General features: G+C 64.0%; 49 protein-coding genes and 2 pseudogenes (2 of these 51 running past the window's edge). 31 read left to right on the top strand and 20 right to left on the bottom strand.

Translation table 11 applies throughout. From position 1 onward, the window contains the following. Nucleotides 1–1,452 (top strand): annotated as a pseudogene (locus QJT78_RS02625) (PAS domain S-box protein) (it extends 278 nt beyond the left edge of the window). Nucleotides 1,453–1,463: 11 nt separating this feature from the next. Here QJT78_RS02625 and QJT78_RS02620 read toward each other — a convergent pair. After that, complete coding sequence (locus tag QJT78_RS02620; RefSeq protein WP_028147018.1) at nucleotides 1,464–2,489, bottom strand: AraC family transcriptional regulator; 1,026 nt, start codon at nucleotides 2,487–2,489, stop codon at nucleotides 1,464–1,466. Nucleotides 2,490–2,675: 186 nt separating this feature from the next. Between QJT78_RS02620 and QJT78_RS02615 the strand changes: the two genes are divergently transcribed. The 3 genes from QJT78_RS02615 to QJT78_RS02605 all read left to right on the top strand — a co-directional run bounded on the left by QJT78_RS02615 (nucleotide 2,676) and on the right by QJT78_RS02605 (nucleotide 5,910). Next, on the top strand, nucleotides 2,676–3,125 hold the full coding sequence (locus tag QJT78_RS02615; protein WP_028147019.1) for a cupin domain-containing protein: 450 nt from the start codon (nucleotides 2,676–2,678) through the stop codon (nucleotides 3,123–3,125). Nucleotides 3,126–3,225: 100 nt separating this feature from the next. Next, the gene (locus tag QJT78_RS02610) at nucleotides 3,226–4,719 is read left to right on the top strand and encodes an NAD(P)/FAD-dependent oxidoreductase (RefSeq protein WP_028147020.1); all 1,494 of its coding nucleotides are present in this window, start codon (nucleotides 3,226–3,228) and stop codon (nucleotides 4,717–4,719) included. A gap of 102 nt (nucleotides 4,720–4,821) precedes the next feature. Next, nucleotides 4,822–5,910, top strand: coding sequence for a hypothetical protein (locus QJT78_RS02605; RefSeq protein WP_028147021.1), 1,089 nt, complete (start codon nucleotides 4,822–4,824; stop codon nucleotides 5,908–5,910). A gap of 66 nt (nucleotides 5,911–5,976) precedes the next feature. Here QJT78_RS02605 and QJT78_RS02600 read toward each other — a convergent pair whose 3' ends face one another. Continuing rightward, nucleotides 5,977–7,320: a cytochrome c peroxidase gene (locus QJT78_RS02600; protein ID WP_038941849.1), complete on the bottom strand. Its 1,344-nt coding sequence runs from the start codon at nucleotides 7,318–7,320 to the stop codon at nucleotides 5,977–5,979. A 16-nt stretch (nucleotides 7,321–7,336) separates the two neighbouring features. Further along, nucleotides 7,337–8,881, bottom strand: a complete 1,545-nt coding sequence (locus QJT78_RS02595; RefSeq protein WP_240537459.1) for an alkaline phosphatase family protein — start codon at nucleotides 8,879–8,881, stop codon at nucleotides 7,337–7,339. 3 nt (nucleotides 8,882–8,884) lie between these two features. Between QJT78_RS02595 and QJT78_RS02590 the strand changes: the two genes are divergently transcribed. Next, complete coding sequence (locus QJT78_RS02590) at nucleotides 8,885–9,088, top strand: hypothetical protein (RefSeq protein WP_281460172.1); 204 nt, start codon at nucleotides 8,885–8,887, stop codon at nucleotides 9,086–9,088. A gap of 281 nt (nucleotides 9,089–9,369) precedes the next feature. Continuing rightward, nucleotides 9,370–10,545: a mandelate racemase gene (locus QJT78_RS02585; protein WP_038941847.1), complete on the top strand. Its 1,176-nt coding sequence runs from the start codon at nucleotides 9,370–9,372 to the stop codon at nucleotides 10,543–10,545. A gap of 34 nt (nucleotides 10,546–10,579) precedes the next feature. On the opposite strand, the gene QJT78_RS02580 is transcribed toward QJT78_RS02585, so the two are convergent. After that, a complete protein-coding gene (locus tag QJT78_RS02580; RefSeq protein WP_028147024.1) occupies nucleotides 10,580–11,098 on the bottom strand; it encodes a GNAT family N-acetyltransferase in 519 nt (172 codons plus the stop codon). 13 nt (nucleotides 11,099–11,111) lie between these two features. Beyond that, nucleotides 11,112–11,903, bottom strand: coding sequence for an ABC transporter substrate-binding protein (locus QJT78_RS02575; protein WP_028147025.1), 792 nt, complete (start codon nucleotides 11,901–11,903; stop codon nucleotides 11,112–11,114). A 239-nt stretch (nucleotides 11,904–12,142) separates the two neighbouring features. Here QJT78_RS02575 and QJT78_RS02570 point away from each other — a divergent pair, with 239 nt between their 5' ends. Both QJT78_RS02570 and QJT78_RS02565 read left to right on the top strand, forming a co-directional pair. Beyond that, the gene (locus QJT78_RS02570) at nucleotides 12,143–13,336 is read left to right on the top strand and encodes an efflux RND transporter periplasmic adaptor subunit (protein ID WP_028147026.1); all 1,194 of its coding nucleotides are present in this window, start codon (nucleotides 12,143–12,145) and stop codon (nucleotides 13,334–13,336) included. Nucleotides 13,337–13,349: 13 nt separating this feature from the next. After that, nucleotides 13,350–16,508 carry a multidrug efflux RND transporter permease subunit gene (locus tag QJT78_RS02565; RefSeq protein WP_038941846.1) on the top strand — a complete coding sequence of 1,053 codons (3,159 nt, stop codon included), beginning with the start codon at nucleotides 13,350–13,352 and terminating at the stop codon, nucleotides 16,506–16,508. A gap of 408 nt (nucleotides 16,509–16,916) precedes the next feature. Here the strand turns inward: QJT78_RS02565 and QJT78_RS02560 are convergent, their stop codons facing one another. Then, nucleotides 16,917–18,089 carry an MFS transporter gene (locus QJT78_RS02560; protein ID WP_028147028.1) on the bottom strand — a complete coding sequence of 391 codons (1,173 nt, stop codon included), beginning with the start codon at nucleotides 18,087–18,089 and terminating at the stop codon, nucleotides 16,917–16,919. Nucleotides 18,090–18,151: 62 nt separating this feature from the next. On the opposite strand from QJT78_RS02560, the gene QJT78_RS02555 reads away from it, so the two are divergent. The 3 genes from QJT78_RS02555 (at nucleotide 18,152) to QJT78_RS02545 (ending at nucleotide 22,250) form a co-directional block, all read left to right on the top strand. Beyond that, a complete protein-coding gene (locus QJT78_RS02555; protein ID WP_028147029.1) occupies nucleotides 18,152–18,949 on the top strand; it encodes a helix-turn-helix transcriptional regulator in 798 nt (265 codons plus the stop codon). 270 nt (nucleotides 18,950–19,219) lie between these two features. Next, nucleotides 19,220–20,572, top strand: coding sequence for a malonyl-CoA decarboxylase (locus tag QJT78_RS02550; RefSeq protein WP_028147030.1), 1,353 nt, complete (start codon nucleotides 19,220–19,222; stop codon nucleotides 20,570–20,572). Between the two features lie 229 nt (nucleotides 20,573–20,801). After that, entirely contained in the window at nucleotides 20,802–22,250 is a 1,449-nt protein-coding gene (locus tag QJT78_RS02545; protein WP_028147031.1) for an MmgE/PrpD family protein, read from the top strand. 148 nt (nucleotides 22,251–22,398) lie between these two features. On the opposite strand, the pseudogene QJT78_RS02540 reads toward QJT78_RS02545, so the two are convergent. The 6 genes and pseudogenes from QJT78_RS02540 to QJT78_RS02515 form a co-directional block, all read right to left on the bottom strand. Then, nucleotides 22,399–22,667: pseudogene (locus QJT78_RS02540) on the bottom strand (GIY-YIG nuclease family protein). Nucleotides 22,668–22,879: 212 nt separating this feature from the next. Next, nucleotides 22,880–24,049 carry a mandelate racemase/muconate lactonizing enzyme family protein gene (gene tarD / locus QJT78_RS02535; protein WP_212480394.1) on the bottom strand — a complete coding sequence of 390 codons (1,170 nt, stop codon included), beginning with the start codon at nucleotides 24,047–24,049 and terminating at the stop codon, nucleotides 22,880–22,882. Nucleotides 24,050–24,192: 143 nt separating this feature from the next. Then, complete coding sequence (locus QJT78_RS02530) at nucleotides 24,193–24,450, bottom strand: DUF3297 family protein (RefSeq protein ID WP_014492823.1); 258 nt, start codon at nucleotides 24,448–24,450, stop codon at nucleotides 24,193–24,195. Beyond that, nucleotides 24,447–24,923, bottom strand: coding sequence for a glutathione peroxidase (locus QJT78_RS02525; protein ID WP_028147034.1), 477 nt, complete (start codon nucleotides 24,921–24,923; stop codon nucleotides 24,447–24,449). Before QJT78_RS02525 ends, QJT78_RS02530 begins: the two co-directional genes overlap by 4 nt. Before the next feature lie 2 nt (nucleotides 24,924–24,925). After that, a complete protein-coding gene (locus tag QJT78_RS02520) occupies nucleotides 24,926–26,326 on the bottom strand; it encodes an amidase family protein (RefSeq protein ID WP_038941844.1) in 1,401 nt (466 codons plus the stop codon). Nucleotides 26,327–26,573: 247 nt separating this feature from the next. Then, entirely contained in the window at nucleotides 26,574–26,831 is a 258-nt protein-coding gene (locus QJT78_RS02515; protein WP_028147036.1) for a hypothetical protein, read from the bottom strand. 246 nt (nucleotides 26,832–27,077) lie between these two features. Here QJT78_RS02515 and pqqA point away from each other — a divergent pair, with 246 nt between their 5' ends. From pqqA to QJT78_RS02465, 10 genes are all read left to right on the top strand, one after another. Then, a complete protein-coding gene (gene pqqA, locus QJT78_RS02510; protein ID WP_007595659.1) occupies nucleotides 27,078–27,158 on the top strand; it encodes a pyrroloquinoline quinone precursor peptide PqqA in 81 nt (26 codons plus the stop codon). A 124-nt stretch (nucleotides 27,159–27,282) separates the two neighbouring features. Continuing rightward, nucleotides 27,283–28,212 carry a pyrroloquinoline quinone biosynthesis protein PqqB gene (gene pqqB, locus QJT78_RS02505; protein WP_028147037.1) on the top strand — a complete coding sequence of 310 codons (930 nt, stop codon included), beginning with the start codon at nucleotides 27,283–27,285 and terminating at the stop codon, nucleotides 28,210–28,212. Next, the gene (gene pqqC, locus QJT78_RS02500; protein ID WP_028147038.1) at nucleotides 28,209–28,988 is read left to right on the top strand and encodes a pyrroloquinoline-quinone synthase PqqC; all 780 of its coding nucleotides are present in this window, start codon (nucleotides 28,209–28,211) and stop codon (nucleotides 28,986–28,988) included. The genes pqqB and pqqC overlap by 4 nt, the downstream gene beginning before the upstream one ends. A gap of 12 nt (nucleotides 28,989–29,000) precedes the next feature. Beyond that, nucleotides 29,001–29,312 (top strand): pyrroloquinoline quinone biosynthesis peptide chaperone PqqD, encoded by a 312-nt coding sequence (gene pqqD / locus QJT78_RS02495; RefSeq protein ID WP_028147039.1) that lies wholly within the window; start codon nucleotides 29,001–29,003, stop codon nucleotides 29,310–29,312. Next, nucleotides 29,309–30,502 (top strand): pyrroloquinoline quinone biosynthesis protein PqqE, encoded by a 1,194-nt coding sequence (pqqE, locus tag QJT78_RS02490; protein WP_028147040.1) that lies wholly within the window; start codon nucleotides 29,309–29,311, stop codon nucleotides 30,500–30,502. The genes pqqD and pqqE overlap by 4 nt, the downstream gene beginning before the upstream one ends. Continuing rightward, the gene (gene pip / locus QJT78_RS02485; protein ID WP_028147041.1) at nucleotides 30,492–31,478 is read left to right on the top strand and encodes a prolyl aminopeptidase; all 987 of its coding nucleotides are present in this window, start codon (nucleotides 30,492–30,494) and stop codon (nucleotides 31,476–31,478) included. Before pqqE ends, pip begins: the two co-directional genes overlap by 11 nt. Nucleotides 31,479–31,622: 144 nt before the next feature. Then, on the top strand, nucleotides 31,623–32,300 hold the full coding sequence (locus QJT78_RS02480) for a DUF4286 family protein (RefSeq protein ID WP_028147042.1): 678 nt from the start codon (nucleotides 31,623–31,625) through the stop codon (nucleotides 32,298–32,300). A gap of 235 nt (nucleotides 32,301–32,535) precedes the next feature. Beyond that, the gene (locus QJT78_RS02475; protein WP_028147043.1) at nucleotides 32,536–34,335 is read left to right on the top strand and encodes an FAD-dependent oxidoreductase; all 1,800 of its coding nucleotides are present in this window, start codon (nucleotides 32,536–32,538) and stop codon (nucleotides 34,333–34,335) included. Further along, complete coding sequence (locus QJT78_RS02470) at nucleotides 34,305–36,152, top strand: 2-oxoacid:acceptor oxidoreductase subunit alpha (RefSeq protein WP_038941841.1); 1,848 nt, start codon at nucleotides 34,305–34,307, stop codon at nucleotides 36,150–36,152. Before QJT78_RS02475 ends, QJT78_RS02470 begins: the two co-directional genes overlap by 31 nt. Nucleotides 36,153–36,282: 130 nt before the next feature. Further along, complete coding sequence (locus QJT78_RS02465) at nucleotides 36,283–37,338, top strand: 2-oxoacid:ferredoxin oxidoreductase subunit beta (protein WP_014492810.1); 1,056 nt, start codon at nucleotides 36,283–36,285, stop codon at nucleotides 37,336–37,338. Here the strand turns inward: QJT78_RS02465 and QJT78_RS02460 are convergent, their stop codons facing one another. The 3 genes from QJT78_RS02460 to QJT78_RS02450 form a co-directional block, all read right to left on the bottom strand. Beyond that, nucleotides 37,339–37,785, bottom strand: a complete 447-nt coding sequence (locus QJT78_RS02460; protein ID WP_028147044.1) for a DUF4399 domain-containing protein — start codon at nucleotides 37,783–37,785, stop codon at nucleotides 37,339–37,341. Between the two features lie 17 nt (nucleotides 37,786–37,802). Then, entirely contained in the window at nucleotides 37,803–39,404 is a 1,602-nt protein-coding gene (locus QJT78_RS02455; RefSeq protein WP_038941840.1) for an SUMF1/EgtB/PvdO family nonheme iron enzyme, read from the bottom strand. A 262-nt stretch (nucleotides 39,405–39,666) separates the two neighbouring features. After that, a complete protein-coding gene (locus QJT78_RS02450; protein ID WP_028147046.1) occupies nucleotides 39,667–40,251 on the bottom strand; it encodes an STM3941 family protein in 585 nt (194 codons plus the stop codon). 499 nt (nucleotides 40,252–40,750) lie between these two features. Here QJT78_RS02450 and QJT78_RS02445 point away from each other — a divergent pair, with 499 nt between their 5' ends. Genes QJT78_RS02445 through QJT78_RS02430 form a run of 4 tightly spaced genes read left to right on the top strand, consistent with a single transcriptional unit; the run spans nucleotide 40,751 to nucleotide 42,208 of the window. Next, the gene (locus tag QJT78_RS02445) at nucleotides 40,751–41,074 is read left to right on the top strand and encodes a metalloregulator ArsR/SmtB family transcription factor (protein WP_028147048.1); all 324 of its coding nucleotides are present in this window, start codon (nucleotides 40,751–40,753) and stop codon (nucleotides 41,072–41,074) included. Beyond that, a complete protein-coding gene (locus tag QJT78_RS02440; protein WP_014492803.1) occupies nucleotides 41,071–41,502 on the top strand; it encodes an SRPBCC domain-containing protein in 432 nt (143 codons plus the stop codon). Before QJT78_RS02445 ends, QJT78_RS02440 begins: the two co-directional genes overlap by 4 nt. 44 nt (nucleotides 41,503–41,546) lie before the next feature. Further along, the gene (locus QJT78_RS02435) at nucleotides 41,547–41,765 is read left to right on the top strand and encodes a hypothetical protein (RefSeq protein WP_028147049.1); all 219 of its coding nucleotides are present in this window, start codon (nucleotides 41,547–41,549) and stop codon (nucleotides 41,763–41,765) included. Between the two features lie 2 nt (nucleotides 41,766–41,767). After that, nucleotides 41,768–42,208, top strand: coding sequence for a DUF1801 domain-containing protein (locus QJT78_RS02430; RefSeq protein WP_028147050.1), 441 nt, complete (start codon nucleotides 41,768–41,770; stop codon nucleotides 42,206–42,208). A 231-nt stretch (nucleotides 42,209–42,439) separates the two neighbouring features. On the opposite strand, the gene QJT78_RS02425 is transcribed toward QJT78_RS02430, so the two are convergent. The 4 genes from QJT78_RS02425 to QJT78_RS02410 all read right to left on the bottom strand — a co-directional run bounded on the left by QJT78_RS02425 (nucleotide 42,440) and on the right by QJT78_RS02410 (nucleotide 48,183). Then, nucleotides 42,440–43,975 (bottom strand): SpoVR family protein, encoded by a 1,536-nt coding sequence (locus QJT78_RS02425; protein WP_028147051.1) that lies wholly within the window; start codon nucleotides 43,973–43,975, stop codon nucleotides 42,440–42,442. Continuing rightward, a complete protein-coding gene (locus tag QJT78_RS02420; RefSeq protein ID WP_028147052.1) occupies nucleotides 43,972–45,249 on the bottom strand; it encodes a YeaH/YhbH family protein in 1,278 nt (425 codons plus the stop codon). Before QJT78_RS02420 ends, QJT78_RS02425 begins: the two co-directional genes overlap by 4 nt. A gap of 28 nt (nucleotides 45,250–45,277) precedes the next feature. After that, the gene (locus tag QJT78_RS02415; protein WP_028147053.1) at nucleotides 45,278–47,221 is read right to left on the bottom strand and encodes a PrkA family serine protein kinase; all 1,944 of its coding nucleotides are present in this window, start codon (nucleotides 47,219–47,221) and stop codon (nucleotides 45,278–45,280) included. 299 nt (nucleotides 47,222–47,520) lie between these two features. Next, complete coding sequence (locus QJT78_RS02410; protein ID WP_028147054.1) at nucleotides 47,521–48,183, bottom strand: STM3941 family protein; 663 nt, start codon at nucleotides 48,181–48,183, stop codon at nucleotides 47,521–47,523. A gap of 302 nt (nucleotides 48,184–48,485) precedes the next feature. Here QJT78_RS02410 and QJT78_RS02405 point away from each other — a divergent pair, with 302 nt between their 5' ends. Genes QJT78_RS02405 through QJT78_RS02380 form a run of 6 tightly spaced genes read left to right on the top strand, consistent with a single transcriptional unit; the run spans nucleotide 48,486 to nucleotide 56,002 of the window. Next, a complete protein-coding gene (locus QJT78_RS02405; RefSeq protein ID WP_028147055.1) occupies nucleotides 48,486–51,335 on the top strand; it encodes a bifunctional transaldolase/phosoglucose isomerase in 2,850 nt (949 codons plus the stop codon). A gap of 12 nt (nucleotides 51,336–51,347) precedes the next feature. Continuing rightward, on the top strand, nucleotides 51,348–52,346 hold the full coding sequence (gene gnd, locus QJT78_RS02400) for a phosphogluconate dehydrogenase (NAD(+)-dependent, decarboxylating) (RefSeq protein WP_028147056.1): 999 nt from the start codon (nucleotides 51,348–51,350) through the stop codon (nucleotides 52,344–52,346). Between the two features lie 40 nt (nucleotides 52,347–52,386). Beyond that, nucleotides 52,387–53,898, top strand: coding sequence for a glucose-6-phosphate dehydrogenase (gene zwf / locus QJT78_RS02395; RefSeq protein ID WP_028147057.1), 1,512 nt, complete (start codon nucleotides 52,387–52,389; stop codon nucleotides 53,896–53,898). Next, on the top strand, nucleotides 53,898–54,647 hold the full coding sequence (gene pgl, locus QJT78_RS02390) for a 6-phosphogluconolactonase (protein ID WP_028147058.1): 750 nt from the start codon (nucleotides 53,898–53,900) through the stop codon (nucleotides 54,645–54,647). Before zwf ends, pgl begins: the two co-directional genes overlap by 1 nt. Beyond that, nucleotides 54,634–55,164, top strand: coding sequence for a gluconokinase (locus QJT78_RS02385; RefSeq protein ID WP_014492792.1), 531 nt, complete (start codon nucleotides 54,634–54,636; stop codon nucleotides 55,162–55,164). The genes pgl and QJT78_RS02385 overlap by 14 nt, the downstream gene beginning before the upstream one ends. 25 nt (nucleotides 55,165–55,189) lie before the next feature. Then, a complete protein-coding gene (locus QJT78_RS02380) occupies nucleotides 55,190–56,002 on the top strand; it encodes a Cof-type HAD-IIB family hydrolase (protein WP_028147059.1) in 813 nt (270 codons plus the stop codon). A 56-nt stretch (nucleotides 56,003–56,058) separates the two neighbouring features. Here QJT78_RS02380 and QJT78_RS02375 read toward each other — a convergent pair whose 3' ends face one another. Continuing rightward, nucleotides 56,059–56,817 carry the 3' end of a glycoside hydrolase family 15 protein gene (locus QJT78_RS02375; protein WP_028147060.1) on the bottom strand. The gene runs 1,044 nt beyond the window's last position, so the window shows 759 of its 1,803 coding nt (coding positions 1,045–1,803); its start codon lies off the right edge, out of view; its stop codon occupies nucleotides 56,059–56,061.

Here is a 56,817-nt window from a genome sequence, read left to right as displayed (position 1 = left end):
CGTTCAGACCGATGCGAACGGCATCGTCCTGGAATGGAGTGTCCAGGCCGAGGCCCTGACCGGATGGACGCGCAAGGAGGCGCTCGGCGCCGACGTCGTCAACCTCCTCATCGCCGAGCCGCTCCGCGACGGCTTCAGACAACGCATGATGCGGCTTTTGCCGGAGCTGTCGGATACGCCAATCGGCATCCGGTTCGAAGCGACGCTGCTGCACCGGAACGGCGACCAGATCCTGATCGAGGCGTCGAGCACGGCTCTCCAGCTCGGCGGGCGCACCATCATCAACAATTTCGTCAAGGACGTCACCCAGAAGCGCGCCGCCGAGGAGCAACTCATCCAGGCCCAGAAGATGGAGGCGGTCGGCCAGCTCACCGGCGGCATCGCGCACGAATTCAACAACATGCTCACCGTGATCACGGGCACGATCGAGATCCTCGCCGACGCCGTGAAGGACGACCCGCCGCTTGCGACCATCACCAAGCTGATCAGCGAAGCGGCCGATCGCGGCGCCGCGCTGACGTCGAGCCTGTTGTCCTTTGCCCGCAAGCAGGCGCTCCAGCCGGCCGAGATCGACGTCAACGAGCTGCTCGAAGAGGTCGCAAAGCTGCTGCTGGCGACCTTCGACAAGACGATCGAGATCGTGTCCAGGCTTGATCGCAACGTCTGGCTGGCTTTCGCCGACCGCGGCCAACTGAGCGCGGCGCTGCTCAACCTCGCGATCAACGCCCGCGACGCGATGTTGGATGGCGGCAAGCTCTCGAACGCATCTTCGATCCGTTCTTCTCGACCAAGGATGTCGGCAAGGGCACCGGGCTCGGTCTCAGCATGGTGTTCGGCTTCGTCAAACAGTCCGGCGGCGGCATCAAGGTCACGTCCGAAGAAGGCCGCGGCACGATGTTCACGATCTACCTGCCGAAGGCCGAGACCAGCACGCTCCGTCCGGCTGGCTATGACGAGCGCAAGGTCGTGGGTGGCACGGAGACAATCCTTTGCGTCGAGGACGATCGCGACGTCCGCCAATATGTCACCGTCCAGCTCGAAAGCCTCGGCTACAAGGTCATCTCCGCCGCCAACGCGACCGAAGCGCTCGCCATCGTGGCCGAAGGCACGCCGTTCGATCTGCTCTTCACCGACATCGTGATGGCCGGCGGCGTCAACGGACGCGAACTCGCCGAACAGATGGTGGCCGCGCGGCCCTCGCTGCGGGTGCTGTTCACGTCGGGTTATGCCTACGATTCGCACGCGCAGGGACGCGCCACCATGGGCGCGCCGCTGCTGGCAAAGCCGTACCGAAAAGCCGAGCTCGCGCGCATGCTGCGCCGTTCCCTCGACACCGCCGTCGACGCCGCGGGCGATCCGATCCCGACGCCGTACTCGGTGCAGGCGGACGTCGAGGGCTTTTTGCGGAGGCAGGCGGCTGAAGACAGCGGCACGACGCGATCGCGAAAATAGATGTCTGCCGCCTAGCTCATCCTTCGCCGCAGCGTTGCCGACGGCGTCTCGCCGAATTTTTCACGATAGGCACCCGCCATGCGGCCGAGATGGGTGAAGCCGAGATCGAAGGCGATCTCGGTGATGGAGACATCCGGCGAAGCCTGCGCGAGCCGGGCGTGCAGAGCAGCGAGGCGCATGTCGAGCAGCATCTCCGAGATCGATAGGCCGAAGTGGCGGCGGAAGCCGAGCTGGAGCGCGCGGACGCCGATCCCGGACGCGCAGGCGAGCTGCGTGAGGTCGAGCGGCTCACCGGCATTTTCCGCAAGATGGTCCCGCGCGGCGCGCAGTGCACGCGGCAGCCGCTCGGCTTGCCCCGAGAACCTCCTGATGGCGTCCGACAGGCCATGGCGCTGGCCATTGAGGAGATGATCGAGCAGCACCTCGCGCCAATCGGCCATCGCGACCGGTGAAAGCCTGCCGGACGGCCCGAGACGCTCGGCGAGCAGCATCAGCTCGGCAAGGCTGGTCCGCAAGGCCTGCCCCGCCGGTGCCTCCAGGTCGATCGCGGCATCAAACTCGACTGGGCCGGCCGCCCTGCCCGACAGCGACGCAGCGCGTTGCTCGACCATGCGACGGTCGAGCAGCAGGATCGCTTGCGCACAATCGCTCCACATCATCCGGGTCGGGATGGTCGGAGACAGCAGCGACGCCGTTCGGCCCGGCGCGGCATCGATTTCGATGATGCCGGCACGAATGCGGGCGGTGCCGGTGAGCGGGACCTGCACCAGGAAGAAGCGCTCAAGGCAGCCGGGATCGATGCTCACCGACCCGCCATAGGCGACATAGTTGATGGAGAAGCCGTCGAACGCCGCGCAATTGTGCCGGGCGGAGAAGCCGGGCTCGCACGGCCGTACCGGCTTGAGATCGTGCGGGCAGAAGATGCGTCCGATCTGCTCGGCCGCTTCGTCGACATCGTCCGTGGTGACGCGGGCGAAGTCCGCAAGCCGTTCGGCTGCAGACGTTCTTGCGGTCATTTCCAGCACGGCTGCGGACATCGTCGACCACGCTTCGCGTCGCGGAATTGCTTTAAGCCTATAATGGTTCCTCGAACGCGGAAAGGGCCGCGTCGCAAAATCATCATGCTGCACGGCAACAGTCGCGTCCGGATTCGTTTAGCGGATAGACACCGACCGTCGACGGGTCGAAGCTCCATCCTCGCCGGAATCCATGAGGAGCGAGCCATGACTGCACTCGAAAAGGGCATTACCACAAACGGCACGGGCTATGGCGGCAAGAGCTGGAACATCCTTGGCCAGGTCTATTTCCCCAAGGCCGTCACAGATTCCACCTTCGCGTTCGAGACCAACAGCGAGCCCGGCCAGTTCGTGCCGGTGCACATCCATCCGACCCAGGACGAGTTCATCCTGGTGCAGGAGGGCACGCTCGACCTCAAGCTCGACGGCCAATGGGTCAAAGCCCATGCCGGGGATCTCGTGCGCATGCCGCGCGGCATCCCGCACGGCTATTTCAACAAGTCCGACAAGCCGTGCCGCGCGCTGTTCTGGGTCTCGCCGATGCAGAAGCTGGAGGCGCTGTTCAACCAGCTCCACAATCTGACCGACCCCGCCGAAGTCGTGCGCATCTCGGCGCAGCACGAGGTCGACTTCCTGCCGCCCGAAGCTAACGACTAAGCCTTCTCGTCCAGTTTCATCTGCTTGCGGGTCCGCCGGTCGCGCATCGCGGCCGAGCGTGGTCGCTTGCGCCCGAAACACATCGATTGCGAGGAATCCCATGGTCAGCCCCAAGCATGTCTGCGTGATCGGCGCCGGCGTCTCCGGCCTCGCCGCCGCAAAGGCGTTCTCCAGCCACGGCCACCGCGTCACCATCGTCGAGCGCAGTGCCGATCTCGGCGGCGTCTGGGAGCCGGCGCGCTCCTATCCCGAGGTGCAGACCCAGAGCCCGAAGGAGCTCTACCGCTACACCGATCGCGCCATGCCGGACACCTATCCGGAATGGCCGACCGGGCCGCAGGTCCATGCCTATCTCGCCGATTATGCGAAGGGCTTCGGTCTCGATCGCATGCTGCGCCTGAACACTGAAGTCGCGGGCATGGCGCGGCGCGCCGACGGCAAACCGGGCTGGACGCTCGCGCTATCAGGCAAGGACGGCGCCGCGGCGAACGAAGATTTCGATTTCGTCGCGGTCTGCACCGGGCAGTTCAACGAGCCGCGCGAGCTGCATTGCCCGGGCGAGGACGGCTTTCTGGCGCAGGGCGGCCAGATCCTGCATTCGTCGACATACGGCGATCCGACGCTGGCGAAAGGGCGGCGCGTCGTCGTGCTCGGCGGCTCGAAGTCCGCGACCGACATCGCCGTGAACGCGGTGAAATCAGGCGCGCGCGAGGTCACCATCGTGATGCGCGAGCCGGTGTGGCGCATTCCTTATTTCATCGGCGGGCTCGTGAACTTCAAGCGCATCCTCTACATCCGCGCGCAGGAGGAGATGTTTCCGGGCTGGGGCGCGAGCTCCATGGCACGGCTCGCGCACCGCATCGCCGCGCCGCTGATCTGGGCGAACTGGCGTGGATTGGAGAGCCTGTTGAAGGCGCAGCTCAAGCTGAACCGCTGCAAGATGGTGCCGAAGGAGCGGATCGAGGACGGCGTCAACTGCTCGGTGCCGATCGCAACGCCGGGCTTCTACCCGATGGTCGCCGACGGCCGCATCAAGGCGGTGTTCGGCAGCTTCGATCACTATGATGGCGACAGCATCGTGATGAGCGGCGGCGAGCGCGTCGCCGCCGACGTCGCCGTGCTCGCGATCGGCTACAAGCTCGGTGTGCCGTTCCTGCCCGCGGCCTATCGGCAGAAACTTGTCGATGCGGACGGGCAGTACCGGCTCTACCGCCTGATCGCCAACCCTGATCTGCCGGAGATGGGCTTCGTCGGCTTCAACTCGTCGTTCTGCACCGTGCTCTGTGCCGATCTCGCGGCGAACTGGCTGGTGCGCTATGCCGACGGCCAGCTCGCGAACCAGCCGACGGCGCCAGCGATGCGCGACAATGTTGAGATGATGCTGCACTTCAAGCGGGTCGAACGGCCGGCTGCCGGCGTCTATGGCGGCCTCTGCGTCGCGCCCTATCACTATCGCCATTTCGACGAGCTCATGGCCGACATCGGCGCCAAGAACCAGAAGCGTGGCGGGCTCGCCGGACACTTCCAGCCGCCGGATGCGGATGCCTATGCGAAATTCCTGGCCTCGGCGCCGGAGTACCGGGCCACAGCGTAAGGTCGGAGAACCCGGGCTGAGCATGATTTGCAACTCGCCAGTCCGCGCGTTTGATGTTTACGATCCCGAGACCGACGAATCTCCGGCACACGGGAACCCGCCATGGGACGACGATGTCACGCCGCTACGGCCCTGGCGGTGCTTGGGCTGATCCTCACGACGTTCACAGTCGGCCAGGCACAAACGCTTAACGCGAAGCAATCGGAGGCGCTCGCCACCTATGATCGCGCGCTCGGCGATTTCAAATCCATCCTTGCCGAGCGGCGCCGACAGATCGAGGCGAAGGAGCCGCTGCCGAACCTGCCGGGACAGGCGCTCTATCTGGCACGCGTCGCTGTCATCAGTTCTTACAAGGATCTCACCGACGCCATGCCGTCGCGGATCGGCAAGCCCAACAAGTTCGAGATACCACCGGCCTATTTCGACGCCGACATCGAGCCGCTGATCGACGAATATTCAAAGCTGTTCGACGTCATGGAGGCGCCGCCCGCGGGCGCGCAGAACTCGGCGACGCCGTTCAAGGACGTCGTCGATCTCGCCACAGCGATCGCGCGCGCCAAGGGGCTTGCACCGGCTCACGCCGAAGCTGCGGGCCGGATCAGCCTCGGGCTGTTCTTCGCCGAGACCAACGGCAAGCAGAATGTCCGCAACGGGCGCTCGAATACCTATATGGGCAGCTTCCAGACCGGCCCGTCCGAGGACCGCAACGGCCGCAGGAAGTGGGATGCCATCAAGGGCGAGATCGCGGCAGCCGACCCAGAGCTGAGCGCGCGCGACGACAAGGAAGAGGCGCGCGCCCGCGGCACGGACTATCGCTTCAACCACTGGACCAACGTGCGCGACGGCCTGATGAACGCGCATGCGGAGGTCTTCCGGGAGATTCCGGGAATCGTGAAGACACTGCCCGACCCGATCGACCAGATGAAGCTGTTCGAACTGATCCAGATCGTGCCGACCCCGACGCGGTCCGCGCTCAAGTCAGGCGATGTCCTGAACTACAGGGTGTCCAGCCCGACCATCATGAAGCACCTGCGCAACAACAGCATCTTCGCGTTCGGACAGGCCGACCGGGCGCGGACCTCGGCCAGCTTCCGCGAGATCCTCGCTGCGATGTGGCTGTTCAACCGAAAGTTCGAGCGCGCGATGGTGAAATATTCGGAGATCAAGGGGGCGCTGAGGGATCGGTTGTAGCCGTCCTGGACACTGCAGGCTGTCACGCCCATACCTCCGCGCCTCGCGGCACGCGAAGAGAACGGCTTAGTTTTCCGGCTTGTAGCCGTCCGTCAGCGTCCTCAGGAACGCGATGATGTCGGCTTCGTCCTGCTCCGTCATCGCCGGCTTGTCGCCGGGGTGGCGATCGAAGGGCGGATCGGTGACGTCGACATTGGCATGATATTTTTGCGGCAGGTCGTCGTATTTCCGCACTGCGCCGTCGGCGTCGCGCGGAAAAACCTTTTCCGGATTGGTGTCGCGAAAATTGTAGAAATCCAGGACCTGCTCGAGAGTACCGAAGACGCCGTTATGGAAGTAGGCGTGACGCTTCGCCGTGTTGCGCAGCGTCGGCGTCAGGAACATGCCGCAATATTGGGTCTGCTCGGGAATGTCGGTGCGCTGCGGGCCGCAGACGCCGAGATCGAAATGGTTGGGATCGCGATTGCCGGCGAGCGCGGCATTGCGCGGCGCGCCGAGCGCCTCGTATTGGTGATCGGTGAACAGCGGCGGCAGACCGTCGCGGGTCGGCGCCGAGGTGTGACAGCCGGCGCAATTGGCCCTGTCAGGATCGTTGAACGCTTGCAGGCCGCGCAGTTCGGTCTCGGTGAGCCGCGCATTGCCCTCGAGCCAGTAGTCATACTTGCTGGTGTAGGGATGGAAGCTCGGCTCCTCCACCTGATAACGCGCCACCGCGAACATCGCCTCTGCAATCAGCAGCCGCTGATTCTTCAGCACGCCGGCGCCGAACAGCTCGATGAAACGGCTGGCGTAAGGCGCGCGGCGCAGCTTGTCCGCGACGATCTCGGCGCTGCCGCCGTCCATCTCGTTGGGATCGATCAGCGGGAACAGCGCCTGGTCCTGGAGCGTGTCGGCGCGGCCGTCCCAGAACAGGCCGCCCTGCGGCACGATGTTCGCCGATGCGCCACTGCCGCCGGCCGTCTTCGTCGTGCGCGCCGCCTGCTGGCCGATTGCAGCCATCTGCGCGAGATCGATGATGTTGTCGTCGTCGCCCTTGTCGGGGCCGATGCTGAAATTCGGATGGCGATCGAGATAGGTCAGCGACGGCACTGCGCGTGCGCCCTGCCGCGACAGGGCGGCGCCGCCGAGCATCACCGGCCCGTCGTTGGGCGGACCGTAGGCGTGATCCGGGCTGTGGCAGGACGCGCAGGACAGCGCACCGGACGACGACAGAGAGGCGTCGTAGAAGATCTCCTTGCCGAGCTGCGCCATCGCGGACAATGGCGCGACGGGCGGGCGCATGAGGCGAACCGGATTCGGGTTCGCGCCGAACTGGCTCGTCTCCGCGAGTCCTTGCGTCCCGGCCGCAAAGACGGCGCCGGCCAGACAAAGCAGGCCGGCGCCGAGGAGCCACATGGTGCGGCTGTTCATCAAGCGTCCCGTTGGACTAGTGGTGGTGGTGCTCGTCCGGTGGGCTGGTGATCGCCGTGCCGGAGGTCGGATCGAGGAACAGCGCGTCGGTCCGGTAGTCATGGCTGTGATCCTGATCGAAGTCGAACAGGTCCATGATCGAGCCGGAGCTGGCATCGAACGAGCCGCCGCCGATACGCTGGCCTCGCAGCCAATTGTCCTCGATGAACCGCACCACGGACGCCTGCGAGATGTAGGTGCTGCTCACGTGGTTGGTCCTGGCGTAGGGCGAGACCACGATGAACGGAATGCGCGTGCCGGGACCGCAGCGGCCGTTCACCGGTTTGCCGGAGAGACCCTTCGGTGCCGGCTGCTTCAGCGGGCCGAGGCCGCACAGGCCCGGACCGTTGACCTGATCGGCGGTCGGATCGTAGGAGGCGGTCTTCGGCGCAACGTACTGGTGGTCGTACCAGCCGTCGGAGTCGTCATAGGTGATGATGACCGCGGTTTCGCGCCACTCCGGCTGCTTCTGGAGGAAGTTGATCAGCTCGACGTTGCCGACCTGCTCGTCGAGCGGATCGGAGTTGCCGGCGTGACCGTCCTGGTAGGCCGACATCTTGATGTAGGAGACGGCCGGGAAATTGCCGGCCTTCACGGCGGCGTAGAAGTCCTCGAGGTCGTAGGCGTGGTTGGCCGGATCGACGGTCTTGCCGCCCTTCTCGTAGGTGTGGCCGATCGCATCGACCGAACTCGGCCGCGCATGGGTCGGGTTGGCGGTCGACTTGTAGTACTGGAACCAGGCGTGGTGCGGGCTGTAGTCCACGATCGTGCCGTTCACGTTGCTGGAGAACGTGGTGCGCGCGCAGCCGGTGGTGCCGTTGGCATTCTTGAGCGTCAGGTCAAAGCCGCCCATGAAGCTGCCCCAGCTGATGCGCTCGTCGTTGAGCAGGTCGCCGATGTTCTTGCCTGTCATCAGCACGGTGCTGCTCGTGCTCGAGCAGGAATCGTAGGCCGGGTCGGTGTCGCCGATCAGCGTCAGGCCGCCCTGGCCGTCGGCGATCGACGCCGAGGTGCCGACGATGTTCTGCGCGCCATTGGTCTGGCCAGAAATCACCGCGAGCGCGCCCTGCGTCGACGGACCGAAAGTGTCGGTCCAGGCATTGTCGCTCATGGCGAAGTGCTGGGCGTAATTCCAGAAGGCGGTGGTGGTGTTGCCGTCGAAATAGCCCATGACCTGACCGTTGGTGCCGAACGCGCCGGCGCCGCCGGCGGTGCCGCGGCCGGTGAATTTCGGAAACAGGTCTTCCTTGCCGTTGTCCACGGCCTGCTGCTCTGGCGTGTAGGAGTGGTTCTGCGAGCGCGTGTTGGCCTGGGTGCGGTCGAGGCGGAACGGGTCCGTCGCGCCGGCGCCGTTGGCCGCGCTGTTGTTCGGATTGTTCACCAGCAAATGCGCGTTGGCGAGATTGTTGACCTTCGGCGTATGCGGCTTCGGCACGAAGGGGATCGAGCCCGACGGATTGGCCGCGTTCGGATAGGTCGCGAAGTAATGATCGAACGAGCGGTTCTCGTTGAAAATGATCACGAGATGCTTGATCGGCGTCTCGGTGTGGATGTCATGCGGATGACGGTGATGATCGTGATCGTGATCGTGATCGTGATCGTGATCGTGATCGTTGTCGCGACCTTGATCATGCCCGTGATCGCGGTCACGGCCGAAATCGTCCGCAAGGACGGGAAGAGTGCACGCGAGCGCGCTCGCGGCCGCGACAATCGCAGCCGTCGTCAGTAGTCTCGATTTCATTTTTTTGAGGCCCCGGAAATGAGGATGTTTACGATCAGAAATGTTCTAAACATCGCGAGTGACAGAGCCGTGTCAGTTTGACGCACGAGACACTTTGCGCAGTGGTCGAGGCATAATTTTTTATGCAGCCACCCGCTTCGGCCGTGCCGGAGCGCGTCTTGCCGTTTTATTCCAAGGGCGAAGGCAAAAATGATCGCGTTCAGATTGTTGCGCGATGCCCCCGGTTGCATTTAGCTTGACCGGACAAGAACAAGGTCTCAGGGGGAAACATGAAAGCCGCTCTTCGCAGGCGCACGCGCCATGCCGCGTCAGCCCTGGTCGCAACGTCCTTTGCCGGCTTTGCAAATTTCGCCGCTCATGCCGAGATCGTCGTCACCGCCAATGACGGCAAGATGATGCTGGAGAACGGCAATGCCGTGGTGCGCAAGCAGCCGCTGCCGGACACGGTCAGCGTCATCGATCTCACCGATGGTGCGCTGAAGCTTTTGGGCGAGGTGCCGGCACCCGCCAGCGTAGTCGGGCCGCCGCCGAGCGTCGCGATTGCGCCGGACGGCTCGCTTGCGCTGGTCACGGGGGCGATGAAGCTCGATCCCGCGGATACGACCAAGACGGTCCCCGACGACAAGCTCTCGGTGATCGACCTCAAATCCACCCCGCCAAAGGTGCTCGCGACATTGCAGGCCGGCCCAGGCGCCGCTGGCGTCTCGATCAACCGTGCCGGCACGCTGGCGCTGGTTGCCAACCGCAGCGAAGGCACCGTCTCGGTCTTCGCGATCAGCGGCAATACGCTGACCGCAGGCGGGAAGATTCAACTCGGCGATGCCAAGTCCGGCCCCAGCCATGTAGTGTTCTCCCGCGACGGAGCCACCGCGCTGGTCACCCGCGACGGCGACAGCAAGATCTCGCTTCTGAGCGTGGACGGGACCAAGGTCGAATACACCAAGCGCGACCTCTCCGCCGGCATCCGCCCTTACGACATCGACCTCACCGGCAGCGCGGTGGCCGTCGTCGGCAATGTCGGTGCCAGCAGCGGCGACAGTGACACGATCAGTCTGATCGACATGACCGCCAAGCCGATCCGCGTCGTCACGACGGTTACCGTTGGACAGACACCTGAGGCCGTGAAGATGTCGCCGGACGGCAGCCATGTCGCCGTCACCGTCATGAACGGCTCGAACAAGCCATCGGCCTCGCCCTTCTTCAACGATTTCGGCCTGCTCAAGGTTTACAGGATCTCGGGCACCGACCTCACGCCGGTGGCGGAGGCCAAGATCGGCCATTGGTGCCAGGGCATGGTGTGGTCAAAGGACTCAAAACATGTCGTGGCGCAGTGCATGGTCGAGAACGAGCTGATCGCATTCTCGTTCGACGGCAAGGCGCTGACCAGGACGTCCACACTCAAGCTGCAGGTGAGCCCCGCAGGCATTCGCACCGCGGAGCCGTGAGTCCTAATAACGGGCGAAGCGCCCCGAAATGCCGTCAGAGCCGCTTGGTGAAATAGTAGCGACGAATGCCACCACCTAGCGTCTTGTTGCTGGTGGCATCGGCGATCTCTTCGCGCACATTCTCGTATCCGGCGTTTCGATACAGCACCAGCGCATCCTGCTGAAGCTCGGACGTGCTCAGCTGCAATTCTGGACGATTGCGGCGGCGGCACTCCTCTTCCGCAAACGCCAGCATCTTTCGCGCGATACCCCGGCGCCGCGCGCCGGGAGCAACGTACATGCGCCGTAACTCCATCGTGCGTTCGCCAGAGGCCTCCAGTCCTAACATGCCGCCGATTTCATCGTCATCGACGGCGACCCAGAAACTGCCATTCCGGCTCGCATAATAATCGGCGAGACGATCGATCTCCTCTGCGAGGGAGCGCGTGATGTATCCTTCAAACGCCTCCGCCAGATGCGCCGGCGCCAACAGGCGATTGACCTGGATGAACAGCTCGCGCACGGCAGCTGCATCGGCGGGCAAGAAAGCGCGGATCTGAATCTCGCTTGCCATGGAGCCGCTGCCGCTACTCCGTCCGGATCGGCGTGTCCTTCAGGCCGTTGTTGTCATAGGCCTTGCGCAAGGTGCCGTTCGTCGTGGCTTCCGTCATGAACCTGGAAACGAACGTCAGCGCCTGGGGATGACCGAGCGGGACGGCGACGGCCGTCACCGTTTTCTTGAAGGTCTCGTCCAGCACCTTCGTGCCCGGGATCTTCTGCGCCATCTTGTTGAGCTGGTCGCGCGACAGCGCGAAGGCGTCGATCTCGCCGCTCTTCAGGAGGCCGAAGATCTCGTCATAGGTCTGATAGCCCGTAACTTTCGCATTCTTCAGATGCGCGATCGCGCCGCGCATGGTCGTGGTGGCGTTGACGGCCGCGACCTTGATGCCGGGCTGGTCGAGGCTGGCGAAGTTGGTGATGGCTGAGCCGGGCTTGACGATGTAGGTGGCATCCGCGACCTCGTAGATCGGGCCGAACATCATTTTGGTCTCGCGCTCGGGATCTTTTGGCAGCCAAGTGACGTCCCAGGTCCCCTTCGACGCCGCGTCGGTGATCTGCCCGGAATTCTGGTGCACGACATATTCGACGGGCACTCCGAGTTGGCCGGCCATCTCCTTGCCGAGGTCGACCGGCACGCCGGCATAGCCGGCTTCGGTCTTGGTCGACCAGAACGCGCCGCCCGCCGGGCTGATCGCGATCGCGACCCGCAGCTTGCCGGTCGGCGCGATCTCGTCCTTCAGGCCATCGGCTAGCGCGGGCATGGCGACTGCCGCTGCGAAAACGAGGCCGGCAAGGGCCGCCTGGAGCGACGTGGGCATGTCATGTTCTCCTCACTTTTCTTCTCTGCTTCTCGACCGCTTCGATTCCGTCACTCGGCCTTTGACACAATTCTGGTCGATCATGCACCCGATGAAAAGTGGTTTGCCATGACAAACCTGTCAAAGGCCACTGCGCCGTTTGCTGTGCAAGGCCGGTGACCGCCATGGCTATGGTGTTCCACGGCCGGGCATTTGTTGGTAGCCTGCCACACCGACAGACAATAATCGGGGGCCACCGAATGACCTGCGCGAATCCCGCTGATCTCGCACAACGGAACGGAGCGTGGAGACATGTCGGGCGGGCACTCGTTGCCGCGGCGGCCGTGGTGGCGCTCGCCGGCTGCGAGGACAAGAACACGTTCGTGGCGCCGCCGCCGCCGAAGGTGGACGTCGCCACGCCGGTGCAGCGGGCCGTGACGCGCTATGTCGAAGCCACCGGCAACACCGCGCCGGTCAAGAGCGTCGATCTGGTGGCGCGCGTGCAGGGCTTCCTGCAATCGATCGACTATCAGGACGGCAGCTTCGTCAAGCAGGGCACCCAGCTTTTCTTAATCGAGCCTGAGACCTACAAGCTCAAGCTCGAGCAGGCGCAGGCGGCCGAGGTCGGCGCGCAGGCCACGCTCAAGCAGGCCGAAGCCGATTTCAAGCGCCAGGTCGAGCTGGTGCAGCGTCAGGCGGTCTCGCAATCCACCCTCGACACCTCGACATCGACCCGCGACAACGCCCAGGCCAGTCTCCAGCAGGCCCAGGTCAATACAAGGCTCGCCGAGGTCAATTACGGCTACACCAAGGTGAGCGCGCCGTTCGACGGCATCGTCAGCGCGCACCTGGTCTCGATCGGCGAGCTCGTCGGCGTCTCCTCCCCGACCCAGCTCGCAACCATCGTCGCGCTGGATCCGATCTGGGTGAACTTCACGGTCAGTGAGCAGGACGTCCTTCGCATCCGCGCCGAAGCGGTCCGTCGCGGGCTGACCGTGGCCGACCTCAAACAATTGCCGATCCAGGTGGGCCTCCAGACCGAGACCGGCTATCCGCATGAAGGCCACCTCGACTACGTCTCGCCGACCCTCAATACATCAACGGGCACGCTCGCGGTACGCGGCGTCTTGCCCAACGACAAGCGAGCGCTGCTGCCCGGCTATTTCGTCCGGGTCCGGGTGCCCTTCGACCAGGACAAGAACGCCCTCCTCGTGCCCGACACCGCGCTCGGCAGCGACCAGGGCGGCCGCTATCTCCTGGTGGTCAATAGCGACAACATTGTCGAGCAGCGCAAGGTGCAGATCGGTCAGGTCGACAACGGCCTGCGCGTGATCGAAAGCGGCTTGAAGCCGGACGACCGCGTGGTGATCGCGGGGCTACTGCGCGTGATCCCGGGTCAGAAGATCGATCCGCAACCGACGAAGATCGACCAACCGCAGGCGTCAGCCAAGTGAGGGGTCGCCAGCCATGATCTCGAAATTCTTCATCGAACGGCCGGTCCTCTCGAATGTCATCGCGCTTCTGATGATCCTGATCGGCGGCGTCGCGCTGTTCAACCTCGCGGTCGCGCAATATCCCGACGTGGTGCCGCCGACGGTGCAGGTCACCACGCGCTATCCCGGCGCCAGCGCCAAGACCGTGATCGACACCGTCGCGCTGCCGATCGAGCAGCAGGTCAACGGCGTCGAGGACATGCTCTACATGCAGTCCTACAGCGGCTCCGACGGCACCTATACGCTGACCGTGACCTTCAAGATCGGCACCGACCTCAACTTCGCGCAGGTGCTGGTGCAGAACCGCGTCTCCAGCGCGCTGTCGCAGCTGCCGACCTCCGTGCAGAACCAGGGCGTCACCGTCCAGAAAAAATCGACCTCGATCCTGCTGTTCGTGACGTTAACCTCGCCGAACAGGACGTTCGACAGCCTTTATCTGAGCAACTACGCCACCATCAACATCCGCGACGAGCTTTCGCGCCTGCCCGGCGTCGGCAACGTCACGGTGTTCGGCGCCGGCCAGTATTCGATGCGGGTCTGGCTCGATCCGAACAAGCTCCAGGTCCGCGGACTGATGCCGTCGGACGTCGTCACGGCGATCCAGCAGCAGAGCCAGCAGGTCTCGGCCGGCCAGGTCGGCGCGCCGCCGACGCCGCCGGGACAGGCGTTCCAGTACACGCTCAACGTCAACGGCCGGCTCGACGACACCACCCAGTTCGAGAACATCATCGTCAAGACCGGCACCAGTGGCGACGTCACGCGCGTGCGCGACGTCGGCTGGGTCGAATTGGGCGCGCAGACCTACAGCCAGATCTTCTCGCTGAACAATCAGCCGGCCACCGGCATCGGCGTGTTCCAGTCGCCGGGCGCCAACGCGCTCCAGGTCGAGCAGGCCGTCGAGAAGAAGATGGCGGAGCTTGCAAAGCGATTCCCCGAAGGCATCAAGTACGACACGCCGTTCGACACCACCAAATTCGTCGAAGCCTCGGTGCACGAGGTCTACATGACGCTGATCGAGGCCGGCCTGCTGGTGCTGGTCGTGATCCTTGTGTTCTTGCAGGACTGGCGAGCGATGCTGGTGCCGGCGACCACCGTGCCCGTCACCATCATCGGCGCGTTCGCGGCGATGGCGGCGCTCGGCTTCACCATCAACATGTCGACGCTGTTCGCGATCGTGCTCGCGATCGGCATCGTCGTCGACGACGCCATCGTCGTGGTCGAAGGTGCCGCGCACAACATCGAGCAGGGCATGAACGGCCACGACGCCGCGATCAGGGCGATGGACCAGCTCTTCGCGCCGATCGTCGGCATCACCCTGGTGCTGATCTCGGTGTTCCTGCCGGCCTCGTTCCTCGCCGGCCTCACCGGGCGCATCTATTCGCAATTCGCGCTGGTGATCGCGGCGACCGCGCTGCTATCCGCCATCAACGCGGCCACGCTGAAGCCGACGCAATGCGCACTCTGGCTGCGGCCGACGGTGCCGCCGGAGCAGCGCAATTTCTTCTACCGCGGCTTCAACGCCGTCTATAACCGTGTCGAGCGGGGCTACACGCGCCTCATCGGCGTGCTGTGCAGGAACAGCACGATCTCGGTCGCATTCGCCCTGGTGCTGATCGGGATCGGCGGCTACGGCCTGTCGCGGGTGCCGACCGGCTTCCTGCCGATCGAAGACCAGGGCTATCTGATCGCCGCCGTGCAACTGCCCGACGGCGCTTCGCTGGAGCGGACCCAGACGGTGCTCGACAGGGCGAGCGAGCTGATCAAGGACACGCCGGGTGTCCAGCAGGTCATCACCATCGCCGGCATCTCCGCGCTCGACAACAGCGCCAGCCTTGCCAATGCCGGCGTCGCCTACATCATCCTGAAGGACTGGTCGGCGCGCAAAGGGCCCGGCGAAGATCTGCGTTCGCTGGTCTACGGGCTGAACGACAAGCTCGCGACCATCATGGAGGCACGCACCTTGGTGTTGCCGCCGCCGCCGATCCAGGGCATCGGCAACGCGGCCGGCTTCTCGATGCAGGTCGAGCTGCGCGACGGCAACAGCGATTTTGCAAAGCTCCAGGCCATCACCGGCGCGATGGTTTCCAACGCCCAGAGCCAGAGCGCGCTGCAGCGCGTATCGTCCTCGTTCCGCTCGTCGGTGCCGCAGTTCAACGTCGAGATCGACCGCATCAAGACCCAGACGCTGCACGTCACCACCGATCAGGTGTTCGCGGCGCTGTCGACCTATCTCGGCTCGTCCTACGTCAATCAGTTCAACAAGTTCGGACGCGTGTTCCAGGTCTATACCCAGGCCGATCCGGCATTCCGCGTCACCGAGCGCGACATCGCCAACATGCAGGTACGCAACTCGAACGGCGACATGATCCCGATCGGCACCGTCGCCACGATCACGCCGGCCACCGGCCCGTCGCTGATCAGCCTCTACAACCTCTACCCTTCCTCGACCATCGTCGGCCTGCCGGCGCAGGGCTACTCGTCCGGCCAGTCGCTGAAGCTGATGGAGGAGATCGCGGACAAGACGCTGCCGCCGGGCACGGGCTATGAGTGGACCGCGATGTCGTACCAGGAGAAGGCCGCCTCGAACCAGATCTACTGGGTGTTCGGCCTTGCCATGCTGCTGGTCTATCTCGTGCTCGCCGGCCAGTACGAGAGCTGGTACGCGCCGATCTCGGTGATTCTCGCGGTGCCGCTGTCGCTGATCGGGCCCATGCTGGTCCTCAACGCCTTGAAGATCGACAACAACCTCTATTGCCAGATCGGCCTGATCCTGCTGATCGCGCTGTCGGCCAAGAACGCCATCCTGATCGTCGAGGTCGGGCTCGAGCTGCACGGCCGCGACGGCAAGCCGGTGTTGGAATCCGCGATCGAGGCGGCGCGCGCCCGTTTCCGCCCGATCCTGATGACGTCGTTCGCCTTCATCCTCGGCGTGGTGCCGCTGGTGATCGCGACCGGCGCCGGCGCCAGCGCCCGCAAGTCGATCGGCATCACCGTGTTCTCGGGCATGCTGGCCTCGACCTGCCTCGCGGTGCTGTTCGTGCCGGCCTTCTTCGTGGTGGTGCAGCGCTTCGAGAACTGGCGTGCATCGAAGAAGGCGCCGAAGGCAAAGACGGTGGCCGAGGTGAAGCCCTAGCTTTTTTGCTGCGCCAGTAAAAAATCGAAAAACAACCCCATGCACAGTAGGGATGGCGTTGAGCTTTTAAGAGCGTTCCGGTTCTTTGACACGTCGGGCAAAACACCGGCAGAATGGCATCGTCGGCAGTCGTCAGGCGAAGCGCCGGTCCATCCCCCGTCATTGCGAGCACAGCGAAGCAATCCAGAGTCCCTCCGCGGATAGATTCTGGATTGCTTCGCTGTGCTCGCAATGACGGGGAGAGAGTGTTGGCCTTACGGCGCACACTCGTGCCCTGACGCAGCGCCCCTTCGGCGGTGCGCTGCAGAGCCGGGGCCCATCTCTCCGCGTGCCGTGTTGCATTCTGGGTCCCGGCTCTGCGCAGCAGCGTTACACGCTGCAGCGCGTCCGGGACACGAGACCGCCGCCTCACGCCGCCTGCGGCGTCCTGATCTCGCGCGGCAGGATGATGGCGGCGGCGATTGCCAGCAGGCAGAGCGCGGCGAAGGCGTGCAGCATGGTGACGAAGCCACCCTGCTCGTAGAGCCAGGCGACCAGGCCGACGGAGGCGCCCGCGGCCGTGAAGCCGATGAAATAGCGCACCGCATAGGCGCGCGAGCGCCATTCCTCGCTGGTGTATTTGCCGACCATGGCATCGTTCACCGTGACCTGCCCGAACGCGCCCATGACGATGCCGATCGAGACCAGGATCAGCGGCAGATTGGACAGGCTCGCGGCGAGATACAGAAACGGCGCCAGCATGAAGGACAGCGGCAATGCCACCGTCTTCAGCGAATAGCGGTCGAGCAGCCGGCCGATCGTGTACTGGGTCATCGCGCCGAACACGTAGACGCAGGCCGCGATGACGCCGAGCAGCGCTGGGCTTTTCGTCAGGTCCGCAAGCCGTTCCGCGAACAGTTTTGGCAGCGCGACGGTGACCGCATTGAACGTGGTCGAGATCGCGATGACCACGATCAGCAGCGACAGGATCACGCGCCACATGTCTTTCTTCGCCACGCGCGCTTGAGCTGCCGCCTGCTTTGAGCCCTTGCGGTCCTCGTGCACGACCATCATCGCAAAGGCGATGCCGATCATGATGGTGACGACACCGGGCACGATGAAGGCAAAACGCCAGCCGAGATACTGGCCGATCACGCCGGTGACCAGCGCGGACGACGCAACGCCGAGATTACCCCAGACGCCGTTGATCCCCATCTCGCGGCCGAGCCGGTCGGCATAGGACACGATCATCGCGGTGCCGACGGGGTGATAGATCGAGGCAAAAATGCCGATCGCGAACAGCGCCGCGCCAAGCTGTGCCGGGGTCTGCACGAAGCCGACCGAGATCATGGAAGCACCGATGCCGACGAAGAAGATCAGCATCATGTGGCGGCGGCTCCAGCGGTCCCCGAGCCAGCCGGTGAGCAGCGAGCCGGCGCCGAAGGCCACGAAGCCCGGGGTCGCGTAAGGCAGAAGTTCCGAATAAGCCATGCCGAGCGCCGGCCCCATGATGATCACGGCGGCGGCGAAAATCAGCATCGAATAATGGTCGATGAAATGGCCTGCGTTGACGAAACTGATCACCCGGCTGGGGCTGTTCATTTCCCGAATCCTCTCCTGCTCCGAAATGAGTTATATGTCCTGGGCATGACGGGATGCTGCCAATGACTGTCTTGGAAACGCCAATCCTCCGGGAGGTCCGGAGCAACCATCGCTCGCCCGCGGGCGTGCACTTGGTCGCGCGCGACTATCCCAAGGGCATGCGGATCGATCTGCACATGCACCGAGAGGCGCAGCTGATCTATGCCGCCAAGGGCACGATGCAGGTGACGACGCCCGGGGGACGCTGGCTGGTGCCGCCGGACCGCGCGGTCTGGGTACCGGCCGGGCTCGAGCATGCCATCGACCTGCTCGCCGACATCGAGATGCGCACGCTGTATTTCGACCTGCCCTGGCTCAAGCGCGAGCAACGCTATGAGGGGCTGACCAAGGAATTCGTGGTGCGGGTATCGCCGCTGCTCAATCAGGCGATCCTCGCGCTGTTCGACGCGCGCAACACCGAGGAGCGCACCGAGCTGCTGGTCCGCCTGGTGATGCTGGAATTGCACCAGGCCGAGGATTCCGCGACCTTCGTGCCGCTGCCGCACGAGCCGCGCTGCCGGCGCGCCGCGATGATCGTGCTCGACGATCCCACCGGCCTGCACGACATCGACACGCTGGCGCGCGAGGTCGGAACCTCCGCGCGTACGTTGTCGCGGCTGTTTTCGACCGAGACGCAATTGAGCTTCAAAAGCTGGTGCCAGCGCGCAAGGGTTGCGGCAGCGATCCAGCGGCTGTCGACCGACGCCAATGTGTCGGTGAAGCAGCTCGCCACCCAGCTCGGCTATGCCAGCGTGCCGGCGTTTTCGGCGGCATTCCGTCAGGTGACGGGGCGGACACCGACGGAGTTTGCGAGGAAATAGTCACGGTGTCGTCGCCCGGCTTGACCGGGCGACCCAGTATTCCAGAGACGGCCGTGATTGAGCCGAGAGGCCGCGGCGTACTGGATGCCCCGGTCAAGCCGGGGCATGACAGCGGTTGTGGAGCGCAACGGCCCTCGCGGGGCATGACAGCTTTCCTGGTGGCGCATGGCACCACGAAAGATACAAAATTCCCCTGCTTGATTGTGATCGGCTTCCGCCTAAATCCCGTGTAAGCTTCCGCATCGCACAAACCGGAATCGAAACGACCAGATGGCCAACGCCTTCTTCTCAGACCTGCTCGCCACCATCTCCGATCGCGGCCGCACACTGCTGCGCCGCGGGGATTCCGACGACACCAAGCACGATGCCGAAGGCCTGATCGAGCTTTGCGGTGCGCTGCTGTCGGGCCGGGGCGAAGCTTCGGGCACTGCCATGGCGCGTGAGGTGCTGGACATCTACCAGGAGTTGGATGCGGCAGGACGCCGCGCCTTCTTCGAAGCCCTGGTGCGCGATTTCGGCCCCGATCGCGAACGCCTGTCCAAGGCGATCGAAAAATGGCGCGCCAAGCCCAGCGACGAAGACGCGAGCTCGCTGCACTTCGCCTCCGAGCCGCGCCGGCAGGAGCTGATCCGCCGCCTCAACCGCGCGCCGGGCGGCACCGGCGATCTCGTCAACATGCGCGCCGATCTGCTCGGCATGATGAACGGTCACACCGATCTCGCCGCGCTCGATCGCGACGTCTCGCACCTTCTCTCGTCGTGGTTCAACAGGGGGTTTCTCGTGCTGCGCCGGATTGACTGGTCGACCCCGGCCAACATCCTCGAAAAGATCATCCGTTACGAAGCCGTGCACGAGATCAGCGACTGGGACGATTTGCGCCGCCGCATCGATCCGGTCGACCGGCGCTGCTACGCCTTCTTCCATCCCGCCATGGTCGACGAGCCGCTGATCTTCGTCGAGGTCGCGCTGACCGAGACGATCCCCGGTGCGATCGCGCCGCTGCTGGCGGTCGACCGTCAACATCTGCCGATCGAGCGCGCGCGCACCGCGGTGTTCTATTCGATCTCCAACACCCAGCGCGGGCTTGGCGGCATCTCCTTCGGCAGCTTCCTGATCAAGCAGGTGGTGGAAGAGTTGCGCCGCGAGACGCCAAAACTCGACACCTTCGTGACGCTGTCGCCGGTGCCGGGCTTCATGCAATGGGTGAAGCAGGACAAGGACTTGCCGCTGTCGGACGAAGACCGCGAGATCCTGAAGCGCCTCGACGATCCCAAATGGTTCGAGAACCCCGAGACGACGACGCTGCTCCGCACCGTGATCGAGCCGCTCGCGGCCTATTACTTCCTGAAGGCGCGCACGCCGAAGGGCAAGCTGATCGATTCCGTCGCCCGCTTCCACCTCGGCAACGGCGCACGGCTCGAGCGCATCAACTGGCTCGGCGACCTCTCGCCGAAAGGCGCGCGCGAGTCCGCCGGCGTGATGGTCAACTACCTCTATCGCCTCGACGACATCGAGAAGAACCACGAAGCCTACGCCAATGACGGCGAGGTCGTGGCGTCGAGCGCGGTGAAGAAGCTGCTGAAGGGCGAGGGGCGCAGGCTGCTGGATATGCGGCTGTCGTAAGCACCGAGATGTCGCTCCAGAGACGGTGTCATCGTCCGCGAAGGCGGACGATCCAGTATTCCAGAGGCCGGCGTTGAAGAGCTCGCCCTAACCACATTCGCCGCGGCGTACTGGATGCCCCGCCTTCGCGGGGCATGACAGCGGGATTGTGGATGCGCCGCCGGCTGGACATCCGCCTGTCATAAGCGCTATCCGTTTCATCGAACTCCTGCACCAAAGACGGGACACCATGAAACGACGCGACTTTCTCAGGCTAACCGCCGCAGCGGCAACCAGCCTCTCGCTTTCGCCCGCACGCAGTTTCGCGGAGGGATCTGGCTCCGGGCCAGAAATGACGGCGCTGTGCGACTACATGAGCGCTGCGAAAACCCGCGCGCTGCCGCCCGAAGTCGTCGAACAAGCAAAGCACCACATCCTCGACACGCTGGCGTCGATGATATCAGGATCGGAGCTGCCGCCCGGTCAGGCGGCGCAGCGCTACATTCGCGCCAATGCTGCGCAGGGGACATCGACCATTGCCGGCACATCGCTCACCGCGTCGCCAGTCGAGGCTGCGCTTGCCAACGGCGTCATGGCGCATGCCGACGAGACCGACGATTCGCACAGCCCGTCGCGCTCGCATCCCGGCAGTTCGACTGTTCCCGCGGCACTTGCGCTCGGCGAACACCTCGGAATCGACGGCGCCCATTTTCTGCGTGCGGTGACGCTCGGCTATGACGTCGGCACGCGCGTGGTGATGGCGATGGGCGGGGCCGATTTCAGCTATGAAAGCGTGCTGAGCACGCACAGCATTTCCGGCACGTTCTGCGCTTCCGCTGCGGCGGCTAGCGTCGCCGGCTTCGACGCGCGCCGGATGCGCTGGGTGCTCGACTATGCCGCGCAGCAATCCTCCGGCTTCATCGTGTGGCGGCGCGACGTCGACCATATCGAGAAAGGGTTTGTGTTCGCCGGCATGCCGGCCCGCAACGGCGTGACGTCGGCACTGCTGGTGCGTTCGGACTGGAACGGCGTCGACGACGTGTTCTCAGGGCCAGACAATTACTTCCTGGCCTATGCGCCGAAGGCTGCGACCGGCAAACTCGTGGAGAAGCTTGGCGAGCGTTACGAGATCGCAGGCACCGACATCAAGAAATGGACGGTGGGTTCACCGATCCAGGGACCGCTCGATGCGGTCTACGCCATCCGCAGCAAGCAGGCGTTCGAGGCCGGAGAGGTCAAGCGCGTCACCGTACGTCTTGCGCCGTCGGTCGCCGAGGTCGTGGACAACCGCGACATCCCCGACATCTGTCTCCAGCACATGGTCGCCGTGATGCTGCTCGACAAGACCGCCTCGTTCCACGCCGCACATGACAAGCCGCGCATGCAGGACGCGGCGGTTTTGAAGGAGCGCGCCAAGGTGAATCTGGTGCGCGACGAGGAGCTGGCCAAACTATTGCCGGTGCGCGTCGCCATCGTCGAGATCGAGCTCACTGATGGAAGCCGCCTCTCCGAGCGCGTCACCGCCGTGCGCGGCACGCCGCGCAACCCGATGACGCGCGACGAGGTCATCGACAAGGCGCGCGATCTGATTGTGCCGGTGGTGGGGGCGGAGAAGGCGGAGCAGTTGATCAAGGCGGTGTATGGGATTGAGGCTGTGACGGACATCCGCACGCTGCGGCCGCTGCTGCAGCGGGTGTGAGGGTACCCCTGTCGTCAGGGATGGCAGACTTTCTCCACCGTCATTGCGAGCGCAGCGAAGCAATCCAGAATCCCTCGGCGGTGGCAGCCTGGATTGCTTCGCTGCGCTCGCAATGACGGAGTGCGCATCCGGGGACTTGGGCTCAAGGTCAGATCAGCGTCTCGTACAAATCCATCCAGTCCGGATTGGCGCCTTTTCCCGGCTACCGCCCTTGATCTGCTTCTCGCGTGCGATCGCATCGGTCATTGTCGCATGCAGCTCGTACCAGACGAGCAGCTTGCAACCGTACTTCGACGAGAAGCCCTTCACCAACCCCTCGCGATGCTCGAACGCACGGCGCGGCGGATTGGAAGTTACGCCTGTGTAGATCGTTCCATTGCGACGGTTGGCGAACATGTAAACGCAAGGCTGCTTCATGATCGTGCTCAGCTGAGGAGAGCTTTCATGATAGCACAACCAAAAGATGATGGCGAGGAACGCCTGCGATAAGGGCAATAAAAAAGCGCAGGCTTTCGCCACGCCGTCATTGCGAGGAGCCCTTGCGACGAAGCAATCCAGACTGGCTCCGTGGAGAGATTCTGGATTGCTTCGCTGCGCTCGCAATGACGGAGTGTGGTGTAGCAGTCGGGCTACTCCGCCAGCGCCTTCATTTCCTTGTAGAGATCCGACTTGCCTTCGAAGCCGATGCCCGGCAGGTCGGGCATGGTGATGTGGCCGTTCTCGACGCGCACACCATCCGGGAAGCCGCCGTAGGGCTGGAACAGGTCGGGGTAGCTCTCGTTGCCGCCGAGGCCGAGGCCGGCTGCGATGTTGAGGGACATCTGGTGGCCGCCGTGCGGGATGCAGCGGCTCGGCGACCAGCCGTAGGTTTTCAGGACCTCTAGCGTGCGCTGGTATTCGCAGAGGCCATAGGACAGTGCGCAGTCGAATTGCAGCCAGTCGCGATCCGGGCGCATGCCGCCGTAGCGGATGAGATTGCGCGCGTCCTGGTGGCTGAACAGGTTTTCGCCTGTCGCCATCGGGCCCGGATAGAATTCGGCGAGCGCGGCCTGCAGCGCGTAGTCGAGGGGATCGCCGACTTCCTCGTACCAGAACAGCGGGTAGTCCCGCAGCATCTTGGCGTAGGCGATGCCGGTCTCGAGATCGAAGCGGCCATTGGCATCGACTGCGAGCTGCGCGTCCTTACCGATCTCCTTCAGCACCGCCTCGATGCGGGTGCGGTCATCCTCAATCGACGCGCCGCCGATCTTCATCTTCACGACGTTGTAGCCGCGATCGAGATAGCCGCGCATCTCGCCGCGCAGCATCAAGAGATCCTTGCCGGGATAATAATAGCCGCCGGCGGCGTAGACGAACACGCGCGGATTTGCTTTCACGCCGTGACGTTCGGCGAGCAGGCGGAACAGCGGCTTGCCTGCGATCTTCGCCACCGCGTCCCACACCGCCATGTCGATGGTGCCGACCGCGACCGAGCGCTCGCCATGGCCGCCCGGCTTCTCGTTGGTCATCATCGCGGCCCAGACCTTGTCGGGGTCGAGACTGTCAGCGGCCGCATTCAGCAGCGACTTCGGATCGGCCTCCAGGATGCGCGGGGCAAAGCGCTCGCGGATCAGGCCGCCCTGCCCGTAGCGGCCGTTGGAGTTGAAGCCGTATCCGACGACGCGCTTGCCGTCGCGGACGACGTCAGTGACGACGGCGACGAGGCTCGTCGTCATCTTGGTGAAGTCGATATAGGCGTTGCGGATCGGCGATGAGATCGGCTTCGTGATCTCGCGGACGTCAACGATGCGGACGGACATGGGTTGTCTTTCTCGCGGGCTCTCTCGTCTCGTCATGGCCGGGCTTGACCCGGCCATCCACGTCTCGGCCGCCTCGAAGAACGTGGATGCCCGGGACAAGCCCGGGCATGACGGCGCACCTCGCGGCGCGCGCTCAACTCAAACTATTTCTTATCCCTAAAATACGGCTCGACCGGACCATGCACCTTGATGGTCAGCGGGTTGCCGTAGCGGTCCTTGGCGTTGCCGGCGGTGACGCGGACCCAGCCTTCGCTGATGCAGTACTCCTCGACATTGGTCTTCTCGACACCCTTGAAGCGGATGCCGACGTCGCGCGAGAGAATATCCGCGTTGTAATAGGGGCTGTTCGGGTCGACCGACAGGCGGTCCGGAAATTCGTCGCTCATGATTGTCTCGCTCATAACAGGGTCTCGATTTGCTGCCGCAATCCTTCGGGACGGGCGGTCGGCGCGTAGCGCGCGATCACCTTGCCGGCACGGTCCACCAGGAACTTGGTGAAATTCCATTTGATGGAGGCGCCCAGCAGGCCGGATTGCTGGCGTTTCAGGTACTCGTACAGAGGGTGCGCGTGGGCGCCGTTGACGTCGATCTTCTCGAACAGAGGAAAGGTGACATCGTAGTTGGTCGAGCAGAAGGACTGGATCTCGCTCGCCTGGCCCGGCTCCTGTGCGCCGAACTGATTGCAGGGAAAGCCGAGCACCGAGAAGCCGCGCGGCGAGAGGTCGCGATAGAGATCCTCCAGCCCGCGATATTGCGGCGTGAAGCCGCATTTGCTCGCGGTGTTGACGATCAAGAGCACCTGCCCTTCGAAACGGCGCATGGGCACCTCCTCGCCGAGAAGCGAGTTGGCCTTGAAGTCGTAGATCACAGACATCGCTAACCCACGGGATCGATCGGCGACGGCGGCACGCCGCCCGCCTCGATCGCTTCGCCTGCGAGCAGACACAGATCCTCGCGATAGCGGCCGGACACGATGTGCACGCCGACAGGCGCCTTGCCGACCAGACCGGTGGAGACCACGAGGCCCGGCAGTCCCATGAACGGGGTCGCGATTTGCGGCATCTGCGCCTCCCAGACGCGCTCGAAGGACTCACTGTCCTTGCGGTCGAGATGATCCGGGAACGGCAACTCGCCGGACACCGGCGTGAGCACCACGGCATATTTCTCGAAGAACAGCATCCAGTCGCGGGTCAGCGTCGCGCGTCGCGTGAGCGCCTTGGCGTAGTCCGCCTGGTCCATCGGCGTAACCTTGGCGCGATTGCCGCGCAGGCAGGCCAGCGCACCGGGATCGCCTTCGCGCTCAGCCATGTCCAGCTGCGCCTCGTAGCCATCGCCAAGCCAGAGTTTTCTCTGCCACTCGACCGCCTCGCGCATCGGCGGCGTGTTCTCGATGACCTCGACAGTCCAGCCGGCGCGCTCCAGCCGCTTGCCGGCGTCAGTCACCGCCGCCTTCACCTCCGGTTTGGTCGCAAGGCCGTCCGGATTGAGGCAGAGCGCGGCGCGCTTCGGCCGCGCGGGGCCCTGCAGTGGGACCGGCACGAACCAGGGGTCGCGGATGTCGCGGGCTGACATGGCTTCGAGCGAGATCCTGAGATCGTTGATGGTGCGCGCCAGCGGGCCCGACACGGCCATGATCTGCGGCCCGATCGGACGCTCCGGCAGCGCCGGGTTGAAGGCTGGGATGCGGCCCAAGGTCGGGCGCAGGCCGTGGACGCCGCAGGCATAGGCGGGATAGCGGATCGAGCCGGCGATATCAGTGCCGTGGGCGATATGGCCGATGCCGGCCGCGACCGCCGAGCCGGCACCACCGGACGAGCCGCCCGGCGTCAGCGAGGCATCGCGGGGGTTCTTGGTGTCGCCATGGACCAGATTGGTGGTGAACCAGCGATAGGAGAAGGCCGGGCAATTGGTGCGGCCAAGGAGAATGGCGCCCGCTTTCCGGAAATTGGCCACCACCGGATTGTCCTCGCGCGCGATCAGGTCGCGCTGGAGTTTCAGGCCGTTGGTGGTGGCAAAGCCTTCCTGGTCGACATTGGCCTTGATGGTGACGGGCACGCCGGCGAGCACACCGGGATCTTCTCCCTGGGCGATGGCGGCATCGACGGCGTCAGCCTGCTTGAGCACATCCTCCGGCCGGTGGTCGATCACCGCGTTCAGCTGGGGATTGACGGCGTCCAGGCGGGCCAATCCGGCCTTGGCCGCCTCCCTGGCGGAGACCTTTTTGGATTTGACGAGGGTGGCGAGGTCGGCGGCCGACAGGCGCCAGAGATCTTGCATGGCTTGCTCCGTTTAACCGGCGTCTTTTAGCGCCGGGAACGCGGCAAAGCCATGCGGATTTCGCGCGGAGGAAGAGCGGGTTTGGCGCCGGATAGTGCCTCATTTCCCGCCATTGCGAGCGACTTGTCCGCCATAGCTCGAAGAGCGACGGCGGAAGCGAAGCAATCCAGAATCCCTCCGCGGAGACAGTCTGGATTGCTTCGTCGCAAGGGCTCCTCGCAATGACGGGGGAAAGAGCGCGGGGGCCTCAATGCCTGGTCGCGGACTCGTCCGGCATGTCCAGCAGGGCCTCGGTGAAGGGGAATTCGAGCACGATCTCCCCGTCGTCGTCGGTCACCTCGATGACGGCCTCCATCAGCGCCGGCTGGGCGCCCTCCGACTTCACCACCTCCAGGATCATCTGGCGGGCGACCTCCCAGGCGCGATCGGGGTTACGCAGGTCCTCTCCGTCGGGATCCACGATCAATTCGTCGCCGATGCGGGTGTTGAAGAAGTATCTGGGCATCACGAGGGTCCAAATTGGGAGGCCTGTACCGGATTGAAAGCTGCACTGCACTCACAACTGCTTTATCAGGACAGGGTTCGCGACCGAATGCGCCATACGCAAGGCAGCGTCACGGGAAGTGATGTTCCACCATCATTTTCGCGGCGCAACATGGCTTTCTCGGGAAGATTTCACTAGCGAAGTTTTCCGCTCGCATTACTTTAACCATCGGGCGGATACGTCCGAATTCGTGAAATGGAGAGCCAAATGGCCTGGAAAGCCCCGAAGATCGTCGAAGTGCCCTGTGGCATGGAAATCAACATGTATGTGAGCGCCACCCGCAAGTAAGCGGTTGGTGGTTTCTGCGCAGGTGGATCTTTCGGTCACGATAGGTTTCCGGAAGTCGTGAACTTTGTCGGCATCCGTGTCGGCCTGAGATCCACCTCGCGACGTTCCCTCCAGGAGACGTATTATGCTTCGCGTCGTCGTCCTGGGCGCCGGGGCCGGCGGCGGAGTCCCGCAATGGAATTGCGGGTGTGAGGGCTGCCGGGCGGCCCGTCAAAACGGCCAGGAGCTTCAGAGAACCCAGGCCTCGGTCGCGTTCAGCGGCGACGGCGAGCACTGGTTCCTGATCAACGCTTCCCCCGACCTTCGCCAGCAATTGAACGCCACGCCGCAACTGCATCCCAAGGCCAGCGCGCTGCGCCATACGCCTGTTGCAGGCGTGATCCTGACCAACAGCGAGGTGGATGCGGTCGCGGGCCTGCTGTCGATGCGCGAGGGCTCGCCCTTCACGGTCTATGCGCATCAGAAGGTGCTGGCGATCCTGAAGAGCAACAGCATCTTCAACGTGCTGAACGAGAAGAACGTACAGCGCCAGCCGATTTCCATCCACGAGCCGTTCGAGCCGCGGCTGCCTGATGGCACGCGCGCGGGGATAGAGGTGCTGCCCTTCGCGGTACCGGGCAAGTCGGCGTGGTATCTGGAAGGCAAGGCGCATCCCGGCGGCGAGACCGGCGACGGCGATACGCTGGGGCTCAAGATCACGGACAAATCAACCGGCAAGTGCTTCTACTTCATCGCCGCCTGCGCCGAGGTGACCGATGCGCTCAAGGCCGAGATCGACGGCGCCGCGCTGGTGTTCTTTGACGGCACGGTCTGGCAGGATGACGAGATGATCAAGGCCGGGCTCGGCCACAAGACCGGCAAGAGCATGGGCCATGTCGCGATGTCCGGTCACGATGGCGCGATCGCGCGCCTCGCCGACCTCACTCTCGACAGGAAGATGTTTCTGCATATCAATAACTCGAATCCGGCGCTGCTGCCCGATACGCCCGAGCGCAAAGCGCTTGAGGCCGCGGGCTGGCGGATACCCGCCGACGGAACGGAGATCGTGCTGTGAATGCCGCGTCACTGACTGGAATAACCGCGCTCTCGATCGGCAAGGACATCAGGCTCAACTCGGCCGAGGAGCTTGAGGCGACGCTGCGCCATATCGGGGCGACGCGCTATCACAGCCTGCACCCGTTTCATAAGCTGCTGCACGGCGGCAAGCTCAACAAGGGCCAAGTGCAGGCCTGGGCGCTGAACCGCTACTATTACCAGAGCACAATCCCGATCAAGGACGCCGTGGTGATCTCGCGCTTCCGCGACCGCGCCACGCGGCTGGAATGGCGCCACCGCATCGAGGACCATGACGGCGACGTCGGCTCCGAGGGCGGCATCGAGCGCTGGCTGAAGCTGACCGAAGGCCTCGGTCTCGACACGGCCTATGTGGAATCGACCGAAGGTATCTTGCCGGCGACGCGCTTCGCGGTCGAAGCCTATGTCCATTACTGCCGCGAGAAGAGCCCGCTGGAGGCGATCGCGTCCTCGCTCACCGAATTGTTCGCGCCGAACCTGCACGAGGAGCGCATCTCCGGCATGCTGGAGCACTACGACTTCGTCAATCCTGATATCATGAGCTACTTCAAGCGGCGGCTGGCGCAGGCGCCGCGCGATGCCGGCTTCGCGCTCGACTACGTCAAGGCGCATGCCACGACGCCGGAGCAGCGCGCCTCCGTCTGCAACGCGCTGATCTTCAAGACCAACGTGCTGTGGGTGCAGCTGGACGCGCTCCAGCACGCCTATGTCGAGGGCCACATTCCGCCGGGCGCCTTCGTGCCCAAAGCGAGCTGAGGGACAAGCGCAATGGCCGGGCCGCGGAACATCAGCGTCAGCGAGGCAAGCCGCCCGGTGCTGCCGCGACATGCCAAGCTGAAATATGACGAGACGCGCAAGGTCTGGGTGATCCTGGCGCCGGAACGGGTGCTGGCGCCCGACGAGATCGCGGTCGAGGTCTTGCAGCTCTGCGACGGCGAGCGCAATGTCGGCGACGTCGCGGACCAGCTGGCCGCGAAATACGCCGCGCCGCGCGAGGCGATCCTGGCCGACGTCATCGTCATGCTCCAGGATCTCGCCGACAAGGGCTTCCTCACCGAGGCCCGGGAGAAGACGTCATGAGCGATGTGCTCCCGACCGTCCCGCCTGACGCCAGCGACAGTCTCGCGGTGCTGGAGAAGAGCCGCTCGACTGCGGAGACGTTCGGCATTCCGCTCGCCGTGCTGCTCGAGATCACGCATCGCTGCCCGCTGCAATGCCCCTATTGCTCCAATCCCGTCGAGCTCGACCGCTCCGGCAAGGAGCTGACCACCGACGAATGGAAGAAGGTGCTGAGCGAGCTCGCCGAGATCGGCGTGCTCCAGGTGCATTTCTCCGGCGGCGAGCCGACGGCGCGGAAGGACCTCGTCGAGCTGGTCAAGCATGCCAGCGACGCCGGCCTCTACACCAATTTGATCACCTCGGCCGTGCTGCTGACGCGCGAGCGGCTGAGCGAGCTGGCCGATGCTGGGCTCTGTCACGTGCAGATCAGTTTCCAGGGCGTTGAAGAAGGTCTCGCCGACCGCGTCGCCGGCTATAAAAACGGGCACCGCAAGAAGCTCGAAGTGGCGAAATGGACGCGCGAGCTCGATCTGCCGCTCACCGTGAACGCGGTGATGCACCGGCAGAACCTGCATCAGCTCCCCGACATCATCCAGATGTCGATTGATCTCGATGCCGACCGGCTCGAGGTCGCCAATGTCCAATATTACGGCTGGGCGCTGAAGAACCGCGCCGCGCTGATGCCGACGGTCGCGCAGCTCGACGAATGCACCCGCATCGTCGAGGAGGCGCGCGAGCGGCTGAAGGGCACGCTCGCCATCGACTACGTGGTACCGGACTATTACGCGCTACGGCCGAAGAAGTGCATGGGCGGCTGGGGCCGGCAGTTCTTCAACATCTCGCCCGCCGGCAAGGTGCTGCCGTGCCACGCCGCCGAGAGCATCACCGGGCTCGAGTTCGAGTCCGTGCGCTCCAACCATTCGATCGCCTGGATCTGGCAGAACTCCGACGCCTTCAACCGCTATCGCGGCACCGGCTGGATGAAGGAGCCGTGCAAGTCCTGCGAATTCCGCGAGATCGATTTCGGCGGCTGCCGCTGCCAGGCCTTTGCGCTGACGGGCGACGCCGCCAACACCGATCCGGCCTGCGCGCTGTCGCCGCTGCACGAGACCATCTTCAAGCAGGCCGAGCGCGAGGCCGAGGGCGAGACCAACCGCTTCCTCTATCGCAATTTCGCCGGCGGCACTCTGGAATCCGGGAATGATGCCTGACGCCGACGCAGGCACAGCCGCCAAACGTGCCGATCCCTTTGCGCCGCTGACCTCCGACATGCTCGATGTCGGCGACGGTCACGAGCTCTATGTCGAGAGCGTCGGCCGCAACGATGGCATCCCCGCCATTTATCTGCACGGCGGGCCCGGCAGCGGCTGCCAACCCGACCATCGCAAGCTGTTCGATCCCGAACGCTTCTGCGCGGTGCTGTTCGACCAGCGCGGCTGCGGCCGCAGCCGGCCCAAGGGATCGCGCGAAAACAACACGACGGCGCATCTGATCGCGGACATTGAGAAGATCCGCGAGAAATTCGGCTTCGACCGCTGGATGGTGGTCGGCGGCTCCTGGGGCGCGACGCTGGCATTGGCTTATGCCGAGGCCCATCCCGAACGCGTCTCCGGCATTGCGCTCCGCGCAACCTTCCTGGGCACCCGCGCCGAGGTCGAAACCGCTTTCACATCGCGCCTGTCGCAATTCTATCCGGCGCTCTACGAGGATTTTCTCAGCGTGCTGCCGCCCGATGAGCGCGCACACCCGGTGGACGCCTATTGGCGCCGCATCCTCGATGCCGATCCGGCCGCGCATGGCCCCGCCGCGCGGGCCTGGCACGACACCGAGCGCGTCTTGTCTGAGCACAAGGCAGCCAAGACGCGGCTGGACCTCGCATCGCTGAACGTGTGGCGCACGCTGCCCGCGACGCCGTTCATGGAAGCGCATTATTTCGTCCACGACAGCTTCTTGACGGACAACCAGCTGTTGCGGAACGCGGGCAAGCTCGCCGGCATTCCCGGCATCATCGTGCAGGGCCGCTACGATCTGTTGTGCCCTCCTGAGACATCCGAGCGGCTTGCGAAAGTTTGGCCGGGTTCCGAGATTCGGATCGTGGAAGAAGCCGGACATTCGCTCTATGATGCCGGCGTGCGGGACGCGGTCATGAAGTCGATCGCCGATCTCGCGTCGAAAGCCGCGCGCTAGATCGATCTCCTCATCCTGAGGAGCGCTCCAAAGGGAGCGCGTCTCGAAGGATGGGGGCCGAGATGTAGCAGCGGGGCCTTCATGGTTCGAGACGCCACTTCGTGGCTCCTCGCCATGAGGGTCTGAATGGGAAGGACAAGAACAATGCCGCTCGCCGGGACAGGCATGCTGCTGACGTCGATGAATATCGACGCAGCGGACGAAGCCGATTTCAACCGCTGGTACGATCGCGAGCATCTGGAAGAGCGCGTCGCGATCGAGGGTTTCCTGGAGGCGCGGCGCTATGTCGCGCATGCCGCCAACCCCAAATATCTCTCGCTGTACTCGACCGCAACGCTCGACGTGCTCGACAGTCCCGCCTACCGGGCCCGCCTCGCCAACCAGACCGAATGGTCGCGGCGGACCATGGCCCTTTTCAAGAACATGCTGCGCGTGGTCGCGCGCATCACCATCAGCAAGGGCACCGGTCGCGGCGCAGCACTCGGGCTGGTGCGGCTGCGGCCGAGCGCCGACAATGCCGGGACATGGCGTGATGCACTGCACGAAAAGCTGACGCCCGGGGAGCGCGAAGGCATCATCTCGATGCATCTGCTCGAAAGCGAGCCGGAATTGTCGGGCGCGACCGCAGACATTCCAGCGGAGCGCAGTGAGGGCGCGCGCGACTGGTTCGTGCTGATCGACGGCACGCATGTCGGCGCGGTCTCCGCTGTCATTGCCGAACGCTTCACCGGCCCCGCCGCATCGCCCTTCCCGCTTCCCGTCTCCGTCGGCACTTACAGCCTGATGTGGGATCTCGCGAAGAGCGATATCGCGTCCGGCTAGCGGCCATCCGCAACGCAACATATTGCACCGCACGCATCTTGCGTGCGGCCGTTAATGCTGAGCGCGCGCAGCACCTATGAAAGCAGGTGATCGCGCAAATTTGTCGTTGTACTTCGGAACGGTTCTAATAAGCTAACCCAATGACGTCATTCATAAACCAGATCGACGCGCATTAGCGTTCGCCAAGCTCAAGAAAAGGCCGCCGGGTCTTTGGGCCTGTGCGGACAGGGTAGGAATGAAACCGACCGACATCGCGGCCCCCGACTACTTTCACAAAGTGGTCGATTGCCAGTGGGCCTGTCCTGCACACACCCCGGTTCCCGAATACATCCGACTGATCGCACAAGGCCGCTACAGCGACGCCTACATGATCAATTGGAAATCGAACGTGTTCCCGGGAATTCTGGGACGCACCTGTGATCGTCCATGCGAGCCGGCGTGCCGTCGCGGACGCGTCGAGGAGACGCCGGTGGCGATCTGCCGCCTCAAGCGCGTCGCCGCCGATTTCAAGGACGACATCAGGCAGCGCCTGCCGCGCCCCTCGCCGAAGAACGGCAAGCGCGTTGCGTTCGTCGGCGGTGGCCCCGCCTCGCTGACGGTGGCGCGCGACCTTGCCCCGCTCGGCTATCACTGCACCGTGTTCGACGGCGATCCGGAAGCCGGCGGCATGATGCGCACGCAAATCCCGAAATTCCGCCTGCCCAATTCGGTCATCGACGAGGAGACCGGCTACATCCTGGGTCTCGGCGTCGAGTTCAAAGGCGGCCATCGCATCGAGAGCATGAAGGCGCTGCTCGCGGAGAAATATGACGCGATCTTCGTCGGCTCCGGCGCACCGCGCGGACGCGAGCTCGATGTTCGCGGCCGGAAGGAAGCTGCCGCCAACATCCATATCGGCATCGATTGGCTGTCCTCGGTGTCGTTCGGCCACACCGACAAGATCGGCAAACGCGTGATCGTGCTCGGCGGCGGCAACACCGCGATGGATTGCTGCCGCACCGCGCGCCGCCTCGGCGGCACAGACGTGAAAGTCATTGTGCGCTCCGGCTTCGAGGAGATGAAGGCCTCGCCCTGGGAGAAGGAAGACGCGATCCACGAGGACATCCCGATCCTCAACTACATGGTCCCGGTGGCATTCAAGCATGTCGCCGGCAAGCTCATCGGCGTCACCTTCCAGCACGTCAAAGCCGAATACGACGCCAAAGGCCGCCGCAATCTGGTGCCTTCGGGCGACCCCGATCAGACCATTCCCTGCGACGACGTGCTGGTCGCGGTCGGCCAGGAGAACGCCTTCCCCTGGATCGAGCAGGATTGCGGCATCGAGTTCGACAAATGGCACATGCCCAAGGTCGATCCGAAGACCTTCGTCTCGACCAATCCGAAAGTGTTCTTCGGCGGCGACGCCGCGTTCGGCCCGAAGAACATCATCTGGGCCGTGGCGCAGGGCCATGATGCCGCGCTGTCGATCCACAAGATGCTCTCGGGCGACGACATCACCGAACGGCCGCTGCCGGAGGTGCAAATCTCCTCGCAGAAGATGGGCATCCACGAATGGAGCTATGACAACGACATCTCCAACGACAAGCGCTTCAAGGTGCCGCATCGCGACAAGGTGATCGCGCTGAAGGACATCCGCACCGAGGTCGAGCTCGGCTACGACGTCAAGCTGGCGCTGGGCGAAGCCGAGCGCTGCCTGAACTGCGACGTCCAGACCGTGTTCTCGACCTCGCTCTGCATCGAGTGCGACGCCTGCGCCGACATCTGCCCGATGGACTGCATCACCTTCACTGACAATGGCGAGGAAAGCGACCTGCGCCATCGCCTGAAGGCGCCCTCGCCGCATCCGGACCAGGACCTCTACGTCTCCAGTGACCTCAAGACCGGGCGCGTGATGGTCAAGGACGAGGACGTCTGCCTGCATTGCGGGCTGTGCGCGGAGCGTTGTCCCACCGGAGCCTGGGACATGCAGAAATATTTCATCGAGATGACCCACGCAGGTTCGACATGTCCGACAAAAAGCCGCTCAGCAGCGTAAACGACTTCGTCGTCCGTTTCGCCAACGTCAACGGCTCGGGCTCGGCCAGCGCCAACGAGATGTTCGCGCGCGCGATCCTGCGCCACGGCGTGCCGGTCTCCCCCCGCAACATCTTCCCCTCCAACATCCAGGGCCTGCCGACCTGGTACGAAGTGCGGGTGACGGAAGACGGCCATCTCGGCGCCCGTGGCGGCGTCGACATGATGGTGGCGATGAATCCGCAGACCTGGGACAAGGACGTCGCCGGCATCGAGCCCGGCGGCTATCTGTTCTACGATTCCACCAAGCCGATGCCGTCGACCAAATTCCGCGACGACATCACCGTGATCGGCGTGCCGCTCACCGCGATCACCAACTCGACCTACACCGATCCGCGCCAGCGCCAGCTGTTCAAGAACATCATCTATCTGGGCAGCCTCTCGGCGCTGCTCGACATGGACCCGAAGCTGATCGAGCAGCTGATCGGCGAGCAGTACAAGGGCAAGGAGAAGCTGCTCTCCTCCAACGTTCATGCGCTGCATCTCGGCCGCGACTGGGCGCTACAGAACCTGAAATGCCCGATCGGGCTGCGGGTGAAGAAAACCGACAAGGTCGGCGACCGCATCTTCATCGAGGGCAACAGCGCCGCCGCGCTCGGCGCGGTCTATGGCGGCGCCACCGTGTGCGCCTGGTATCCGATCACGCCGTCCTCGTCGGTGGCGGAGGCTTTCACCGCCCACTGCAAGAAGTACCGGCACGACCCTGAAACGGGCAAGGCGAAATACGCCATCGTGCAGGGCGAGGACGAGCTGGCTTCGATCGGTATCGTCATTGGCGCCTCCTGGAACGGCGCCCGCGCCTTCACCGCGACCTCCGGCCCCGGCATTTCCTTGATGACCGAGTTCATCGGCCTCTCCTATTTCGCGGAGATCCCGGCCGTGATCATGAACATCCAGCGCGCCGGTCCCTCGACCGGCATGCCGACCCGCACCCAGCAATGCGACATCATCGCCTGCGCCTATGCTTCGCATGGCGACACCAAGCATGTGCTGTTGTTCCCGGAAGATCCGGCCGAGGCCTTCGAATTCGCGGCGGCCGCATTCGATCTTGCCGAACGGCTCCAGACCACGATTTTCCTGATGCTCGACCTCGACATCGGGATGAACCACCGTCTCTGCCGCCCGCTGAAGTGGGACGACGCGAAACAGTATGACCGCGGCAAGGTGATGACCACGGAGATGCTGGAGGAAGGCCGCGACTTCGGCCGCTATCTCGACGTCGACGGCGATGGCATTCCCTACCGCACCTATCCCGGCACGCATCCGACGAAGGGCTCCTATTTCACCCGCGGCACCTCGCGCGACCGCTATGCGCGCTACTCCGAGGAAGGCTCGGTCTATGCCGACAACATGCAGCGTCTGGTGCGCAAGTTCGAGACCGCGCAGGACCTGGTCCCGCGCCCACTCCAGGCCAACGCGGAACGGCCGACCAAATATGGCATGATCTATTTCGGCTCGACCTCGCCCGCGATGGACGAGGCGATCGGCCTGCTGGAAGCGCGCGGACATCAGCTCGACCGCCTGCGCATCCGCGCCTTCCCGTTCCACTCGAGCGTGGCGAGCTTCCTCGCCGAGCACGACTTCGTCTACGTGGTCGAACAGAACCGCGACGCCCAGCTCCGCCAGCTCATCGTCAACGAGAACGGCATCGACCCGGTGCGCCTCGTGCCGATCGTGCATTATGACGGCACCCCGATCACCGCCCGTTTCATCGCAAAAGCCATTGGCGACCACCAGGATCACCTCAAGGTGACCCCGCTCCGCAAGGCCGTGTCATGATTTGCGCATTGCTCTCTCCTCCGTCATGCCCGGGCTTGACCCGGGCATCCACGCCATTTTTCCCTGCCGCCAAGACGTGGATGGCCGGGACGAGCCCGGCCATGACGGGCCAGAATCTGCAGGTGATTTGATGACCTATATTGCCAAGCCGAAATTCCATCATCCGGGCCTGAAGAAGAACGAGCTCGGCTACACGCACCGCGACTACGAGGGCAAGATCTCGACGCTGTGCGCCGGCTGCGGCCACGACTCGATCACGGCCTCGATCATCGAGGCCTGCTACGAGCTCTCGATCGAACCGCACCGGGTCGCGAAGATTTCGGGCATCGGCTGCTCGTCGAAGACGCCGGACTATTTCCTCGGCAATTCGCACGGCTTCAACTCCGTGCACGGCCGCATGCCCAGCGTGCTGACCGGCGCCAACCTCGCCAACCGCGATCTGATCTATCTCGGCGTCTCCGGCGACGGCGATTCCGCCTCGATCGGCTTCGGCCAGTTCGCGCATTCGATCCGCCGCGGCGTCAACATGACCTATATCGTCGAGAACAACGGCGTCTATGGCCTGACCAAGGGCCAGTTCTCGGCGACCGCCGACCGCGGCTCGAAGTCCAAGAAAGGCGTCACCAACACCGACAACGCGATCGACCTCGTCGCGATTGCGCTGCAGCTCGGGGCCACCTTCGTCGCGCGCTCGTTCTCCGGCGACAAGACCCAGCTGGTGCCGCTGATCGCCGCCGCGATCCGCCACAAGGGCGCGTCCTTCATCGACGTCATCAGCCCCTGCATCGCCTTCAACAACCACGCCGGCTCGACCAAGAGCTTCGACTATGTGCGCGAGCACAATGACGCCGTGAACCGGCTCGACGTGCTGGTCGGCCGCGATCCCATCGCCGTCGATTACGCGCCGGGAACGGTGCAGGTGGTCGAGCAGCACGACGGCAGCAAGATCGCGCTGCGCAAGATCGACGCGGATTACGACCCGCACGACCGGCTCGGCGCCCAGACCTTCCTGCAGAAGCACGCCGCCAAGGGCCAGATCGTCACCGGTCTGCTCTACGTCGATCCCGATGCGGAAGACCTGCACGCGCATCTCAACACGGTCGAGACGCCGCTCAATACGCTGGAAGCGGATACGCTGTGCCCGGGCTCGGCGGCGCTGGACAAGTTCAACGCCAGCCTGCGGTGATCATCTCCCGCGCTCGACCGGCTGCCTGACACGTATGGTGATCTTCTCCGATACGACAGGCGGCTCGAACGGGTAGTGCTTTGCGTCGCCCAGCACCAGTTGCAGCGTGTGCGTCCCGGGGGGAAGTTCGAGCAGGGTTTCGGTCTGCCCGGCCCCGAAGTGCAGATGCGACTTGTCCTGCGGGATTGGCTCCTTGGGATCGATGGGATCCTTGACGTCAACCAGCAAATGATGATGGCCGGCGTTCTGGTACTCGTCGCCGGCGTGCGTCACGCCCATGTTGCGCAAGCCGAACCGGACCCAGAACCCGCCGCGAACCTTCTGCCCGTCACGCGGGGTGATGAAATAAAGCTTGGCGTCTTTGGGAGCGGTCTTGCCCTGCGGATAGGCGACGCCCGGCAGCAATGCAAGCGCCGCCGCCAGGGCGGCGCAACGAATGATCTGCATCGAAATGACTCCACCACTTAAGGACTTAGAGCAACGCGGAATCCATGCGTCGGATAACGAACATTGGTATCGTAGCCATCGCGGTTGGACGGCCTCACATATCTCGAATCGTTCTTCCATGAACCCGAGCGCAGGACATGCGACGAGCAGTCCCCGCCGTTCCATGCCGAGCCGTCACCTGGGGCGCCCTGATAGGTCTTGCGCCAGCAGTCCTCGACCCACTGATCGACACCGCCCCCCATGTCGTGGAGGCCGAACGGATTCGGCTTGAAGCTGCCGACCTTCGCCGGCTGCTCGGCCGCGAGGTCACCGCAATCCTTGCATCCCGCCATGCCCGGCTGGAGCTTGTCGCCCCACCAATATTTCGTCTGCGTCCCGCCGCGCGCGGCGTATTCCCATTCGGCTTCGCTCGGAAGCCGATACGACTTCTTCGTGGTCCGCGCGAGCCAGGCCGCATATTGCTGCGCGTCGGTCCAGCTCACATTGGTGATCGGCGCATCGTCCTTGCCGATGGCGGTGAAGCCGCACGCCTTTGCAGCCGCGCATTCGTTCCATTCCTGCACGGTCACCGGATATTTGCCGATCGAGAACGGCTTGACCGTGACCTGGTGGACGGGACGTTCGGTCGGATCGTCATTGCTTCCCATCGCAAAGCTGCCGCCGCGAATGGCGATCATCTCGGGTTCGCGGAACGGCGTGGCCGATGGGCTTGGTGCTGGACTTGACGTCGAAGCACTTGGCGCGGAAGCACTTGACGCCGGAGCACTTGGCGCCGAAGCACTTGGTGCCGGAGTGGGCGATGGAGACGATGCCGCCAATGAAGGAGACGGCTGCGGGGTTTGTGTCGCGGCTTCTCGCGGTGCAGGTTGCGGGCTCGGTGATGCGACCGGAGCAACAGTCGGCGCGGCGGCCTGTTGGTTCACCCTGCCCGACGGCTGCGACAGCAGATACCACAGCACGCCGGAAGCGATCACGAGGAGCGTGACGCCGAGAAGAAAGATTAGGGTATTCTCGCGCCGGCCGCGCGTCCTCCCGACCGCATCTGCATCCGGCAGCACACGATAGACGCGCACCGGATCGGTGATGTTCTTGACCTTGCGATCGCCGAGCGACTCATAGCCGCATACCACCTTGTGCTTGATCTGCTCGTAGATCGCGCCGGAGATGTAGACCTGACCGGGCTCGGCGATACCCTCGATGCGCGTCGCGATGTTGACGCCGTCGCCGTAGACGTCGTCGGGCTCCACGATGACGTCGCCAAGATTGACGCCAATCCGATATTCGATCCGGGAGACCTTCGGAAGCGAAGCGTTGCGCCCGACGAGATTCTGCTGAATGACGATGCTGCAGCGAACGGCCTCGACGGGACTGTCGAAGATCGCGATGAAGCCGTCTCCCGTCGTCTTCACCAACGTTCCATGGTGTTCGACGATGCTGGGCTCAATGAGATCCCGCTCGATCCGCTTGACGCGAACATGCGTGCCTTCCTCGTCGGCCTGCATCAAGCGGCTGTAGGAAGCGATGTCACCGACGATGATTGCGGCGAGACGACGAGGCATCGAGCCGTGTGGAGGCGGCTCGTCATGATTTCCGGATCTGAAGTTACGAATCTCGCCCATTGCGGGGAACTCCACAAACGCGGGTGAGCTTACGACATCGAATTTCAGCTGTCTGTGAAGACTATCACATTGATGATCCGCGACAATCTCGCAGAAATCAGCCGCGCCGAGTTCCCGGGCAGAAGCGCGGCAAGGATTGAACCTTCTCGGACCGACGGCGGACTAAGGGTCGCGCGACCACCCGGCAACGCAGCCTATACCTGCTTCGACCGCCGCTGCGATGCGCGGCATTCTACCCGATGCCGGCGATTCCTCGGCCGCTTCAGCTGACAGCCTCGGGCTCCGGTTCAGGCTCCGGCACGGCGTGGTCCGAAGGGGCCGGTCGTCCGGCACCCCAATATTGCTTGCAGGTCTCGAGCAATGTCCTGACGTCCATGGTCAGGCCGCCCGCATTGACGATCACGCTGTCAGCGCCAAGCGTCTTGTTCATCAGCGACAAGGCACGCCCTAGGAAGCCCCCGGAGAATCGCCCGGCGACAAGGGGATCGAGCTTGAGCACCACGAACTTCTGCAGGCGCTGCTCCCAGATCTGTATCTTCCGCACGGAGCTCCAGGCGATGGTCTCGTCGGCGAGCCTGAGGTCGCGAATGCCGACACGGCTGATGAAGACGACCGGCGACCTGGCGGAGATTAACCTCCAGAACATCCTGAAGGTGGCAAGGCCGAAAAACACCGCGCCGACGTAGCAGGCGGCGACCTCGAACGTGGTGATGTTCTTGCCTTGCTGCCACATGAATGCGAGCGCAGCGCAGAGCAGCGTCAGCAGCAGATTGGCGCCGAAAAACATCAGCAGCCGTCCTCGGGAATAGCCGATCGTAATGTTGGGCAGGTTCTGACCTACGGACATGTTCGACCGCCACCAGCCTTTTGCGACAACCCTGGGTTTACGAACGCCCCTTCTCCCGAATTATTAGGACTGGAACCTTGCGCGAGGCTGCCCACGGGAATGCAAGGCATCGGCACTTGAACGCGCGGCGTTCGGCTTGCGACTAACCGCCAGTCGGCTCTCACCCCCCTCCGATGCGGCCGTCAAGGGTTCACGCGCCCGGTGCGATCATGAAGCTTGCCCTCCTCCTTCCGCTTGTCCTTGCCGCCTTCGTCGGTGCCGCCACATTCTCCGTCATTGCGAGCCACCGGGTCCGCGCGGAGCGCGGCCCGATGACAGGCTCCGCGAAGCAATCCAGTCCCTCCGGGGAGGCAGACTGGATTGCTTCGTCGCAAGGGCTCCTCGCAATAACGGTGGATAGGGGTGCGTCAGCGAAGCGCCACATCCTCCCATCGCACTTGACTTATCCATAACTCTACGGTTATGAGTCCATCCATAACTTATGGGTTATGGATTTTACATGTCCGCCGCGCACGATCTTCTGTTCAGGACGCTCGCTGATCCGACCCGGCGGGCGATCTTCGAGCGGCTGTGCCGGGAGGGCGAGCAGACGGTCGGGGCACTGACCGCGACATCCGGCGTTTCCCAGCCGGCGGTCTCAAAACATCTCGGCGCGCTGAAACAGGCCGGGCTGGTGCGCGACCGCCATGCAGGACGCCAGACCCATTACAGCGCGCAGCCCGGCGCGCTCAATCCGCTGATCGACTGGACCGGCCAGATGGCCGGCTTCTGGCAGAACCGGCTCGATGCACTCGACGATCTCCTGAAGAGGATGGACCAATGACCGAAGCTGCCGCCGAGATGCGCTCCGTGGTGATCGAGCGCGAATTTGCCTTTCCGGCCGAGCGGATCTGGCGCGCGCTGACGCAGCCGCATCTGATCGAGGAATGGCTGATGAAGAACGACTTCAAGCCGGTCGTCGGTCATCGCTTCAATCTTCGCGGCGAATGGGGCGGCGTGCTGGACTGCGAGGTCCTCACCATCGAGCCGCAGCGCGCGCTCGCCTATACCTGGAACTTCTCGCATGAGGACGCGGCGTTCGATCTGAAAAGCGTGGTGACCTTCACGCTGACGCCGACGAACGCGGGCACGCATTTGCGCGTCGAGCAGGCGGGCTTCAGCCCGACGCAGAAGCAGGCCTATGGCGGCGCGCATGCCGGCTGGAAGCAGTTTTTCGCCAAGCTGGACGAGGTGCTGGCGCGAGCTGACTAGGTCCGTCGCCGGCCTTTATTCGATCATCTCAAGAGGAGGTTTCATTGACCGGGAATATGTGGGTTCGACAAATCCACCGCTGGCTGTCCATCGCTTTCACGCTCGCCGTGATCGCGAACATTGTTGCCCTGACGCTGCAAGTCCAGGCCACGTGGATCGGGCTGCTGGCATTCGTCCCGCTGATTCCGTTGCTCGCAACCGGGCTCTACATGTTCGCGCTGCCCTATGTCGGCCGCCGCAGCGACACGCGGCAAGAGGCGTGATCATGAGGAAGGCTGTGACCGCGAAGACAAGCAGCGCGACCAAGACGGACGGCGCTTCGCCTTCCAAGCTGATCGACGGCAGGATCAAGGAGCTCGGCGACTGGCGCGGCGAGATGCTGGGGCGGATTCGCGGCCTGATCAAGGAGGCCGATCCTGAGGTCGTCGAGGAATGGAAATGGCGCGGCGTTCCCGTGTGGGAGCACGACGGCATCATCTGCACCGGCGAGACCTACAAGGCCGTCGTAAAGCTGACCTTTGCCAAGGGCGCAGCGCTGGACGACCCGGCCGGCCTGTTCAATTCGAGCCTCGACGGAAACGTGCGCCGCGCGATCGACATTCGCGAAGGCGAAAAAATCAACGAGAAGGCGTTGAAGGCACTCATTCGCGCGGCGGTGGAATTGAATGGGTCCAAGAAGAAGCCGGCGAAGAAGCGATCGGCTTAGACCACATCAAGTCGATGCAAATTCTTGGTGACGGCCGGAGCAAGCGCCTCGTCCTTCGAGACGACCGCTCCGCGGTCTCCTCAGGATGAGGCTAAGCAGAATCGCTGTCTGTCGACATAGCTCCCGCGCACTCCGTCCTCATCCTGAGGGCCCGCCAAAGGCGGGCGTCTCGAAGGATGGGCCGCGGGCGAGCTATCCGCCACGTCGATGTTCCAGCAGCTGCCAGCCGCCTCAGGCCGCCGCCGGGATCGGACGCGGGCTTACGACATATTCGCGCAGGACCTTGTCGTTGGCGTCGACCTCGATCAGTGAGACGTCGTAAGTCCAGAGATCGGCGAGGTGCTGGAGCACGCGCTTGGCGTCGGTCTCGTTGAGCTGCGAGCCCTTGATGACGTGGTGATGCAGGATCAGCCGGCGGTCGCCGGAGAGATCGACGTCGACCACTTCGATATTGGCGTCGATGAAGCCGACATCATGCTGCCGCGCCAGCTCGCGCCGCACCCGGCGGAAGCCGCGATCGTCGTGGATGGCATCGACCCGGATGCCGGCGCGCTCCTCGGGATCGTCGTGCAGGTGGAACATGCGGAAGTGCCGCATCAGCTTCGGGCTCAGGAACTGCGCGATGAAGCTTTCATCGCGGTAGTTGGCCCAGACGTCGCGCAGCACGCCCATCACGTCGTTCTTGCCGGCAATGTCGGGGAACCACTCGCGGTCCTCGTCCTCCGGCCGGGTGACGATGCGCTCGATGTCCTGCATCACGGCAAAGCCGAGCGCATAGGGATTGAAGCCGGAGAAGCGCGGATCGTCGAATTCGGGCTGGAACACCACGTTGGTGTGCGACTGCAGGAATTCGAGGAAGTTGCCGTCGCTGATGCGGCCTTGCTGATGCAGTTTGGTCATGATGCGATAGTGGACGTAGGTCGCCGTCCCCTCGTTCATCACCTTGGTCTGGCTCTGCGGATAGAAATATTGCGCGATGTGGCGGACGATGCGCAAAAGCTCGCGTTGCCAGGGCGCCAACCGCGGCGCGCTCTTCTCCAGGAAGTAGAGCAGGTTCTCCTGCGGCAGGCCGAGCAGCTTGCGGCGGCGTTCGATGCTGAGCGCGGAGCGGGTCTTCGACGCCCCCTTCGGCACGGTGCGCCAGAGGTCGTTGAAGACCTCCTCCTCGTGCTGACGGCGGCGCCCTGCCCGCTTCTCCTCGGCGCGCAGATCCAGCTTCTTCTTGCCGGGATAGCGGTCGATGCCGTGCGACATCAGCGCATGCGCGGCATCCAGGGTGCGCTCGACCTCGACGCGGCCGTAGCGCTCCTCGCAGGTCATCACATAGTTCTTGGCAAAGTCGAGATAGTCCAGAATGCCGTCGGCGTCGGTCCACTGCTTGAACAGATAGTTGTTCTTGAAGAAGTGGTTGTGACCGAAGGCGGCGTGGGCGATCACCAGCGTCTGCATCGTCGCCGTGTTCTCCTCCATCAGATAGGAGATGCAGGGCGAGGAGTTGATCACGATCTCATAGGCAAGCCCCATCAGGCCCTTGCGGTACGAGGCCTCGTGGAACGCGAAGTGCTTGCCGAACGACCAGTGCTTGTAGAACAGCGGCATGCCGACCGACGAGTAGGCATCCAGCATCTGCTCGGCGGTGATGACCTCGATCTGGTTCGGATAGACGTCGAGCCCGAGATCCTTCGTCGCCACCTCCTCGCAGGCATCGGTGATGCGCTGCAAGGTGTGGAAATCCCAATCGGCGCCTTCGAACAAGCGTTCCGTCATGGAGCGGCTTTCTCCTGGGAAGTTTCGCGGCGCTGGAACAGATCGTGGAACACCGGGAAGATCTCGCTGCGCTCGCTGACCTTGCGCATCGAGAGCGGTGCGCCGCTGTTGCGCAGGCGGTCGTAGAGGGTCCAGAGGGAGGAGTCGGAGAGATCGAAGGCGCTGCCGCCGGACTCCCCGACCTCGAGATAGGCAAAGAACTGGCAGACCGGCAGGATCTTGTCGGTCAGCAGCATGCTCGTGAGCTCGCCGTCGGAATAGGAGTTGTCGCCGTCGGAGGCCTGCGCGGCGTAGATGTTCCAGTCCGCCGGGTTGAAGCGCTCGCGCACGATCTCATGCATGGCGTGGAGCGCGCTCGAGACCAGCGTGCCGCCCGAGGCCGGACCGTAGAAGAAGGTCTGCTCGTCCACCTCCTCGGCGCGGTCGGTGTGGCGGATGAAGACGATCTCGACATGCTTGTAGCGCCGCTTCAGGAACACGTAGAGCAGCATGTAGAAGCGCTTGGCGAGATCCTTCATGTGCTCGGACATCGAGCCGGAGACGTCCATCAGGCAGAACATCACCGCCTGCGCGACCGGCCGCGGCACCTTCTCGTAGCGGCGGTAGCGGATATCGAGCGGATCGACGAAGGGAATGCGCTTGGTCCTCGCCTTCAGCTTTTCGAGCTCGGCGAGCAGCAGCACACGCTCGTCCTCGTCGGTGCATGCCGCGATCGCGGCTTCCAGCTGCTCGATCTCCTCCTTGCGGGGACGCTTGAGCGCGATGCGGCGCGCCAGCGCGAGCTTCACCGTCCGGCTGACCGAGATGTTGGCGGGCGAGCCGGACGTGGTGTAGCCGGCGCGCTGGATGCCCTCGCTCTCGGTCTGCGCGATCCTGCGCTTGGCAAGATCCGGCAGCTCGAGGTCGTCGAGGAACAGATCCACGAACTCGTCGCGGGAGAGGACGAAGCGGAACGCGTCCTCGCTGTCGCCTTCGCCGGGACCGGAATCCTTGGCGCTGCCCTGGCCGGATCGCTGGAGGTAGTCGCCCTCGATGAACTTCTTGTTCCCGGGCAACACCATGTCGCGCGTTCCGCCTTCACGGCGGAAACGCGGCTCGTGCATGCCGTCGAGCGGTATCGTGACCTCACCACCCTCCAGGACGTCCTTGATGTCGCGTTCCTGCGAGGTCTTCTTGACGGCGCCCTGCACCAGGGATTTGGCCCGACGCAAGAACCGCTGCCGGTTCTCAAGACTCTTGCCGCCTGGATTCAGGCGCCTGTCAATAATGTGAATGGGCACTTTTCCATCCGCTCCATCCGCCTCAACCGGCCTGCTTCACACGCATGTACCATTCGACGAGCCGGCGAACCTGACGCTCGGTGTAGCCACGCTCCACCATGCGTGCGACGAACTCGCCGTGCTTCTTCTCCGTCTCGCCGTCCTTCTTCGACCCGAAGGAGATAACCGGAAGCAGGTCCTCGACCTGGGAGAATATCCGCTTTTCGATCACGTCGCGAATCTTCTCGTAGGAGATCCAGGTCGGATTCTTGCCGCTGTTCTGGGCCCGCGACCGTAACGAGAATTTGACCACCTCGTTGCGGAAGTCCTTCGGGTTGGCGATGCCCGCCGGCTTCTCGATTTTGGTCAGTTCCTGGTTCAAAAGCTCGCGATCGAGCAGCTGGCCGGTGTCGGCATCCTTGAAGTCCTGATCCTCGATCCAGGCATCGGCGTAGTCGACGTAGCGGTCGAACAGATTCTGGCCGTAATCCGAGTAGGATTCGAGATAGGCCTTCTGGATCTCGTTGCCGATGAACTCGGCGTAGCGCGGCGCCAATTCCGCCTTGATAAATTCGAGATAGCGCTTCTCGACTTCCTCCGGGAGTTGCTCGCGGCGGATCGACTGCTCCAGCGCGTACATCAGATGCACGGCGTCGGCGGCGACTTCCTGCGGATCGTGGTTGAAGGTCGCAGCCAGGATCTTGAAGGCGAAGCGGGTGGAGACGCCGTCCATGCCTTCGTCGACGCCGGCGGCATCGCGATATTCCTGGACGCTCCGTGCCTTCGGATCGGATTCCTTCAGGCTCTCGCCGTCATAGACCCGCAGCTTGCCGAACAGCGTGGAGTTCTCGTGCTTGCGCAGGCGCGACATCACCGAGAACCGCGCCAGCGTTTCCAGGGTCGAGGGTGCGCACGGCGCGGCCGCCAGCTCCGAGCCCTGGATCAGCTTCTCGTAGATCTTCTGCTCTTCGGTGACCCGGAGGCAGTACGGCACCTTGATCACGCAGATGCGGTCGATGAAGGCCTCGTTGTTCTTGTTGGCCTTGAAGCTCGACCACTCGGCTTCGTTCGAGTGCGCGAGGATCACGCCGGTGAAGGGAATTGCGCCGATATTCTCCGTGCCGATGTAGTTGTTTTCCTGCGTCGCGGTCAGCAACGGGTGCAGCATCTTGATCGGCGCCTTGAACATCTCGACGAATTCAAGGATGCCCTGGTTGGCGCGATTGAGGCCGCCCGAATAGCTGTAGGCGTCGGGATCGTTCTGCGCGTAGGTCTCGAGCTTGCGGATATCGACCTTGCCGACCAGCGAGGAGATGTCCTGGTTGTTCTCGTCACCAGGCTCGGTCTTGGAGACCGCGATCTGGCGCAGCCGCGACGGCTGGATTTTTGCGACTCTGAACTGAGAAATGTCGCCGCCGAAGGCTTCCAGCCGCTTGTAGCACCACGGGCTCATCAGGCCGGTGAGGCGACGGCGCGGAATGCCGTATTTCTCTTCCAGCATCGGTCCGAGATGATCGGGATCAAACAGGCTGAGCGGGCTTTCAAACACCGGGCTCAATTCATCGCCGGCTTTGAGCACGTAGATCGGCTGCACTTCCATCAGCGACTTGAGCCGCTCGGCGAGCGAGGATTTGCCGCCGCCCACGGGGCCGAGCAGATAGAGGATCTGCTTGCGCTCTTCGAGCCCCTGCGCCGCGTGGCGGAAGAAACCGACGATGCGCTCGATGGTTTCTTCCATGCCGTAGAAGCCGGCGAAGGCCGGATAGGTCCGGATGGTGCGGTTCAAAAAAATACGGCCAAGGCGCGGGTCCTTGGCCGTGTCAATCGTCTGGGGCTCACCGATGGCTGCTAGCAGTCGCTCGGCCGCGTTCGCGTATTTCATGGGATCGCTTCGACACGATTCCAGATATTCCGCCATCGACATGTCGTGTTGGCTTCTCGCCTCGAACGACTTAGCGAAAGCGTTGAATAGAGAATCGTTATACATGATCCCTCTCCGCGTGAGTTCCGCCACAAGCTGAAACGAAAGCAGTTACCGGACCGTTCCTCAGGCCATTTCGAATCAGCGTGAGCACATGACGATCATTGGACACCCTGGTGCCGACACGACGCAACGCACAACGTAGGCACTCGTTGAGTTACGAACAGGCACATGCCTGTAATTTGTGCGAATCTGTATCTATCTTCGCTCATTTCCAGAAAATGTCACTTGGTCGCAACATCCGGGCATTACCGGGGATGAGCCCATCCGGCACTGCAACATGGAGCGATCTGCGAGCGGCAATCTTATGACGCTTGTACGGCGAAGCCTTGCGTGCCGCGTTCATCTTCCTGCTGCAATGCGGTGCGCGCGGCGCTCGCAGCATGACAATCGCGGCAAGCGCGCAGCAGTGTATCAAAATCGGTCGCCAAACCCTCGGAGCGGATGACAATCCGTTCATTCTGCCGTTCATTCTGCGCGCGGGGCGCCAAGGTGCTGATGGCGCAGAGCTGCCGCTGCAAGGCCGGCGTCAGCGTCAGCACGATCGCCTTGTGGCCGCGGCCTTCCTCAGCCGAAATCTCCGCAATCGAGTCCCACAGCAGAAATTCGTTGCCGATGCGGAGGTCGCGGATGCCATAGGGGGTGACGATCACCACCGGTCCCCGCTCGGCGGGCAGCAGCCAGATCAGCCGGCCGGTCACCAGGCCGAACAGCACGACGCCGGCATAGCCGACCGTCGTATCGTAGTCGCCCAGACCGTCCCACCAGTCGAAGGCAAGGGTCGCACTGAACAGGGTCATTGCGAAACCCGCCGCGACCAGCAGCCGCAGCTGGGTCGTACATGGACTGATTTCGAGATCGTGGGCCGCATCGATGCATACGGCCGGCGCGACCGATTGCGGGCTGTCAGCAACAGCGAGCGTCAGGCGGTCATGATGTGGTTGCATGCTTTTCCCCAGCATGGCCATTCGCGGCCGAGCGACGATCTATCAGGCGGACCGTAATCCGCTGATGACACTCCACGCAGACTGGCTGACGAGACGAAGCGGCTACGTTGCGTAACGAGCCCCTGGCCACTGCCCCGGCCGACGACTTTTTACGCAACACGGCCACTTCCGCCTGGATCGCCATGATCGCGACGGAGTTACACTGGAGGGTATACGCCTATCCCCTTGATTGGTTCCCTCCCGGGAGCATGTAGGCTAGAGGATAGCGCGTCAGGACCGGTGCGGAAACCCCTCGCCCGCAGGCTTGGAGATAAATAAACATCATGAATCCCGTCAAAGAACTGGAAAAGCACGGACAAGCCGTCTGGCTGGACTTCCTGGCCCGCGGCTTCATCGCCAAGGGCGACCTGAAGCGGCTGATCGACACCGACGGCGTCAAGGGCGTCACCTCCAACCCGTCGATCTTCGAGAAGGCGATCGGCAGTTCGGACGAGTATGACGCCCCAATCGGCAAGGCGCTGAAGCGCGGCGACCGGACCGTAGCCGACCTGTTCGAGGCCGTCGCGATCGAGGACATCCAGAACGCCGCGGACGTGCTCCGCCCGGTCTATGACCGCCTGAGGGCCGGCGACGGCTATGTCAGCCTGGAAGTTTCACCCTATCTGGCAATGGACACCGCCGGCACGGTCGCCGAGGCGCGGCGGCTCTGGAAGGACGTCGACCGCAAGAACCTGATGGTGAAGGTGCCGGCGACGCCGGAGGGCCTGCCGGCGATCGAGACGCTGATCGGCGACGGCATCAGCATCAACATCACGCTGTTGTTCGCCAGGGACGTTTACCTCCAGGTCGCCGAGGCCTATCTCGCCGGTCTGGAAAAATACGTCGCCGGCGGCGGTGATCCCTCGCACGTGGCGAGCGTCGCTAGCTTCTTCGTCAGCCGCATCGACTCCGTCGTCGACAAGCAGCTCGACGAGAAGATCGCCCGCGCCAACGATCCATCCGAGAAGGAGCGGCTCGCCGCGCTGAAGGGCAAGGTCGCGATCGCCAACGCCAAGGTCGCCTACCAGGATTACAAGCGCCTGTTTTCCGGCCCGCGCTGGGACAAGCTCGCTGCCAAGGGCGCCAAGCCGCAGCGGATGCTGTGGGCCTCCACCGGCACCAAGAACAAGGATTACAGCGACGTCCTCTATGTCGAGGAGCTGATCGGTCCCGACACCATCAATACCGTGCCGCCGGCGACGCTCGACGCGTTCCGCGACCACGGCAAGCCGCGCGACAGCCTTGAAGAGAACGTCGACGACGCCCGCCGCGTGCTGGAAGAACTGGAGCGCTCCGGCGTCTCGCTCGAGGCGATCACCGAGGAACTCGTCAAGGACGGCGTCAAGCAGTTCGCCGATGCCGCCGACAAGCTCTATGGCGCCGTCGCCCACAAGCGGGCAACCGTGCTCGGGCCCGCGATCGACCACCAGCTTCTCTCGCTCGGTGACGGCCTCGGCAAGGCGGTGGCCAAGAGCACCGAGGAATGGCGCGCCTCGGCAAAGATCCGCAGGCTGTGGCAGCGCGACAAGTCGGTCTGGACCGGCACCGACGAGGACAAGTGGCTCGGCTGGCTCGACAGCGCGGCGAAGGCCGACGTCGCCGACTACGAGGACTATGCGAGCCGCGTGAAGGGCCAAAAGTTCTCCGATGCCGTCGTGCTCGGCATGGGCGGATCGAGTCTTGGCCCCGAGGTGCTGGCCGAGACTTTTGCGCGGAAGTCCGGCTTCCCGAAATTGCACGTGCTGGATTCCACCGATCCGGCACAGGTCCGGGCCATGGAGGCCAGGATCGACATCGCCAACACCGTGTTCATCGTGTCCAGCAAATCCGGCGGGACCACCGAGCCGAACGCGATGAAGGATTATTTCCACGAACGCGTCGCACAGGCGGTCGGGCCGAAAGTGAAGACCGGCCACCGCTTCATCGCGGTGACCGATCCCGGCTCGTCGCTGGAGAAGGCGGCGAAGAGCCTCAACTACGCCCGCATCTTCCATGGGGAACCCTCGATCGGCGGCCGCTATTCGGTGCTCTCGCCGTTCGGCCTGGTGCCGGCGGCAACCGCGGGCATCGACGTCAAGACGCTGATCAAACACGCGCTCTCCATGGCCCGCTCCTGCGGACCCGACGTGCCGCCAGGTGAGAACCCGGGCGTCCAGCTCGGCCTTGCCATGGGCCTCGCCGGCCTCGAAGGGCGGGACAAGGTGACGATCCTGTCGTCGAAGAAGATCGCCGATTTCGGCGCCTGGGCCGAACAGCTGATCGCGGAATCGACCGGCAAGGAAGGCAAGGGCCTGATCCCGATCGCCGGCGAACCGCTCGGCGAGCCCGCGCTCTACGGCAACGACCGCTTCTTCATCGACATTCGCACCGAGGGCGAAGCGGACGCCGCGCATGACTCCAAGCTTGCCGCGGTCGAAGCCGCCGGCCATCCCGTCGCGCGCATCGTGATGAAATCGATCGACCATCTCGGCCAGGAGTTCTTCCGCTTCGAGATGGCGACGGCGGTCGCGGGAAGCATCCTCGGCATCAACCCGTTCGACCAGCCGGACGTGGAAGCGGCCAAGATCAAGACCCGCGAGCTCACCGCGTCGTTCGAGAAGACCGGTGCATTGCCGGCCGAACAGCCGGTGGTCAGCACCGACGAGGCCGATCTCTACACCGACGAGGCCAACGCCACGGCGCTGCGCGCCGCCGGCGCCAACGGCGACCTCACCTCGTGGCTGAAGGCTCATCTCTCGCGCTCGGGCCATGGCGACTATGTCGCCCTGCTCGGCTACATCGCGCGCGACAAGGCGACGATCGACGCACTCCAGGCGATGCGTCTCGAAGTGCGCGAGAAGCGTCACGTCGCGACCTGCGCCGAGTTCGGGCCGCGCTTCCTGCATTCGACCGGGCAGGCCTACAAGGGCGGGCCCGACAGCGGCGTGTTTCTGCAGATCACGGCCGACGATGCCAAGGACTTGTCGGTGCCGGGCCAGAAGGCGAGCTTCGGCGTGATCAAGGCCGCGCAGGCGCGCGGCGACTTCGACGTGCTCACCGAGCGCGGCCGGCGCGCGCTCCGGGTCCACCTCAAGGGCGGGCTCAAGAAAGGTCTCGCGGCGCTCAACGCCGCGCTTAACGATGCGCTGAACTAAGGGAATCTCTCGATGCAACTCGGCATGATCGGCCTCGGCCGGATGGGCGGCAACATCGTTCGCCGCCTGATGCGTCACGGTCATACGACCGTGGTCTACGACAAGGACGCCAAGGCCGTCGCGGGTCTCGCCGCAGACGGCGCACAGGGCTCGGCGACGCTGGAAGAGTTCGTCGCCAAGCTGGAGCGGCCGCGCACAGCCTGGGTGATGCTGCCGGCCGGCCACATCACCGAGACGACGATCAACACGATCGCGGGCGTGATGCAGGCCGGCGACGTCATCATCGACGGCGGCAACACGTTCTGGCAGGACGACGTCCGCCGCGGCAAGGCGCTGAAGGAGCGCGGCATCCATTATGTCGACGTCGGCACCTCAGGCGGCGTCTGGGGGCTCGACCGCGGCTATTGCATGATGATCGGCGGCGAGAAGCAGGTCGTCGACCGGCTCGATCCGATCTTCGCCGCGCTCGCGCCCGGCGCCGGCGACATTCCGCGCACGGAAGGACGTGAGGGGCGCGATCCCCGCATCGAGCAGGGCTACATCCATGCAGGCCCCGTGGGTGCCGGCCATTTCGTCAAGATGATCCACAACGGGATCGAATACGGCCTGATGCAGGCCTATGCCGAAGGTTTCGACATCCTCAAGAATGCCAACATCGAGGCCTTGCCGGCGGATCATCGCTACGATTTCGACCTTGCCGACATCGCCGAGGTGTGGCGGCGCGGCAGCGTCATCCCGTCCTGGCTGCTCGACCTCACCTCGACGGCGCTCGCCGACAGCCCTGCGCTTGCGGAATATTCCGGCTTCGTCGAGGATTCCGGCGAAGGCCGCTGGACCGTGAATGCCGCGATCGACGAGGCGGTGCCGGCCGAAGTTTTGACCGCGGCCCTCTACACACGTTTCCGTTCCCGCAAGGAACACACCTTCGCCGAAAAAATTCTCTCCGCGATGCGCGCGGGCTTCGGCGGCCACAAGGAGCCGAAGCAGCCGGGCGCTTCGAAGCCCAAATAAGAGCCGAAGTAACAAGTAACAGAGCGAAGGCCGATCATTCGTGACAAAAGACCCGCAGGCCAAGCGCAAGCCCGAAAATTGCGCCTTCGTCATCTTTGGCGCGACCGGTGACCTCACCCATCGGCTGGTGATGCCGTCGCTCTACAATCTCGCCGCCGAGCACCTGTTGCCGGAGAAGTTTTGCGTCGTCGGCGTGGCCCGCAACCGCCAGTCGGATGACGAGCTGCGCGACAGCCTGCTGAAGGGTCTGCGGCAATTCGCGACGCGGCCCGTGGACGACGACATTGCCCGGAAGCTGCTGGAATGCGTGACCTTCGTCGAGGCCGATCCGAAGGATCCTCCCTCCTTCAACCGCTTGCGCACGCATCTGGATTCGCTGGAATGCGCGCAGGACACCGGCGGCAACCGACTGTTCTATCTGGCAACGCCGCCTGCCGCGTTCGCGCCGACGGCGCGCGAGCTCGGCCGCACCGGCATGATGAAGGAGAACGGCGCCTGGCGACGTCTGGTGATCGAGAAGCCGTTCGGCACCGATCTCGCGTCAGCCAAGGCGCTGAATGCCGAGCTCCTGAAGATCATGGACGAGCACCAGATCTACCGGATCGATCATTATCTCGGCAAGGAGACGGTGCAGAACATCCTGGTGCTGCGCTTTGCCAACGGCATGTTCGAGCCGATCTGGAATCGCAACCATATCGATCACATCCAGATCACCGTGGAGGAGAAGCTCGGCGTCGGCCATCGCGGCGGCTTCTACGATGCCACCGGCGCACTGCGCGACATGGTGCCGAACCATCTGTTCCAGCTGATGTCGCTGGTCGCGATGGAGCCGCCGGCGCGGTTCGATGCGCATTCCGTGCGCTCCGAAAAGGCCGACGTGCTGACGTCGATCCAGGAGCCGACCCGGGAAGAGGCGCTGAAGAATTCGGTGCGCGCGCAATATCTCGCCGGCCGCATCGGCGACGACGCGATCACGGACTATCGCAAGACCGAGGACGTCAAGCCCGGCAGCACCACCGAGACCTTCGTCGCGCTGAAGCTGATGATCGACAATTGGCGCTGGGCCGGCGTGCCGTTCTATCTGCGCACCGGCAAGGCGCTCGGCCACAAGCGCACGGAAGTGGCGATCAAGTTCAAGCAGGCGCCGCTGTCGATGTTCTCAGGCACGGATGTCGACCGCCTGTCGCAGAACTTCCTCACCATCGGCATCGCGCCGACCGAAACCATCGAACTGCAGTTCAACGCCAAGATCCCGGGGCCGAGCATCACCATCGACGGCGTCGAGATGAAGTTCAAGTACGGCGACTATTTCCGCGCCGATCCCTCGACCGGCTACGAGACGCTGATCTACGACTGCATGATCGGCGACAACATCCTGTTCCAGCGCGCCGACGGCATCGAGGCCGGATGGCAGGCGGTGCAGCCGTTCCTGGACGCCTGGAAAAGTGAAGGCACCAACGGCATCGAAACCTACTCCGCCGGCAGCGACGGCCCGGCTTGCGCCGACGAACTGCTGAAGCGTGACGGACGAAGCTGGCGGAAGTTTACGTGATGGCAGCGGCCGACCAGCCGAAGCTGATCGTCGAGGCCGACGCCGAGGCGCTGGCGCAGGCCGCAGCCGAACGGGTGCTGGCGCGGATCGCCGCCAATCCCGGGCGGATCGCGATCTGCCTCACCGGCGGCTCCAGCCCGAAGAAGCTCTATCAATTGCTCGGCAGCGACGCGTATCGCGGCAAGGTCCCGTGGGACCGTGTGCACTGGTTCATCGGTGACGAGCGTTTCGTGCCTTCGAGCGACCCCCTCAACAATATGGCGGTCGCGCGCGCGACCTTTCTCGACCGCAATGCACCGTCCGGGCATATTCACCCGATCCCGACCACGGCTGAAAGCCCCGAAGCGGGTGCCGAGGCCTATGCGCGCGAGCTTCAGTCCTTCTACGGCGCCGAAAACCTCGATCCGGCACGGCCGCTGTTCGACATGGTCCTGATGGGCGCGGGCCCGGACGGCCACACCGCCTCGCTCTTCCCCGGCTACCCTGCGATCGAGGAGACCACACGCTGGGTGGTCGGCGTCCCCAAGGCCAATGTCGCACCTTTCGTGCCGCGGGTGTCGCTGACCCTGCCCGCCTTGGCTTCCTGCCGCGAAATGCTGTTCGAGATTGCCGGGCACGACAAGCAGCCGATCTTGACGCGCCTGCTCAATGGCGAGACTCTGCCGGCTGTACGCGCGCGCTCGAATGGTGAGACCGTCTGGCTGGTCGACCAGGCCGCGCTTCCGGAGGGAATTCGTGGCGGGCGTTGAAGCACCTTGTGCGTTGATCGTGATGGGCGTGTCGGGTTCAGGCAAGAGTACGGTTGCGGAGGCGCTCGGGCAGCGGCTCGGCTGGCGTTTCGAGGACGGCGACAGCTTTCACCCCGCCAGCAATGTCGAGAAGATGCGGGCCGGCCATCCTCTCACCGACGAGGACCGCTGGCCCTGGCTCAACGCCATTGCCGACGAGATCGCCCGGGTCTGCGACAAAGGCGAGCACGTGATCATCGCCTGCTCGGCGCTGAAGCACACCTATCGCGACGTGCTGCTGCGCGGACGCGACGACGTCCGCTTCGTCTTCCTGAGGGGCACCAGGGAGCTGATCGCCGCCCGCCTCGCGCAACGCAAGGGCCATTTCATGCCGCCCGAACTGCTGACGAGCCAATTCACGACGCTGGAGCCGCCCGAGGCTGGCGAGCACGTCGTCACCGTCTCGATCGACGAATCCGTCGAGGCGATCGTTGACGGGGTGGTACGGCAATTGAAGCTGAGCGGGGCGAAACGCTGAGGCCGACAAACCCTGAGGTCCTGCCATGACGAAAATCTCACTGGTCGTCTCCGACGTCGACGGCACGCTGCTGACCAAGGACAAGACGCTGACGGAGCGCGCACGGTCTGCGGTGCAGCGGCTGCACAAGGCCGGCATCGGCTTCACCATCACCTCCAGCCGCCCCGCGATCGGCATGCGGTTCCTGGTCGAGCCGCTGGCGCTCTGGCTTCCGATCGGCCCGTTCAACGGCTCCTCGATCGTCGATCCCGAGATGCATCCGGTCGAGCAGCACCTGATCCCGGCGAGCGCCGCCGAACGGTCCTTGCAGATCCTCCGGGAGTTCGGCGCCGACATCTGGCTCTTCACCACCGACAAATGGCTGATCGACAACCCTGATGGTAAATACGTCGCGCACGAGCAGCACACGATCCGCTCCGACCCCACCATCGTGACGGATTTCTCGCCGTACCTTGAGAGCGCCTGCAAGATCGTCGGCGCCAGCGCCGATGCGGCCGGCCTGGAGCGTTGCGAGAAGGCGATGCAGGAGGCGCTGGGCAGCGCGGCCACCGCGGTGCGCTCGCAGACCTATTATCTCGACATCACCCCGCCCGGGTTCGACAAGGGCACCTTCGTGCAGGCCATGGCCAAGCGCCTTGGGATTTCCACCGACGCGGTCGCCACCATCGGCGACATGCAGAACGACCTTGCGATGTTCCGCGTCAGCGGCACCTCGATCGCCATGGGCAATGCCACCGACAGCGTCAAGGACCAGGCCACCCACGTCACCGCGACCAACGAACAGGACGGTTTTGCGGAGGCGGTGGAGGTGATTTTGAAGCGGAACGGGGTGGGCTGAGCGCCTGGTAAGACGAGACTCGACTGGCGCCGCGACGGAGGTGCGTTCCCTCCCCCTTACTTCGACCGCTGAACCGCCGGCTTCTCGCTTTCCTGCCTCGCGGCCGACAGATTGTGCGCGGTGTTGATCAGCGCGATGTGGGTCAAGGCCTGCGGGAAATTGCCGGTCTGGCGCCGGGCGCCTGAATCATATTCTTCGGCCAGGAGGCCGACATCGTTCGCGATGCCGACCACGCGATCGAGCAAGGCTTGCGCCTTGTCGAGATCGCCCGCCAGCACATGCGCGTCGGCCAGCCACAGGCTGCACGCCAGGAACGCGCCCTCGATCGGCTGTTTCTCCTCGGATATCTCGCGCGGATCGTGCCGCAACACAAAGCCGTCGCGCATCATGTGTTTCTCGACGGCGGCGATGGTGCCCCGAATGCGCGGGTCCGATGGCGGCAGGAAGCCGACGGCCGGCAGCAGCAGCACGCTGGCATCGAGCAGCTTTGAACCATAGAAGTTGACGAAGGCATTCTCCTCCGCGTCAAATCCCTTGTTGCAGACATCGCGATGAATGGCTTCGCGCAGGGCACGCCAATGCAGGAGCGGCGCCTTGAAGCCAAAGGTCTCGGCGCTCTTGATGCCGCGGTCGAAGGCGACCCAGGTCATGACCTTGGAAAACACGTAGTGCTTCGGCTGTCCACGCAGCTCCCAGATGCCGTTGTCGGGATGGTCCCAGACCTCGGCGAGATGGTTGAGCACGGCGCATTCCAGCGCCCAGGTCGTCTCGTCGTCGAGCTTCAGCTTCGCCATGCGCGACTGGTGGAATGCGTC

The organism is Bradyrhizobium sp. Mp27 (assembly GCF_029953005.1).
Classification (GTDB): domain Bacteria; phylum Pseudomonadota; class Alphaproteobacteria; order Rhizobiales; family Xanthobacteraceae; genus Bradyrhizobium; species Bradyrhizobium barranii.
This window is presented reverse-complemented; position numbering and strand designations above follow the sequence as displayed.

What these genes read in the sequence shown, in the direction of transcription:
- QJT78_RS02620 (WP_028147018.1), bottom strand. Translation starts at nt 2,489, where the DNA reads ATGTCCGCAGCCGTGCTGGAAATGACCGCAAGAACGTCTGCAGCCGAA.
- QJT78_RS02615 (WP_028147019.1), top strand. Translation starts at nt 2,676, where the DNA reads ATGACTGCACTCGAAAAGGGCATTACCACAAACGGCACGGGCTATGGC.
- QJT78_RS02610 (WP_028147020.1), top strand. Translation starts at nt 3,226, where the DNA reads ATGGTCAGCCCCAAGCATGTCTGCGTGATCGGCGCCGGCGTCTCCGGC.
- QJT78_RS02605 (WP_028147021.1), top strand. Translation starts at nt 4,822, where the DNA reads ATGGGACGACGATGTCACGCCGCTACGGCCCTGGCGGTGCTTGGGCTG.
- QJT78_RS02600 (WP_038941849.1), bottom strand. Translation starts at nt 7,320, where the DNA reads ATGAACAGCCGCACCATGTGGCTCCTCGGCGCCGGCCTGCTTTGTCTG.
- QJT78_RS02590 (WP_281460172.1), top strand. Translation starts at nt 8,885, where the DNA reads ATGCTTGATCGGCGTCTCGGTGTGGATGTCATGCGGATGACGGTGATG.
- QJT78_RS02585 (WP_038941847.1), top strand. Translation starts at nt 9,370, where the DNA reads ATGAAAGCCGCTCTTCGCAGGCGCACGCGCCATGCCGCGTCAGCCCTG.
- QJT78_RS02580 (WP_028147024.1), bottom strand. Translation starts at nt 11,098, where the DNA reads ATGGCAAGCGAGATTCAGATCCGCGCTTTCTTGCCCGCCGATGCAGCT.
- QJT78_RS02575 (WP_028147025.1), bottom strand. Translation starts at nt 11,903, where the DNA reads ATGCCCACGTCGCTCCAGGCGGCCCTTGCCGGCCTCGTTTTCGCAGCG.
- QJT78_RS02570 (WP_028147026.1), top strand. Translation starts at nt 12,143, where the DNA reads ATGACCTGCGCGAATCCCGCTGATCTCGCACAACGGAACGGAGCGTGG.
- QJT78_RS02565 (WP_038941846.1), top strand. Translation starts at nt 13,350, where the DNA reads ATGATCTCGAAATTCTTCATCGAACGGCCGGTCCTCTCGAATGTCATC.
- QJT78_RS02560 (WP_028147028.1), bottom strand. Translation starts at nt 18,089, where the DNA reads ATGAACAGCCCCAGCCGGGTGATCAGTTTCGTCAACGCAGGCCATTTC.
- QJT78_RS02555 (WP_028147029.1), top strand. Translation starts at nt 18,152, where the DNA reads ATGACTGTCTTGGAAACGCCAATCCTCCGGGAGGTCCGGAGCAACCAT.
- QJT78_RS02550 (WP_028147030.1), top strand. Translation starts at nt 19,220, where the DNA reads ATGGCCAACGCCTTCTTCTCAGACCTGCTCGCCACCATCTCCGATCGC.
- QJT78_RS02545 (WP_028147031.1), top strand. Translation starts at nt 20,802, where the DNA reads ATGAAACGACGCGACTTTCTCAGGCTAACCGCCGCAGCGGCAACCAGC.
- tarD (WP_212480394.1), bottom strand. Translation starts at nt 24,049, where the DNA reads ATGTCCGTCCGCATCGTTGACGTCCGCGAGATCACGAAGCCGATCTCA.
- QJT78_RS02530 (WP_014492823.1), bottom strand. Translation starts at nt 24,450, where the DNA reads ATGAGCGAGACAATCATGAGCGACGAATTTCCGGACCGCCTGTCGGTC.
- QJT78_RS02525 (WP_028147034.1), bottom strand. Translation starts at nt 24,923, where the DNA reads ATGTCTGTGATCTACGACTTCAAGGCCAACTCGCTTCTCGGCGAGGAG.
- QJT78_RS02520 (WP_038941844.1), bottom strand. Translation starts at nt 26,326, where the DNA reads ATGCAAGATCTCTGGCGCCTGTCGGCCGCCGACCTCGCCACCCTCGTC.
- QJT78_RS02515 (WP_028147036.1), bottom strand. Translation starts at nt 26,831, where the DNA reads ATGCCCAGATACTTCTTCAACACCCGCATCGGCGACGAATTGATCGTG.
- pqqA (WP_007595659.1), top strand. Translation starts at nt 27,078, where the DNA reads ATGGCCTGGAAAGCCCCGAAGATCGTCGAAGTGCCCTGTGGCATGGAA.
- pqqB (WP_028147037.1), top strand. Translation starts at nt 27,283, where the DNA reads ATGCTTCGCGTCGTCGTCCTGGGCGCCGGGGCCGGCGGCGGAGTCCCG.
- pqqD (WP_028147039.1), top strand. Translation starts at nt 29,001, where the DNA reads ATGGCCGGGCCGCGGAACATCAGCGTCAGCGAGGCAAGCCGCCCGGTG.
- pqqE (WP_028147040.1), top strand. Translation starts at nt 29,309, where the DNA reads ATGAGCGATGTGCTCCCGACCGTCCCGCCTGACGCCAGCGACAGTCTC.
- pip (WP_028147041.1), top strand. Translation starts at nt 30,492, where the DNA reads ATGATGCCTGACGCCGACGCAGGCACAGCCGCCAAACGTGCCGATCCC.
- QJT78_RS02480 (WP_028147042.1), top strand. Translation starts at nt 31,623, where the DNA reads ATGCCGCTCGCCGGGACAGGCATGCTGCTGACGTCGATGAATATCGAC.
- QJT78_RS02475 (WP_028147043.1), top strand. Translation starts at nt 32,536, where the DNA reads ATGAAACCGACCGACATCGCGGCCCCCGACTACTTTCACAAAGTGGTC.
- QJT78_RS02470 (WP_038941841.1), top strand. Translation starts at nt 34,305, where the DNA reads ATGTCCGACAAAAAGCCGCTCAGCAGCGTAAACGACTTCGTCGTCCGT.
- QJT78_RS02465 (WP_014492810.1), top strand. Translation starts at nt 36,283, where the DNA reads ATGACCTATATTGCCAAGCCGAAATTCCATCATCCGGGCCTGAAGAAG.
- QJT78_RS02460 (WP_028147044.1), bottom strand. Translation starts at nt 37,785, where the DNA reads ATGCAGATCATTCGTTGCGCCGCCCTGGCGGCGGCGCTTGCATTGCTG.
- QJT78_RS02455 (WP_038941840.1), bottom strand. Translation starts at nt 39,404, where the DNA reads ATGGGCGAGATTCGTAACTTCAGATCCGGAAATCATGACGAGCCGCCT.
- QJT78_RS02450 (WP_028147046.1), bottom strand. Translation starts at nt 40,251, where the DNA reads ATGTCCGTAGGTCAGAACCTGCCCAACATTACGATCGGCTATTCCCGA.
- QJT78_RS02445 (WP_028147048.1), top strand. Translation starts at nt 40,751, where the DNA reads ATGTCCGCCGCGCACGATCTTCTGTTCAGGACGCTCGCTGATCCGACC.
- QJT78_RS02440 (WP_014492803.1), top strand. Translation starts at nt 41,071, where the DNA reads ATGACCGAAGCTGCCGCCGAGATGCGCTCCGTGGTGATCGAGCGCGAA.
- QJT78_RS02430 (WP_028147050.1), top strand. Translation starts at nt 41,768, where the DNA reads ATGAGGAAGGCTGTGACCGCGAAGACAAGCAGCGCGACCAAGACGGAC.
- QJT78_RS02425 (WP_028147051.1), bottom strand. Translation starts at nt 43,975, where the DNA reads ATGACGGAACGCTTGTTCGAAGGCGCCGATTGGGATTTCCACACCTTG.
- QJT78_RS02415 (WP_028147053.1), bottom strand. Translation starts at nt 47,221, where the DNA reads ATGTATAACGATTCTCTATTCAACGCTTTCGCTAAGTCGTTCGAGGCG.
- QJT78_RS02410 (WP_028147054.1), bottom strand. Translation starts at nt 48,183, where the DNA reads ATGGCCATGCTGGGGAAAAGCATGCAACCACATCATGACCGCCTGACG.
- QJT78_RS02405 (WP_028147055.1), top strand. Translation starts at nt 48,486, where the DNA reads ATGAATCCCGTCAAAGAACTGGAAAAGCACGGACAAGCCGTCTGGCTG.
- gnd (WP_028147056.1), top strand. Translation starts at nt 51,348, where the DNA reads ATGCAACTCGGCATGATCGGCCTCGGCCGGATGGGCGGCAACATCGTT.
- pgl (WP_028147058.1), top strand. Translation starts at nt 53,898, where the DNA reads ATGGCAGCGGCCGACCAGCCGAAGCTGATCGTCGAGGCCGACGCCGAG.
- QJT78_RS02380 (WP_028147059.1), top strand. Translation starts at nt 55,190, where the DNA reads ATGACGAAAATCTCACTGGTCGTCTCCGACGTCGACGGCACGCTGCTG.